Origin of the sequence: Rhodococcus sp. IEGM 1379 (assembly GCF_030056815.1) — a bacterium.
Taxonomy (GTDB): Bacteria; Actinomycetota; Actinomycetes; order Mycobacteriales; family Mycobacteriaceae; genus Rhodococcus_F.
The window spans coordinates 1-57,370 of the sequence record NZ_JASHKR010000030.1; the positions used below are offsets into that span (position 1 = coordinate 1).

The 57,370-nt window shown below is 60.8% G+C and carries 37 protein-coding genes; 28 read left to right on the top strand and 9 right to left on the bottom strand.

Translation table 11 applies throughout. From position 1 onward, the window contains the following. The 3 genes from QM600_RS17075 to QM600_RS17085 all read left to right on the top strand — a co-directional run. Positions 1-13,184 (top strand): amino acid adenylation domain-containing protein (locus QM600_RS17075; RefSeq protein ID WP_502943011.1); only part of this gene is annotated, 13,184 nt, incomplete at its 5' end. Between the two features lie 121 nt (positions 13,185-13,305). Then, positions 13,306-27,006 (top strand): non-ribosomal peptide synthetase, encoded by a 13,701-nt coding sequence (locus QM600_RS17080; RefSeq protein WP_283262691.1) that lies wholly within the window; start codon positions 13,306-13,308, stop codon positions 27,004-27,006. Positions 27,007-27,219: 213 nt separating this feature from the next. Beyond that, positions 27,220-33,024: a non-ribosomal peptide synthetase gene (locus QM600_RS17085; protein ID WP_283262692.1), complete on the top strand. Its 5,805-nt coding sequence runs from the start codon at positions 27,220-27,222 to the stop codon at positions 33,022-33,024. 333 nt (positions 33,025-33,357) lie between these two features. Here QM600_RS17085 and QM600_RS17090 read toward each other — a convergent pair whose 3' ends face one another. From QM600_RS17090 to QM600_RS17105, 4 genes are all read right to left on the bottom strand, one after another. After that, positions 33,358-34,410 (bottom strand): alpha/beta hydrolase, encoded by a 1,053-nt coding sequence (locus QM600_RS17090; RefSeq protein WP_502943012.1) that lies wholly within the window; start codon positions 34,408-34,410, stop codon positions 33,358-33,360. Positions 34,411-34,558: 148 nt separating this feature from the next. After that, positions 34,559-35,410 carry an ABC transporter permease gene (locus QM600_RS17095; RefSeq protein WP_283262693.1) on the bottom strand — a complete coding sequence of 284 codons (852 nt, stop codon included), beginning with the start codon at positions 35,408-35,410 and terminating at the stop codon, positions 34,559-34,561. After that, the gene (locus QM600_RS17100; RefSeq protein ID WP_283262694.1) at positions 35,410-36,273 is read right to left on the bottom strand and encodes an ABC transporter permease; all 864 of its coding nucleotides are present in this window, start codon (positions 36,271-36,273) and stop codon (positions 35,410-35,412) included. Before QM600_RS17100 ends, QM600_RS17095 begins: the two co-directional genes overlap by 1 nt. Beyond that, complete coding sequence (locus QM600_RS17105) at positions 36,270-37,259, bottom strand: ATP-binding cassette domain-containing protein (RefSeq protein WP_283262695.1); 990 nt, start codon at positions 37,257-37,259, stop codon at positions 36,270-36,272. The genes QM600_RS17100 and QM600_RS17105 overlap by 4 nt, the downstream gene beginning before the upstream one ends. Positions 37,260-37,618: 359 nt before the next feature. Here QM600_RS17105 and QM600_RS17110 point away from each other — a divergent pair, with 359 nt between their 5' ends. Beyond that, positions 37,619-38,479, top strand: coding sequence for a glycosyltransferase family 2 protein (locus QM600_RS17110; RefSeq protein WP_283262696.1), 861 nt, complete (start codon positions 37,619-37,621; stop codon positions 38,477-38,479). Here QM600_RS17110 and QM600_RS17115 read toward each other — a convergent pair whose 3' ends face one another. The 5 genes from QM600_RS17115 to QM600_RS17135 form a co-directional block, all read right to left on the bottom strand. Further along, complete coding sequence (locus tag QM600_RS17115; protein ID WP_283262697.1) at positions 38,480-39,430, bottom strand: diiron oxygenase; 951 nt, start codon at positions 39,428-39,430, stop codon at positions 38,480-38,482. 9 nt (positions 39,431-39,439) lie between these two features. Beyond that, positions 39,440-40,315 carry a prephenate dehydrogenase/arogenate dehydrogenase family protein gene (locus QM600_RS17120; RefSeq protein WP_283262698.1) on the bottom strand — a complete coding sequence of 292 codons (876 nt, stop codon included), beginning with the start codon at positions 40,313-40,315 and terminating at the stop codon, positions 39,440-39,442. A 5-nt stretch (positions 40,316-40,320) separates the two neighbouring features. After that, entirely contained in the window at positions 40,321-42,435 is a 2,115-nt protein-coding gene (pabB, locus tag QM600_RS17125) for an aminodeoxychorismate synthase component I (RefSeq protein WP_283262699.1), read from the bottom strand. After that, positions 42,432-42,833, bottom strand: coding sequence for a chorismate mutase family protein (locus QM600_RS17130; protein WP_283262700.1), 402 nt, complete (start codon positions 42,831-42,833; stop codon positions 42,432-42,434). The genes pabB and QM600_RS17130 overlap by 4 nt, the downstream gene beginning before the upstream one ends. A gap of 226 nt (positions 42,834-43,059) precedes the next feature. Further along, positions 43,060-43,536 (bottom strand): hotdog fold domain-containing protein, encoded by a 477-nt coding sequence (locus tag QM600_RS17135; protein WP_283262701.1) that lies wholly within the window; start codon positions 43,534-43,536, stop codon positions 43,060-43,062. A 512-nt stretch (positions 43,537-44,048) separates the two neighbouring features. On the opposite strand from QM600_RS17135, the gene rpsJ reads away from it, so the two are divergent. The 24 genes from rpsJ (at position 44,049) to map (ending at position 57,041) form a co-directional block, all read left to right on the top strand. Further along, positions 44,049-44,354 carry a 30S ribosomal protein S10 gene (gene rpsJ / locus QM600_RS17140; protein WP_003938093.1) on the top strand — a complete coding sequence of 102 codons (306 nt, stop codon included), beginning with the start codon at positions 44,049-44,051 and terminating at the stop codon, positions 44,352-44,354. A 17-nt stretch (positions 44,355-44,371) separates the two neighbouring features. Further along, the gene (rplC, locus tag QM600_RS17145; protein WP_283262702.1) at positions 44,372-45,028 is read left to right on the top strand and encodes a 50S ribosomal protein L3; all 657 of its coding nucleotides are present in this window, start codon (positions 44,372-44,374) and stop codon (positions 45,026-45,028) included. Next, positions 45,025-45,705, top strand: a complete 681-nt coding sequence (gene rplD, locus QM600_RS17150) for a 50S ribosomal protein L4 (protein ID WP_283262703.1) — start codon at positions 45,025-45,027, stop codon at positions 45,703-45,705. The genes rplC and rplD overlap by 4 nt, the downstream gene beginning before the upstream one ends. Beyond that, positions 45,702-46,007 (top strand): 50S ribosomal protein L23, encoded by a 306-nt coding sequence (gene rplW / locus QM600_RS17155; RefSeq protein ID WP_033231379.1) that lies wholly within the window; start codon positions 45,702-45,704, stop codon positions 46,005-46,007. The genes rplD and rplW overlap by 4 nt, the downstream gene beginning before the upstream one ends. 39 nt (positions 46,008-46,046) lie before the next feature. Continuing rightward, positions 46,047-46,883, top strand: a complete 837-nt coding sequence (gene rplB / locus QM600_RS17160) for a 50S ribosomal protein L2 (RefSeq protein ID WP_094271908.1) — start codon at positions 46,047-46,049, stop codon at positions 46,881-46,883. A 13-nt stretch (positions 46,884-46,896) separates the two neighbouring features. Then, complete coding sequence (rpsS, locus tag QM600_RS17165; RefSeq protein ID WP_003940820.1) at positions 46,897-47,178, top strand: 30S ribosomal protein S19; 282 nt, start codon at positions 46,897-46,899, stop codon at positions 47,176-47,178. Continuing rightward, on the top strand, positions 47,175-47,579 hold the full coding sequence (gene rplV / locus QM600_RS17170) for a 50S ribosomal protein L22 (protein WP_243620845.1): 405 nt from the start codon (positions 47,175-47,177) through the stop codon (positions 47,577-47,579). The genes rpsS and rplV overlap by 4 nt, the downstream gene beginning before the upstream one ends. After that, the gene (gene rpsC, locus QM600_RS17175; protein WP_094271910.1) at positions 47,579-48,385 is read left to right on the top strand and encodes a 30S ribosomal protein S3; all 807 of its coding nucleotides are present in this window, start codon (positions 47,579-47,581) and stop codon (positions 48,383-48,385) included. The genes rplV and rpsC overlap by 1 nt, the downstream gene beginning before the upstream one ends. 3 nt (positions 48,386-48,388) lie before the next feature. Further along, a complete protein-coding gene (gene rplP, locus QM600_RS17180) occupies positions 48,389-48,805 on the top strand; it encodes a 50S ribosomal protein L16 (protein ID WP_243620847.1) in 417 nt (138 codons plus the stop codon). Further along, entirely contained in the window at positions 48,805-49,041 is a 237-nt protein-coding gene (gene rpmC / locus QM600_RS17185; protein ID WP_243620848.1) for a 50S ribosomal protein L29, read from the top strand. The genes rplP and rpmC overlap by 1 nt, the downstream gene beginning before the upstream one ends. Then, positions 49,038-49,319, top strand: a complete 282-nt coding sequence (gene rpsQ, locus QM600_RS17190; protein ID WP_003941020.1) for a 30S ribosomal protein S17 — start codon at positions 49,038-49,040, stop codon at positions 49,317-49,319. Before rpmC ends, rpsQ begins: the two co-directional genes overlap by 4 nt. Before the next feature lie 341 nt (positions 49,320-49,660). Beyond that, positions 49,661-50,029: a 50S ribosomal protein L14 gene (rplN, locus tag QM600_RS17195; protein ID WP_003940951.1), complete on the top strand. Its 369-nt coding sequence runs from the start codon at positions 49,661-49,663 to the stop codon at positions 50,027-50,029. Beyond that, entirely contained in the window at positions 50,029-50,346 is a 318-nt protein-coding gene (gene rplX / locus QM600_RS17200) for a 50S ribosomal protein L24 (RefSeq protein WP_094271914.1), read from the top strand. Before rplN ends, rplX begins: the two co-directional genes overlap by 1 nt. Position 50,347: 1 nt before the next feature. Next, positions 50,348-50,914 carry a 50S ribosomal protein L5 gene (gene rplE, locus QM600_RS17205; protein WP_094271915.1) on the top strand — a complete coding sequence of 189 codons (567 nt, stop codon included), beginning with the start codon at positions 50,348-50,350 and terminating at the stop codon, positions 50,912-50,914. Positions 50,915-50,918: 4 nt separating this feature from the next. After that, entirely contained in the window at positions 50,919-51,104 is a 186-nt protein-coding gene (locus QM600_RS17210; protein ID WP_033231372.1) for a type Z 30S ribosomal protein S14, read from the top strand. A gap of 349 nt (positions 51,105-51,453) precedes the next feature. Then, positions 51,454-51,852 (top strand): 30S ribosomal protein S8, encoded by a 399-nt coding sequence (rpsH, locus tag QM600_RS17215; RefSeq protein WP_094271916.1) that lies wholly within the window; start codon positions 51,454-51,456, stop codon positions 51,850-51,852. A 14-nt stretch (positions 51,853-51,866) separates the two neighbouring features. After that, positions 51,867-52,406: a 50S ribosomal protein L6 gene (gene rplF, locus QM600_RS17220; RefSeq protein ID WP_094271917.1), complete on the top strand. Its 540-nt coding sequence runs from the start codon at positions 51,867-51,869 to the stop codon at positions 52,404-52,406. A gap of 1 nt (position 52,407) precedes the next feature. Next, positions 52,408-52,815 carry a 50S ribosomal protein L18 gene (gene rplR, locus QM600_RS17225; protein ID WP_094271918.1) on the top strand — a complete coding sequence of 136 codons (408 nt, stop codon included), beginning with the start codon at positions 52,408-52,410 and terminating at the stop codon, positions 52,813-52,815. Positions 52,816-52,846: 31 nt separating this feature from the next. Then, the gene (gene rpsE / locus QM600_RS17230) at positions 52,847-53,518 is read left to right on the top strand and encodes a 30S ribosomal protein S5 (protein WP_283262704.1); all 672 of its coding nucleotides are present in this window, start codon (positions 52,847-52,849) and stop codon (positions 53,516-53,518) included. After that, complete coding sequence (gene rpmD / locus QM600_RS17235; RefSeq protein WP_003940751.1) at positions 53,518-53,697, top strand: 50S ribosomal protein L30; 180 nt, start codon at positions 53,518-53,520, stop codon at positions 53,695-53,697. The genes rpsE and rpmD overlap by 1 nt, the downstream gene beginning before the upstream one ends. Before the next feature lie 2 nt (positions 53,698-53,699). Then, positions 53,700-54,143, top strand: a complete 444-nt coding sequence (rplO, locus tag QM600_RS17240; RefSeq protein WP_283262705.1) for a 50S ribosomal protein L15 — start codon at positions 53,700-53,702, stop codon at positions 54,141-54,143. Positions 54,144-54,382: 239 nt separating this feature from the next. Continuing rightward, complete coding sequence (gene secY / locus QM600_RS17245) at positions 54,383-55,702, top strand: preprotein translocase subunit SecY (protein WP_283262706.1); 1,320 nt, start codon at positions 54,383-54,385, stop codon at positions 55,700-55,702. Then, positions 55,699-56,244 (top strand): adenylate kinase, encoded by a 546-nt coding sequence (locus QM600_RS17250; protein WP_283262707.1) that lies wholly within the window; start codon positions 55,699-55,701, stop codon positions 56,242-56,244. The genes secY and QM600_RS17250 overlap by 4 nt, the downstream gene beginning before the upstream one ends. Next, positions 56,244-57,041: a type I methionyl aminopeptidase gene (gene map, locus QM600_RS17255; protein ID WP_283262708.1), complete on the top strand. Its 798-nt coding sequence runs from the start codon at positions 56,244-56,246 to the stop codon at positions 57,039-57,041. Before QM600_RS17250 ends, map begins: the two co-directional genes overlap by 1 nt. Positions 57,042-57,370 lie beyond the last annotated feature (329 nt).

Consider the following 57,370-nt stretch of genomic DNA (forward strand, 5'->3'; position numbering starts at 1 on the left):
ATGTCGTGCCGGCTTCCGGCATGACCGTGTCGGTCGATGAGTTGCGCGCCGGTATTGCCGGTGTGTTGCCGGAGTACATGGTGCCGTCGGCGTTTGTGGTGTTGGATGCGATTCCGTTGACGGTGAACGGCAAGTTGGATCGTCGGGCGTTGCCGGTGCCGTCGTTTGAGGCTCGGGTGTTCCGGGCTCCGACGTCGGTGGTGGAAGAGGTTGTTGCGCAGACGTTTGCGGATGTTCTGGGTATTGAGCGTGTTGGCTTGGATGATGATTTCTTTGCGCTCGGTGGTAATTCGTTGGTTGCGACGCAGGTGGCGTCGCGTTTGGGTCAGGCTTTGGATGCTTCTGTGGGTGTGCGGGAGTTGTTCGAGGCATCGACGGTAGAAGGTTTGGCGGCCCGTTTGGGCTCGCAGGTGGGCGGCGGTTCACGCATCGCTCTGACTGCGCAGAATCGACCGGCGCAGGTGCCGTTGTCGTTCGCGCAGCAGCGGATGTGGTTCCTCAACCAGTTGGACATCACTTCTGCTGCCAGCAACATTCCGATGGCGATCCAGCTCACCGGTGAGCTGGATCAGGCTGCCTTGTACGACGCCGTCATGGACGTGCTGAAGCGTCATGAGGTTCTGCGCACGGTCTACCCCGAGGTTGACGGCACGGGATACCAGCGGATCCTTCCGGCAGCGGCGGTTCCGGTGAATCTTGCTCCGGTGCAGGTCGATGCGTACGACTGCGCGACGGCCGTGACCGAATTCTGTTCGGCTGGTTTCGATGTCACCGCTGAGGTTCCGTTGCGGGCCACACTGTTCCAGATTGACGACAACAGTTTTGTCCTGGCCATTGTCATCCATCACATCTCCACCGACGGCTTCTCGATGGGACCGTTGACTCGCGATGTGATGAGTGCGTACTACGCGCGTAGCAACGGACAAGCGCCCGCGTGGGCACCGTTGCCGGTGCAGTACGCCGACTACGCGTTGTGGCAGCGGGAGGTCCTCGGATCGGAAGCCGACGCCGAATCTGTTCTGGCTCAGCAAATCGACTACTGGGCACGCACTCTCGACGGTGTGCCGGATCAGATCACACTGCCTAGTGACCGGGTTCGCCCGGCTGTGTTCACGGGGCGCGGCGCAACACTGAGTTTCCCCGTCTCTGCCGAGACACATCGCGGGCTACTCGGTGTAGCGCGCGATAACCAGGCGTCACTGTTCATGGTCATGCACTCGGCATTGGCAACGCTGCTCGCACGATTGTCCGGCACCACCGACATCGCGGTGGGTACACCCGTCGCCGGTCGTGGTGAGGCGGAACTCGACGATCTGATCGGTATGTTCGTCAACACTCTGGTGCTACGTACGGAGGTGGATCCGGGGATGCGTTTCCGTGATCTACTGGCGTCGGCGCGCGAGACCGACCTCGCGGCCTTTGCCCACGGAGACGTGCCGTTCGAGCGTCTGGTCGATGTTCTCGATCCCGTCCGCTCACAGGCTCATAATCCTTTGTTCCAGGTAGCCTTGGCCTTCCAGAACCTGGGGCAAAGCCAACTGACACTGCCGGGGCTCGACGTAGCAGAGTTCGACATCGCTGAAACCGTTTCCAAGTTCGACCTTCAGTTGACGCTGGTGGAAGCTGTTGGCGGTCACGGAATGACCGCGACCTTCACCTACGCGACGGATCTGTTCGACGAGGGGACAGTTGTCTCCTTCGCCGATCGGTTGACTTGCATTCTCGAAGCGGTTGTCGCGGATGCGACGCAGTCTGTCGGCGACATCGACATCCTCGAAGTACCTGAACGTCTCGAATTGACCAGTCGTCGAGCATCTTCGGGTATCTCACCGAAGCCGTTGGCCGACATCCTGGCCGAAACAGCGTTGCGGTACCCGGGCAACGAGGCACTTCGCTTCGAGGGTCGTTCGATGACCTACGCCGAGGTCGACGCGTGGTCGTCCCGGCTTGCCCGCGTGCTGATCGCCCGTGGTTTGGGTGCGGAAGATCTGGTCGCGGTATCGATTCCGCGTTCCATCGAATCGGTTCTGCTGGTGTGGGCGGTGTCCAAGACCGGCGCGGCTGTTGTTCCGATCGATCCGCACTACCCGGCTGACCGTATCGCGCACATGGTGTCCGACTCCGGTGTCGTAGTGGGCCTGACGCGGGAAGCCGAACTGGCCGGTCTCACGGATACCGTGGAGTGGCTAGCTGTCGACAGTGCGCAGTGCGCGGAACTGATGGCAGCGCAGGACAGTTCACCGGTGCGCGCGGACGAGCGTGTCCGCCCCGTTCTGCCGGCGCATCCGGCCTGGGTGATTTACACCTCGGGAACGACGGGCTTGCCCAAGGGCGTCGTGGCAACCGGCGCCGGTCTCGCGAGCTTCAGTGTCACGCAGGCGCAGCATTACAAGGTCACTCCGAACTCTCGTACGTTGCACTTCGCGTCTCCGAGCTTCGATGCGTCGATGCTCGAGCTGTTTCTGGCTGTAGCTACCGGCGCGGCCATGGTGATCGTGCCGACGTCGATCTTCGGCGGCGACGAGTTGACCGAACTGTTCAAGTCAGAACGGGTCACGCACGCCTTCATCACGCCGGCGGCTCTGGCGTCGATGGATCCGTCGGGTCTCGATGACCTCGCGGTGGTCGGTGTGGGCGGTGAGGCGTATTCGCCGGAGCTGATGGCGAAGTGGGCGGATCAGCCAAACCGTCGTCGGACTTTCCTCAATGTGTACGGCCCGACCGAGACCACCATCGTCACCAATGTCAGTGAGCCGTTGATGCCGGGTGACCGGATGACTATCGGCGGCACCATCGGAGACATGGCGGCGTTCGTGCTCGATACGCGTCTACAGCCGGTTCCGGTGGGTGTTTCCGGTGAGCTGTACCTTTCGGGTCCGCAGGTCACGCGTGGTTACCATCGTCGTCCGGGTTTGAGTTCGGATCGGTTTGTGGCGAACCCGCACGGTCTGCCCGGTGAGCGTATGTACCGTACGGGTGATGTTGTGCGTTGGACCCGCGGGGCGAGCGAAGCGACGGGGAATGTCCCTGCGTATCAGGTTGAATATGTGGGCCGCAACGACTTCCAGGTCAAGATCCGTGGTTTCCGTATCGAACTCGGTGAGATCGACGCGGCCCTGACGGCTCATTCCGACGTCGAGTTCGCGGCGACGATGGGCACCACATTGGCCTCGGGTGCTTCGGCGCTCGTCTCGTACGTGTTCATCGGGAAGTGTTCAGCCGTCAGTTCGGCAGAGCTGAGTGAGCTCATCTCGCGTACGCTGCCCGCGCACATGGTGCCGGCATCGATCATGGTTTTGTCGGACATGCCGCTCACGCCGGCGGGCAAGCTGGATCGTAAGGCCCTGCCGGAGCCGGTGTTCGAGGTCAAGGAGTTCCGCGCTCCCACCACGGAGATGGAACGAATCCTCAGCGAGGTCTTCGCGGACGTACTCGGACTTGACCAGATCGGCACCGACGATTCGTTCTTCGCTCAGGGCGGAGACTCGATCATGTCGATTCAGTTGGTTTCTCGCGCCAAGGGACGTGGAATTCTCTTCTCTCCCAAGGACGTGTTCGAGAACAAGACTGTTGCAGCACTGGCGGAGGTCGCTGTATTCGGCTCCGACGCCGACGCTGCCACTGTTCTGGCCGAGATCGAGGGCGGTGGCACCGGTTGGATGCCGCTAACTCCGATCGAGCGATTTATGTTCGAACGTCCGGGTAGCTACCAGCGATTCAACCAGTTGTTGACGCTGGAACTTCCGCAGGGAATCGACCGGACCGGCGTTGTCGAAACATTGACCGCTGTCATCGATCACCACGACATGTTCCGCTCGCGTCTAGTCGCTGGGCGACGACCCCAAGACGGACTCGTGGACGATCAGCGCGGTCCCGGCATGTCGGTATCCGCGCCTGGCACGGTCGATGCCGACGCACTGGTACGCCGGGTGTCGGTGGATCCCGCAGTGGCAGAAGCAGAACTGTCCGCCATTGCTTCGGGAGCACTCGACGATGCACTCGGACGATTGAATCCGGCAGCGGGCGTCATGGCGCAGTTCGTCTGGATCGACTTCGGCGACGATCGCACCGGCCGGTTGATCGTGGCGGCGCACCACCTGATCGTCGACGGTGTATCGTGGCGAATCATCGTGCCGGACTTGATCTCTGCGTGGGCGCAGCGATCAGGCGGAACGACGCCCGTGCTCGAACCGACGGGCACGTCCATGCGTACCTGGGCACATTCGTTGGCTGCGGAATCGCGGTCCGACAAGCGTCTTGCAGAGATGGCGCGCTGGCGTAAGACGCTGTCTACGCCAGACCCGGTTCTCGGCTCACGGGCGTTCGACCCGTCCGTCGATGTCGCGGCAACAGTGGAGCGCGTTCGCGTCGAGGTGCCCGCAGATGTCACCGAAACACTCCTGACCACGTTGCCGGAGGTGTTCCGCGGCGGCGCCAACGACGGACTGTTGGCGGGACTTGCACTTGCCCTCGTTCGCTGGCGTCGTGAACGCGGTATCAGCACCGAAGCAGCACTGCTCCAACTCGAAGGCCACGGCCGCGAAGAGGGCGTAGTTCCGGGAGCAGATCTCTCACGCACAGTCGGTTGGTTCACGGCTGCATTCCCGATCAGCCTCGATCTGGCCGGTATCGACGTCGACGATGCGTTCAACGCCGGAGTCGCGGCAGGACAGTCGATCAAGGCAGTCAAGGAACAGTTGCTCGCCATCCCGGACAAGGGGGTGGGCTACGGACTGCTGCGCTACCTGAACGACGAGACTCGGGCGGAACTTACGAAACTGAGTAGCGGTCAGATCAGCTTCAACTACCTGGGCCGCATTGTGGCGGAAGATATTCCGGCTGCAGCCCAGGAGCTCGGATGGATTCCGGCTCGCGACTTCTCCGAAGTCAGTGCGCCGGAAGACCCGGACATGCCCGCTAACAAGGTCGTCGACATCAATGCAATCGTCAACGACGGAGCCGGCGGAGCAGTGCTCGAAGCGTCGTTTGCGTTCCCGAGCGGCCTACTGACCGAGGCAGAAGTCCAGGCTCTTGCCGATCTGTGGGTCGAAGCCCTGACGGCATTGGCGAAGCACGCACGCACCACAGGCGCCGGCGGACTCACACCGTCGGACGTGCCGCTGGTTGCGCTCACCCAACAGGACCTCGACGGCTTCGAGCAGCGTTTCCCCGCTGTGCAGGACGTGTGGCCACTCGCACCGCTGCAGTCGGGCCTGCTGTTCCACGCCGTTATGGCCGAATCGACCGTCGACCTGTACTCGGTGCAGATGGTGCTGTCACTCTCCGGCCGTGTCGACGCAGATCGACTGCACGCCGCAGCGCAGAGCATCGTCGACCGTCATCCGAACCTTCGGACCGCTTTTGTCGTCGACGGAACCGGCACGCCCGTGCAGGTTGTTCTCGGCGGAGTCGACGTACCGTGGCGCGAGATCGATCTCAGCGAGATCGCCGATGTAACCGAACGCACTGCAGAGTTGGATCGACTCCTCGTCGAGGACCAGGCAACGCACTTCGACATGTCGAACCCGCCGTTGATCAAGTTCACGTTGATCAAGATCGCGGCCAGTGAGTACCGCCTGGTGGTGGCGAACCACCACATCATCCTCGACGGCTGGTCTATGCCGTTGCTGCTCCAGTCGCTTTTGGGCCACTACGCGATGCGTGGGAACCTTCCCGCCCAGTCGCGGGCACTGAGTTACCGGAACTACCTGGCGTGGTTGGTGCAGCAGGATCGCAGTGTCTCCCGGGAGGCCTGGGCGCAGGCGCTCGGCGGCGTCGAAGAACCGACGTTGTTGGCTCCCGCCGTCCCCGGCCAGGAGTTCAGTGCGCTGTCGCAGAAGCTGCAGCTCTCGCTCAGCGAACCGGTAACCGCGGCACTCACCGGTTTGGCTTCCCGCATGGGCGTCACGGCCAACACGATCGTTCAGGCTGCCTGGGCAATCTTGTTGGGACGTTTGACCGGACGCCAGGACATTGTCTTCGGCGCCACGGTCTCCGGCCGTCCGCCGCAGCTCGACAGCGTCGAGAAGATGGTGGGCCTGTTCATCAACACGCTTCCCGTGCGGGTTCAGTTGGACTTGGCAGAGTCCGTCGAGGCTTTGCTTTCGCGGACTCAGATCGAACAAGCAGGACTGCTCGATCACCACTACCTCGGACTGACCGAGGTACAGAGCGCCGCCGGTGTCGGCGGACTGTTCGACACCTTGGTCATCTTCGAGTCGTACCCGGTGGACCGTGAAGGTCTTGCCGCGCAAGTGGAGTTCCTGGACGGGATGATGATCGACGACGTCACATCCGACGACTCGACCAACTACCCGCTCACCTTGCTGGTTGGTCTGGACGACCAACTGCACGTGACGCTTCGGTACCTGCCGGACTTCTTCGAAGAGTCGTACGCTCAGACTCTGTTGGGCCGCCTCGAAACATTGCTGACCGAAATCGGTGAAACTCCGACTGCTGCAGTCGGAGACATCGAGATCATGACTGCCGCCGAGCGCACTCTTGTGCTCGACACTTGGAACGACACTGCTCATGCGACGGTGGGTGGGTTGTTGTTGGATGGTTTCGATTCGGTGGTGGCGGTGTCTCCGGGGGCGCGGGCGGTGGTGTTCGGGGGTGAGGTGCTTTCGTATGCGGAGTTCGATGATCGTGTGAATCGTGTTGCGCGGTTGTTGGTGTCGTTGGGGGTGGGTCCGGAGTCGTTGGTGGGGTTGGCGGTTCGTCGGTCGACGGATTTGTTGGTGGGGTTGTATGCGATTGTGCGTGCGGGTGGGGCGTGGGTGCCTCTTGATCCTGATGCGCCGTCGTCTCGTAACGAGTATGTGTTGGATACGGCTGATCCGGTGTGTGTGGTGTCGACGGAGCGTGATGGTTTCTCGGCGTCGGGTCGTCGGGTTGTGTGTGTTGATGTTGTTGATGTGTCTGGTTTTTCGGGTGCGCGGTTCTCGGATGTGGATCGGTTGGCGCCGTTGCGTTCGGGGAATGCGGCGTATGTGATTTTCACGTCGGGGTCGACGGGTCGTCCGAAGGGTGTGGCTGTTTCGCATGGGGCGATTGTGAATCAGTTGGAGTGGATGCAGGCGGAATATGCTCTGACGTCTGTGGATGTGTATTTGCAGAAGACGGCGACGACGTTCGATGTGTCGTTGTGGGGTTTTTTCATGCCGTTGCGGGTGGGGGCGACGTTGGTGGTGGCTGCCCCTGATGGTCATCGGGATCCGGGGTATTTGGCGTCGGTGATTGATGAGCAGGGTGTGTCGGTGACGGATTTTGTTCCGACGATGTTGTCGACGTTTTCGTCGTTGGTGGATCCGGGGTTGTTGGGTTCGTTGCGTGATGTGTTGGTTATTGGTGAGGCGTTGCCGGTGGAGGCGGTGCGTGAGTTTTCGGTTGTGTCGTCGGCGCGGGTTCATAATTTGTATGGTCCGACGGAGGCGGCGGTGTCGTTTACGTTTGCGGATGTGACGGCTGCTGGGTCGGGGTCTGTGGTGTCGATTGGTGTGCCGGAGTGGAATTGCCGGGTGTTTGTGTTGGATTCGCGTTTGCGGCCGGTGCCGGTGGGTGTTTCGGGTGAGTTGTATTTGGTGGGGGTGCAGTTGGCTCGGGGGTATGTGGGTCGGCCGGATTTGAGTGCGGATCGGTTTGTGGCGTCTCCGTTTGGTGTGGGTGAGCGGATGTATCGGTCGGGGGATTTGGTTCGTTGGAGCAGTGTTGGAGAACTCGAGTACATCGGGCGTACTGATTTTCAGGTGAAGTTTCGTGGTCAGCGGATTGAGTTGGGGGAGATTGAGGCTGCGTTGACCTCGCATGAGTCGGTGTTGTCGGCTGCGGTGTTGGTGCGTGGGTCGGTGACGGGTGATCAGTTGGTGGGGTATGTGGTGCCGGCTGTGGGTGTGAGTGTTGATGTGTCGGTGTTGCGGGGGTTTGTGGGGGAGCGGGTGCCGGGTTATATGGTTCCGGCGGCTGTGGTGGTGTTGGATGCTTTTCCGTTGAATTCGTCGGGGAAGTTGGATCGGGGGTTGTTGCCGGAGCCGGTGTTTGAGGCTCGGGTGTTTCGGGCTCCGGTGTCGGTGGTGGAGTTGGTGGTGGCGTCGGCGTTTGTGGGTGTGTTGGGTGTTGATCGGGTGGGGTTGGATGATGATTTTTTTGCGTTGGGTGGTAATTCCCTCATCGCAACTCGAGTTGTCATGCGCATCGCCGAAGAACTCGATACCGCGGTCCCTGTTCGTCTCCTGTTCGAGGCGTCGACGGTGCACGAGCTGGCTGCGCGACTCGAAACGCACGTCGGCGAAGGAACTCGCCTGGCGTTGACGCAGCAGGACCGTCCGGCAGAGATTCCGCTTTCCCTTGCGCAGCAGCGTATGTGGTTCCTCAACCGGTTCGACGGTTCGGCCGGCGCGTACAACATGCCGTTTGCGCTGCGGTTGAGCGGCGAGCTTGACCTCGACGCAATGCGCGCCGCGATCCGCGACGTAGTCGCACGTCACGAGACCCTGCGAACCGTGTATCCCGAAACGGATTCGGGACCTGTCCAGGTCATCGAGCCCGTGGGATATACGCCGGTCGAGCTCGACATCGAGAATGTGCCGGAAACCGAGATCGTCGGCAAGCTGGTTGAATTGGCATCAACACGATTTGACGTGACAGCTGAAATTCCGCTGCGGATTCGGCTGTTCCAGGTTGCAGCGAACGAGTATGTCCTCGCAGTTGTTGTGCACCACATTGCAGCCGACGGTTCGTCGACCACCCCGTTTGCCCGGGACCTTGTCATGGCTTACGCGGCCAGGGCCCAGGGAACGGTGCCGGGTTGGACTCCGCTAGATGTCCAGTACGCCGATTACAGCCTGTGGCAGCGCGAGGTTCTCGGCAGCGAAGAGGATGACGAATCGGTTGCCGCCGAGCAGATCGGGTACTGGAGTAAGGCATTGGCCGGGCTGCCGGATCAGCTTGATCTGCCGACCGACCGTCTGCGTCCGGCTGCGCAGTCGTACCGCGGCGGTTACCTCCCCTTCGAGATCGACGCGGAGATTCACCAGGGATTGTCGGCATTGGCCCGTGCGCAGGGAACCACGCTGTTCATGGTGACGCACGCAGCTTTTGCAGTCCTGCTGGCTCGGTTGTCCGGGACCGACGACATTGCTGTCGGTACTCCGATCGCCGGTCGTGGTGAGCGGGCGCTGGACGAGTTGATCGGTATGTTCGTCAACACCCTGGTCTTCCGTATACACGTCGACGGCGGCGAGACTTTCACGGAACTGCTTGCCCGCGTACGTGAGAACGATCTGCAGGCGTTTGCGCATGCCGACATTCCGTTCGAGCGGTTGGTCGAAGTTCTCAACCCGGCGCGTTCGACTGCCCGCCATCCGCTGTACCAGGTCGGCTTCCTCTTCCAGAACATGGAACAGGCCAGCCTGGAGTTGCCCGGCCTCACGGTCAAGGGACTCGATATCGACAACGGTGTCGCGCAGTTCGATCTCCAGTTGATCGTCGGCGACAACTACGACGAACGTGGTGTCGCAAAGGGCATTTCGGCTGTCTTCAGTTACGCACACGATCTGTTCGACGAGTCGACGGTCCAGTCGTTCGCCGATCGGTTTATCGCGGTACTGGCCTCGGTTGTCGCGGATCCGTCCGTAGTGGTCGGTGACATCGGACTGCTCGACCCTCTCGAGTCGAATCGGGTTCTGCATGAATGGAATGCAACTGATCATGACACCGATTCCGCTGCGACACTCGTCGATCTGTTCGACGAGCAGGTAGCGGCCCACAGCGATTCCGTTGCGCTGGTCCACGGACATGAATCGTTGACCTATGCCGAGTTCGACGACAAGGTCAATCGCCTTGCACGTCACCTGATCGGCCTGGGCGTCGGCCCGGAATCGTTGGTGGCGTTGGGAATGCGCCGATCCATCGACCTGGTGATCGGCATGTACGCCGTCGTCAAGGCCGGTGGCGGCTACGTTCCGATCGATCCGGATCATCCGGCCGATCGCACCGCCTACGTACTCGACATGGCAGCACCGGTGTGCGTGCTCAGCACAGAGCGCGATGCCCCGTCGCTGCCGGATATCGACTCCGTCGTCGCTATCGACACTCTCGACCTGTCCGACGTCTCCGGTGATCCGGTGCGCGTCGACGAGCGGATCGCACCGCTCCGTTCGGCAAATACCGCGTACGTGATCTTCACGTCGGGTTCGACGGGTAAGCCGAAGGGTGTAGCCGTTTCGCACGCCGCGATCGTCAATCAGCTTCTGTGGAAGCGCGATCAGTACGGTCTCGATCAGACCGACGCGATGTTGCTCAAGACAGCGGCGACGTTCGACCTTTCGGTGTGGGAGTTCTGGTCCGCGTTGACCTCCGGTTCACGCCTTGTCATCGCAGACCCGGACGGGCACAAGGACGCCGAGTACATGCTTGCGCTCATGGCGCAGGAGAAGGTGACGACGCTGCATGCAGTGCCGTCGATGTTGGCGATGCTTCACTCGGCGGCCGACGGAAGCCTTCCGCAGTCCCTGAAGCGTGTGTTGGCCATCGGTGAGGCATTGCCGGCGGCAACTGCGAGCGAGTTCCGCAAGGTTTCCGACGCGGCTTTGGTCAACCTGTACGGACCCACCGAGGCTGCCGTGTCCGTGACCGCGCACAACGTGGACGGACGCGACATCACGTCGGTCTCGATCGGTGCGCCGGAATGGAACACGCAGGTCTACGTCCTCGACGAGCGACTGCACCCCGTCCCCGTCGGCGTAACCGGTGAGCTGTATCTGGCCGGAACACAGTTGGCTCGCGGCTATCATGGCCGGGCCGATCTCACGTCGGAACGCTTTGTCGCCAACACCTTCGGTGAACCCGGCAGCCGTCTGTACCGCACGGGCGACCTCGTCGTCTGGCGTGAAGACGGGGAACTCGAGTACGTCGATCGTGCTGACTTCCAGGTCAAGATCCGTGGCTACCGCATCGAACTCGGTGAGATCGAAGCTGTCATGCGGAATCAGCAGTCGGTGGAAGCGGCCGTCGTAGTGGCGAAAACCGATCCGCGCCTGGGTGATCGACTGGTCGGCTACCTCGTGCCGCAGGCAGATGCCAGTATTGATCTCGATGCGGTGAAGTCGGAATTGATTCGTGAGCTGCCGAGCTACATGGTCCCGTCGGCCTTGATGGTGCTGAACGAACTGCCGCTCAACATCAACGGAAAGATCGATCGAAAGGCATTGCCGGAGCCTGAGTTCGAGGCTACGGAATTCCGCGCTCCGAGCAACCCAGTCGAGGAAATCGTGGCTTCGGTTTTTGCCGAGGTCCTCGGTGCACCGCGAGTCGGGTTGGACGACGACTTCTTCGAACTCGGCGGAAACTCCTTGGTCGCTACGCAGGTCGTGGCCCGTTTGGGCCAGGCGCTCGACGCCCAGATCCCGGTGCGAATCATCTTCGAGGCATCCACCGTCGTCGCCCTGGCGTCACGGGTGCTCGAACATGCCGGCTCCGGTTCGCGGGCACAGTTGGTGCCGCAGGATCGGCCCTCGCAGATTCCGTTGTCGCTCGCTCAGCAGCGGATGTGGGTGCTCAACCGTCTCGACAGCAGTTCTGCTGCCTACAATATTCCGTTGGCAATTCGGATGTCCGGGGATCTCGACGTGGCAGCGTTGGAGTCGGCTGTATCCGATCTTGTTGCGCGCCACGAGATTCTGCGGACGTTCTACCCGGACCAGGGGGACGGTCCGACGCAGTCGATTCAGTCGAAGTCGGCGGCAACCGCCGACATGGCTGTGCTCTACGTCGGTGAGGACACGGTCGCGACAGAGGTCGCGAAGGTTGTCGGCCAGGGCTTCGACGTGACCACGCAGGTTCCGCTCCGAGTACGTCTGTTCCAGATCACGCCCACCGAACACGTTTTGATCGTGGTCGTGCACCACATCAGTGGCGACGCCTTCTCGATGGCACCGATGATCCGAGACACGATGGTCGCGTACACCGCTCGCACCGGCGGAGCGGCACCGCAATGGGCGCCGCTCGAGGTGCAATACGCGGACTACACACTGTGGCAGCGTGACGTCCTCGGTTCCGAAGACGATCCGAACAGTGAACTGTCGACGCAGCTTTCGTATTGGGCCCAGGAACTCGCCGGCGTTCCCGAACTTCTGGAACTGCCGACGGACCGTCCACGCCCGCCGACACAGTCGATGAAGGGCTCAGACTTCCTGTTCACACTCGGAACCGATTCGACGCGTCGTATCGCCGAGATCGCCCGCGAGCAGAACTCGACGGTCTTCATGGTCGTGCACGCGGCGTTCTCGGTGTTGTTGTCCAAGCTCAGCGGCTCCAACGACATCGCAATCGGCACCCCGGTAGCCGGTCGTGGTGAGCGAGTTCTGGACGACTTGGTCGGTATGTTCGTCAACACGCTGGTCCTACGCACACAGGTGGCACCGTCCACCACGTTCGTAGACCTGCTGCAGCAGGTGAAGGAGAAAGACCTCGCGGCGTTCGGCCATGCGGACGTCCCGTTCGAGCGTCTGGTCGAGCAGGTCGGTCGTGAGCGCTCGCACGCCTACTCGCCGTTGTTCCAGGTGATGCTGACGTTCCAGAACATGGCTCTGGGCACGTTCGCCTTGCCAGGTCTCGAACTCTCGGCGGTCGACGACGGATTCGATGCGGCCATGTTCGATCTCCAGCTGACCGGTATCGAGGAGTTCGACGAGGACGGCCGTCTGTCGGACATTCGGATGCGATTCACCTACGCAACCGATCTGTACGACGCCTCGACGATGGAGGTGTTCGCCGCCAGGCTGCGGGCCGTCGTCGACGCCGTCGCGGCGGATCCGACTGTGGTTCTGCGCACTATCGACATCGTGACGGACACGGAGCGGGCATTGCTCGAGGCTGCTGAGCCGAAGACGGTGGAGGACCTCCCGGATCTGGCTGCGGCAGCCGCAGCGGCAGACCCGACCGCGGTGGCATTCACCCACGGTGAGCACACTGTCACCTTCACTCAGCTGGCAGAAAAGCTGGCTACGACAAAGGCGACGATGGGCGCAGTGCTGGGCGCCGACGCACAGGCTTCGGTGTCGCTGAACGGTCTGGCTCCGGGCATTCTGCCGGCGCTCGGTGCTGACGGAATTGCATCGTTGGTGAGTTCTCTCATCGCTGATGCGCAGATCACATCAGAGAAAGGCACCGGCGTGATTGGGTAATATGAAGCATTTGCCCAGTGGAGAGCATCGAGACGGCACACGTGGTGCCGGATCGACGCCTTCCGTCCGTTGTCAGTTCGTCCGGTTTCAGTTCGTGCGCAGTCAGTTGGAGGAAGTCTAGATGTCCGTTGGTATACCTGGACCGAAGTCGCTGACCATCGAGGATCTTCCGAGACTGATCGCGGCGGTGGCCGAGGTAGACCCGGATCGGCGCGCGCTCGCACATGCCGGCACCGAGATCAGTTACACCCGTCTCGAGACCGAACTGACAACTCTCGACACTGCGATGGGCGGCGCTTTGGGCGCTGATGCACTTGTCCCCGTGGTCATCTCCACCGTTCTGCCGGAACTCATCGCGTCGTACGACGGTGGACTGGGTGCGATAGTCGACGCGCTCATCGCCGACGCGATGTCAGTAGTCGCCTTCGAGGTCCCGGTCGTTGCCCAACCCACTCTCGTTAGTTTGTTCGACGACCAGGTCGCCAGGACTCCGGATGCGACAGCGCTCCGGTTCGGTGAGATGTCGCTGACCTATGCGGAATTCGACGCCCGGGTCAATCGCCTGGCACGCGAACTCGTGGCACGTGGTGTCGGTCCGGATACCCTGGTCGGCCTCGGGATCCGACGGTCCGTGGAACTGCTCGTGGCGATGTACGCGATCGTGAAAGCCGGAGGCGCGTACGTGCCGCTCGATCCGGACCATCCGGCCGAACGCGTGGCCTACGTACTGGACGTGGCGGCTCCGATCCTGGTGCTCACCACGTCGACTGATGGTGCGGCACTGCCTGATGGCGTTGCTGTCCTCGAGATGGACACGATCGATCTGTCCGCTCACTCAGCCGAGGCACTGGTGGACTCAGATCGGTTGTCACCACTGCGCGCCGACAACCTCGCCTACGTCATCTTCACTTCCGGCTCCACCGGACGGCCCAAGGGCGTCGGCGTTGCCCATGGGGCTATCGTCGCCAATCTCCGGTGGCGTCAGGACGAGTACGCCTTCACGGCTGAAGACGTAATCCTTCAGAAGACGCCCTTCACCTTCGATGTGTCGGTGTGGGAGTTTTTCTGGCCGCTGCAGATCGGTGCCACTCTGGTCATTGCCGAGCCCGACGGGCATCGTGATCCGGCATACGTCGCACGCGCCATGATCGATTACGGCGTTACCGTCGTTCACTTCGTTCCGTCGATGCTGGCTATCTTCGTGGCGGAGCCTGCGATTGCAGAGATCAGCACTCTCCGATACGTCTTCGCATCCGGCGAGGCTCTTCCCGCGCAGACTGCCGCTCGGCTGCGCGCCGTCAGTTCAGCTGGGCTGCACAACCTTTACGGGCCCACCGAGGCTGCAGTCGACGTCACCTACTATGCAACTGGCGCGCAAGACGAGGTGTCGGTTCCGATCGGGCGTGCGGTGGCTGACACCGAACTGCTCGTGCTCGACGACGCCTTGCGTCAGGTTCCGCCCGGTGTTCCTGGTGAGTTATACCTTGCCGGTATCCAATTGGCGCGTGGTTACGTTTCGCGACCCGACTTGTCGGCTGATCGGTTTGTCGCTCACCCCAGCGCCGCCGGAACTCGGATGTACCGGACCGGCGACTTGGTTCGCTGGCGCGGCGCCGGTAGTGCGCGACTGCTCGAGTACATCGGCCGCACCGACTTTCAGGTGAAACTGCGTGGACTGCGCATCGAACTCGGCGAGATCGAATCCGCCCTGCTCGACAATGACGCGGTGGCGCAAACTGCAGTGGTGGTGCACTCCGATGCAATTTTGGGTGACAACCTCGTTGCCTATGTTGTGCCTTCTGCTGGTGCAGCTTTCGACTCCGAGAAGCTTGCCGATCAGCTGGGCGGGCGACTGCCCGACTACATGGTGCCGTCGTTGTTCGTCGAACTCGACGCCTTTCCTCTCAATGCCAGCGGAAAACTGGACCGTAAGGCGCTGCCCGCACCGGAGTTCACGGCCCACGTCGTCGAGTATCGCGCACCGAGCACCCCGGCGGAGGAGGCGTTGGTCACGATCTTCTCCGACCTCCTCGGGCGGGAAACCCTGGGCGTCGACGACGGTTTCTTCGATCTCGGCGGCAACTCGCTTCTCGCGACCCGAGTAGTGGCCCGCGCCAACGCCGAACTCGGCGTCGAACTGGATATGCGAGCCTTCTTCGATGCACCCACCGTTGCCGAGTTGGCTTCTCTGGTAGATGATTCCGCAGGTTCCGTGTCCCGAGCGCCGCTAGCTGCGCAGGAGCGCCCCGCGCAGATTCCGCTGTCGCTTGCCCAGCAGCGGATGTGGTTCCTCAATCGTTTCGACTCGGGTTCGGCCGTCGATCACATCCCCGTGGCGCTGCGTCTGAGCGGCGGCCTCGACGTCGATGCGTTGGGTGCCGCGATTGCGGACCTGATCGAGCGCCACGAGAGCCTACGAACGGTCTATCCCGAGATCGACGGCGTCGGCTATCAGCAGATTCTGGCACCCTCGGATGTTGCGATCGACCTGACTGCAGTAGCTGTCGCCGAATCGGAACTAGTGGACCGGGTTACGGCCGTGGTGACCGAGGGATTCGACGTGACGACGCAGGTTCCGTTGCGAGTCAAGCTTTTCCAGGTAGCGGAATCCGAATTTGTGCTGGTCTTCGTTGTCCATCACATCAGCGGTGACGGCTTCTCGATGGGCCCGATGGTCCGCGACGTAGTGGGAGCGTACGCAGCACGTTCGAACGGCGCCGCACCCGAGTTCCGGCCCCTCGAGGTTCAGTACGCCGACTTCGCCTTGTGGCAGCGATCTGTTCTCGGTGACGAGAACGACCCCCAGTCGCTGATTGCACGCCAGATCGACTACTGGAGCGAGCAGTTGGCAGGGTTGCCGGAGCTGCTCGATCTTCCGGTGGACCGACCACGTCCGCCCGTCGCCACCAATCGCGGTGCATCGCACAAGTTTTCGATAGATTTCGGGCTGCTGGCGCGGCTCGAATCGATCGCGCAGGCAAACAAGGCTTCGGTATTCATGGTGCTGCACAGCGCCATTGCGATGCTGCTAGCCCGCATGTCCGGCACGTCCGACATCGCGATCGGTACCCCGGTTGCCGGACGCGGCGACAGAGCGCTCGACGACGTCATCGGCATGTTCGTCAACACCTTGGTGCTGCGTACCGAAGTTGATGTGGCCGGCACCTTCGAGAGTCTGCTGAACGCTGCCCGCACCGCCGATCTTGATGCCTTCGGCAACGCCGACGTTCCCTTCGAGCGACTCGTAGAGGTGCTCGATCCTGCCCGTTCGCAGGCCCACAATCCGCTCTTCCAGGTCATGCTGGCATTCCAGAACCTCGGCCAGAGTGAACAGGGGAGTGCCGAACTGGGTGGGCTGACGGTCACGGGTGTGGATCTCCCGTCGGCTATCGCCAAGTTCGATCTTCAGTTCACTGTCTGGGAAGACACCGAGCGCGGAGGGCTGTCGCTGGTCATCGACTACGCCACAGATATTTTCGACGCGTCCACCATTGACTCGTTTGCATCGCGGTTGTCGATGATTCTCACGGCTGTAGCGCAAGATCCGACGGTTGTTGTCGGTGATGTCGACCTGCTCGGTGACTCCGAACGGCAGTTGGCAACGGGCACATGGAACGAGACGCAGCACGACGTCGAGCGGCGGACGCTGGTCGACATGTTCGACGCGCAGGTCTTGCGAACTCCGGACTCGGTTGCTCTCCGCTTCGAGGATGAGTCACTTACCTACGCAGACTTCGGTTCTCGGGTAAATCAACTTTCCCGCAAGCTGGTCACTCTGGACGTCGGCCCCGACGCTGTGGTGGGACTGGCGATTCGGCGATCCCTGGATTTGGTCGTGGCGATGTACGCCATTCTCAAAGCGGGCGGAGCGTACCTTCCGATCGACCCCGATCAGCCGGCTGATCGCAACGACTACGTGCTCGCGACGGCGGCACCGGTCTGCGTTCTGACGACTGATCGCGACGCCTTCGAGGCAGCGGGGCACCGTGTTGTCTCGCTGGATTCGATTGACGCGTCGGGTTTCTCGACTGATGCGCTCGTCGACGCCGATCGACTCTCGCCGCTGCGCGACGACAATACGGCGTACGTGATCTTCACTTCCGGTTCCACCGGAAAGCCGAAGGGCGTCGCGGTATCGCACCGAGCGATTGTCAACCGGCTCGAGTGGATGCAGTCCGAGTACACACTGACCGGTAGCGACGTGGTCTTGCAGAAGACTCCGTTCACATTCGACGTGTCGGTGTGGGAGTTCTTCTGGCCGTTGCAGATCGGTGCGAAACTTGTTGTTGCCGCCATCGACGGGCATCGCGATCCGGCGTACCTGGCTTCGGCTATTGCCGAGTACGGTGTCACTACCGCGCACTTCGTTCCGTCGATGCTGGAAGTGTTTGTCGGCGAGCCTTCTGCGGCGCAATGTAGTTCGTTGACTCGTGTGTTCGCCTCAGGTGAGGCTTTGGCGCCGCAGGTGGCGTCTAGGCTACGAGATGTACTGCCTTCCACCGCTCTGCACAACCTGTACGGTCCGACCGAGGCTGCAGTCGACGTGACATTCCACGAGGTTACGGAATCCGACATCATAGGTGTGCCCATCGGTGCGCCGGTCTGGAATACACGAACACTGGTACTGGATGCCCGTTTGCATCCGGTTCCTGTCGGGGTTGCCGGCGAGCTGTACCTCGCCGGGGTGCAGCTTGCGCGTGGATACCTCTCGCGGCCCGAACTGACTGCAGATCGATTTGTGGCGGACCCCTTCTCGGAGACGGGGGAGCGGCTTTACCGAACCGGTGACTTGGTGCGGTGGACACGGTCGAGCGCAGCGAGGGGGAATGACACTGCGGGAGAACTGGAGTACATCGGTCGAACTGATTTCCAGGTCAAACTGCGAGGCCTGCGCATCGAGCTCGGGGAAATCGAGATGGCACTGCGCGACCACTCGGTGGTGTCGGCTGCGGTGGTCACGGTGCGGGGCGATCAGCTGGTGGCCTACGTCATCGCCGCTGACGGCGCTCACTTTGACTGGGACGACGTCGCTGCGGCTCTTGCGGTGCGGCTTCCCGCCTATATGATTCCGAATGCTCACGTAGTGCTCGAGTCCTTTCCGCTGAATAGCTCGGGCAAGCTCGATCGCACGCAGTTGCCCGATCCGGTGTTGCGCGTCGCAGAGTTCCGTGAACCCCGCACCGAAACCGAAATTACTGTCTCGCAGGTCTTCTCCGACCTGTTGGGCGTCGAACAGGTCGGCCGGGATGATGACTTCTTCGGTCTGGGCGGAAACTCGCTCATGGCTACCCAGGTCGTCGCCCGACTAGGTCAGAGGCTCGACACCAGCATCCCCGTGAGGATGTTGTTCGACGCTTCCACTGTCGCTGAATTGGCTGGGCGGATCGAATCGGGAACAGCTGTCGAGTCGAGGCCTCCGCTGACTGCCCAGGTTCGGCCGGAACTTGTGCCGCTCTCCCTGGCACAGCAACGGATGTGGTTCCTCAACCGCTTCGAACCAGGATCGAATGTCGACAACATTCCGGCAGCATTGCGATTGACCGGTCCGCTCGACGTCGGAGCGCTGCAGGACGCACTCGATGATCTGGTGCGTCGCCACGAAAGCTTGCGAACGATCTATCCGGAGATCGACGGCGTCGGCTATCAGCAGGTACTCGAACCCGCGCGCCTGATCGATGTGACACCGGTCGACGTGGAACTGGCAGATGTCGTGGCCCGCGTTACCGACGCCGTGACACCCGGATTCGACGTAACCACGGAAGTGCCACTGCGTGTTTCGCTACTTCGAATCACGGATACCGAGTTCGTGCTGGTCTTTGTCGTCCACCACATCAGCGGCGACGGATTCTCGATGGGCCCGCTGATCCGTGACGTCGTCACTGCGTACGGCGCTCGTTCAGCCGGGACTGCTCCGCTCTGGGCGCCGCTGCCGGTACAGTTTGCCGACTTCGCGTTGTGGCAGCGCGAGGTTCTGGGCAGTGAGAACGACCCGGGCTCGGTAATTTCCCGGCAGTTCGACTACTGGGGAACACAACTGGCCGGGATTCCGGACCAGCTCGACCTGCCGACAGATCGGCCTCGACCCCGCATTGCGTCCAATCAAGGTGCGCACCACGACTTCTCCGTTGATGCGGCGCTGCTCGAGCAGTTGAACGCGGTTGCTCGGGAGGGCCATGCGTCGCTGTTCATGGTCTTGCATTCCGCCTTGGCGTTGTTGCTGTCCAAGCTGTCGAGTACTACTGACATTGTCATCGGCACAGCGGTTGCCGGACGCGGTGAGCAGATGCTCGACGACGTCATCGGCATGTTCGTCAACACCTTGGTATTGCGAACCGATATCGACCCCGCATCGACCGTCGCGGATCTGATCGAACTTGCTCGGGAGACTGATCTCAGTGCATTCGATCATGCCGACGTGCCATTCGAGAGTCTGGTCGAGATCATCAACCCGGAGCGTTCGCAGGCCCGAAACCCACTCTTCCAGGTCATGCTGACCATGCAGAACATCAGTGCGGCTGGTCTTGATTCGATCGCGATGAACAACGTGGCCGTGTCTGCCGTGGACCTCGAATCGCCTGTAGCCAAATTCGATCTCCAGTTGACGGTCAGTGAATCGACCGAAGGAGAGCAGGGCGGACTTCTTGCACAGTTCACCTATGCAACAGACCTTTTCAACGCTGCAACAGTAGAACTGTTCGCGAACCGGTACGTGGCGATCCTCGAAGCCGTGGCTCACAGCCGCTCAACCGCGGTCGGCGATATCGACGTAACAAATGCAGATGAACGTCGCCGCGTGGTCGAGGAGTGGAATTCGACAGCCCACGATGCTCCTGATACAACGCTGGTTGAACTCTTCGACAATCAGGTAGCGGCTACTCCGGATTCTGTCGCGCTCACTTTCGAGGGCAAGTCCCTGACGTACGCGGAATTCGACTCGCGGGTCAATCGTCTTGCTCGCTACTTGATCTCGATCGGCGTCGGCCCGGATGCACTCGTGGGTTTGTCGATCCGCCGGTCGATCGAACTGCTGGTCGCTCTGTACGCCATCGTCAAGGCTGGCGGCGCGTACGTTCCGATCGATCCGGATCAGCCCACCGAACGCAACGAATACGTACTCGAGACTGCCAATCCGACGTGTGTGCTCACCACGGATCGAGACGGCTTCCGATTTGATGGCACAGTTGTTGTCGCCGTTGACACCATCGACTTGTCCGGCTACTCGGACACCAGGGTTTCGGGCGGGGATCGGCGCACACCGCTCCGACCCGACAACACTGCGTACGTGATCTTCACGTCGGGATCCACCGGCAAACCCAAGGGCGTCGCGGTCACGCACCGGGCAATTGTCAATCGCTTGGTGTGGATGCAGACAGAGTACGGACTCTCCGGGACCGACGTAGTGTTGCAGAAGACTCCGTTCACATTCGACGTGTCGGTCTGGGAGTTCTTCTGGCCGTTGCAGGTTGGTGCCCGCTTGGTTGTGGCGGTCGTAGACGGCCACCGAGAGCCGGCTTACCTGGCATCGGTGATTGCGGAACAAGGCGTCACCACAGCGCATTTCGTGCCCTCGATGCTCGAAGTCTTTGTTGCAGAACCAGCAGTTCGAGGAGCAGTCGCACTTCGCCAGGTATTCGCCTCCGGTGAAGCGTTGGCGCCGAACGTTGCGCAGGAACTCCGTCGACTCCTTCCCGAGACTCGACTACACAATCTGTACGGGCCGACCGAAGCTGCAGTCGACGTGACGTTCCACGAGGTCACGGACGCAGATTCCAGCTCCGTTCCGATCGGTGCGCCGGTCTGGAATACGCGCGTGCTCGTGCTGGATTCGAGATTGCGTCCGGTGCCCGTGGGGGTGGCGGGAGAGCTGTATCTCGCAGGTATCCAGCTTGCACGCGGATATGTCGGTCGACCGGATCTCACGGCAGATCGGTTTGTCGCAGATCCCTACGGAACTACCGGTGATCGCCTGTACCGCACGGGAGACTTGGTGCGCTGGAACCCGGCTGGGGAACTCGAGTACATCGGGCGAACCGACTTCCAGGTGAAACTGCGCGGACTGCGGATCGAACTGGGTGAGATCGAGGCAGTGCTACGTGACCAGTCGTCGATTGCGACGGCCGTGGTGTCCGTGCGCAATGACCAGTTGGTTGCGTACGTGGTTGCGAAACACGACTCTGTCGTGGACTGGCAGCGTGTCGAAACCTCGCTCGCTGCCAAGCTGCCCGGCTACATGGTGCCCACGACACATGTGGTGCTCGAGACGTTCCCGCTCAATGCATCCGGAAAACTGGATCGCAAGCAGTTGCCCGATCCGATTGTGGAGATCGCAGCCTTCCGGGCCCCACGCACGGTTGTCGAGGAAGAAGTCGCACGCGTATTCGGTGAACTCCTGGACGTTGCGTACGTCGGACTGGATGACGACTTCTTCGCACTCGGCGGCAACTCGCTCATCGCAACCCAGGTTGTTGCACGGCTCGGCGAGGCACTTGATACCACCGTTCCAGTCCGTGTGCTTTTCGACGCGTCAACCGTGGAGTCTCTTGCCTCGCTGATCGATTCGTCGGCCGGTAGGGGCGGGCGACCGCCATTGGTAGCGCAGGAACGACCCGCTCGGGTTCCGTTGTCGATTGCCCAGCAGCGGATGTGGTTCCTCAACCGCTTCGACGCAGCGTCGGGTGTCGACAATATACCGGTGGCGATCCGGTTGACGGGTGAACTCAACATTCCCGCAATGCAGGCCGCCCTGCGAGACCTGTTCGATCGTCACGAGATCCTGCGGACGGTGTATCCCGAGGTCGACGGCGTCGGATACCAGAAGATCGTGGATGCTGATTCGCTTGTCCCTGATCTTTCACCGGTATCCGTCGACGAATCCGTGGTTCTCGATCACGTGACAAGTTTTGTACTGCCAGGATTCGACGTGACGCGTGAATCTTCGGTTCGCGCACGACTGTTCGATCTGGGTGAGTCGCGATATGTACTCGTATTCGTCGTGCATCACATCAGTGGTGACGGATTCTCGATGGGTCCGCTGGTGCGAGATGTTGTGGCAGCGTACGCAGCTCGGTCTCAGGGTGAGGTTCCGGATAGTGCGCCACTCCCGGTGCAGTACGCCGATTTCGCCTTGTGGCAGAGGCAAGTTCTGGGCAGTGAAGACGATCCGACATCGGTGATCGCATCCCAGGTCGGATACTGGCGCGAGGCGCTGGCAGATATTCCGAATCAGTTGGATCTGCCGATTGATCGCCCTCGACCCCGAGTTCTGTCGAATCGGGGTGCGGGGCATACCTTCACCATCGATTCCGAATTGCGCGCAGCTCTCGATCGCGTGGCACGGGAAAACAATGCCTCGCTGTTCATGGTGTTGCACGCGGCATTTGCGGTTGTGTTGTCACGTCTGTCGGGCAGCCCCGACATCGTGATCGGAACGCCGGCAGCTGGTCGAGGCGAGCGGGCACTCGACGATCTGATCGGCATGTTCGTCAACACCCTGGTATTACGCACCACGGTAGATCCGCATCGGTCATTTGCCGAACTGGTGAAGGGCACGAGAGAAACAGATCTCGGTGCCTTCAGCCACGCGGACGTTCCATTCGAGCGTCTGGTCGAGATCCTCAATCCCGAGCGTTCTCAGGCGCGGCATCCACTCTTCCAGGTCGGTTTGTCCTTCCAGAACTTGCAGCGCGCGAAAGTGCAGTTGGCGGAGCTCGAAGTATCCCAGTTCCCCCTCGCGGACCTGATGGCCAAAGTTGATTTGCAACTGACTCTCGTGGAAGCAACTGAAACCGGCAATGGTGGCTTGAACGCTGAGTTCACCTATGCAACGGATCTTTTCGACGAGTCGACGGTGGCGTCGTTCGCCGAGCGGTTGGTGCGGGTGTTGGCGGGTGTGACGGAGGATTCGTCTCGTCCGGTGGGTGCGTTGGAGATTCTTGACGGTGCGGAGTCTGCGCAGGTTCTTCAGTGGTCGCGGGGTGAGCGGATCCCAGGTGCGAGTGTTTCGATTCCGGCTCTTTTCGCCGAGCAGGTGCTGAGCAGTCCGGATGCACCTGCTGTGGTGGCCGGTGATGTGTCGTTGTCGTACACAGACCTTGATGTGCGGTCGTCGGTGTTGGCGGCGGAGTTGGTTGCAGCTGGAGTGGGCGCTGACGATGTTGTGGGAGTGCTTGTTCCGCGGTCGTGGCAGTGGGTTGTCGCTCTCGTGGCGGTATGGAAGGCGGGGGCGGCGTATCTCCCGATCGATCCGTCGTTGCCGGCGGAGCGTATCGAGGCTGTACTTTCCGACACAGCGGCACGGTGTGTGGTGGCGATCGACGACGTTGCAGCGGTAGTGCCTGTTGTTCGGGTCGGCGATGCGGTGGATTCGACGGTTGTGCCGGGGTGGGTTGATCGTTGGGTGCGCTCGGGTGCGGGCTTGCGTGCTGGTTATGTGATTTCGACGTCCGGTTCGACGGGTCGCCCGAAGCCGACGATTGTCCCGATGGTGGGTATCGCGAATACGGTTGCCTGGTATCGGTCGCAGATTCCGGCGGGTTCCGGTGTGTTGGTGGCGTCGTCGCCGAGTTTCGACCTGACGCAGAAGAATGTGTGGGGTCCGTTGTCGAGTGGTGGCAGTGTGTTCGTGGCGCCGGCCGGGTTCGATCCGTCGGAGATCTTGAGTGTTGTGGCGGGTTCGGTTGTGCGGGTGGCGAATATGTCGCCGAGTGCGTTCGAGGCTGTGGTTGACGCTGATGTAGACGGCGTGCTTTCCGGATTGGACGTTGTATTCCTCGGTGGCGAGCCGATTCAGGTCAGCCGCCTTGCAGCCGTGATGGATTCGGGCGTTCGGGTGGTGAACAGCTACGGCCCGACTGAGGCGTCGGATGTGGTGTCGTTCCGCGAGGCATCTGTTGGTGATATTTCGGGTGTGCCGATCGGTTCGCCGATTCCGAATATCGATTTGTTCGTGTTGGATTCGCGGTTGCAGATGGTGCCGGCAGGTGTCGTCGGTGAGTTGTATGTCGGCGGTGTGGGTGTGGGTCGTGGTTACGGCGCCCGGTTCGATCTGACGGCAGAACGCTTTGTCGCGGATCCGTTCGGCACTGTTGGAGCGCGCATGTACCGAACAGGCGACCTTGTCCGTCGAACCGCCACCGGTGCGCTCGAGTACTTGGGCCGTACCGATTTCCAGGTGAAGGTTCGCGGTCTGCGTATCGAACTCGGGGAGATCGAGTCGGCGTTGGTGGCAGTGGATTCGGTTGCATCGGCTGTAGTGGTGGTCCACCGCGACGCAGTCGTAGGCGACCGCATCGTGGCTTACGTCGTTGGCGCCGAGCCGGACCTTGTATCAGAGATATTGAGAGAAGCTGTGGCGCAGCGTCTGCCGGATTACATGGTGCCGTCCGCGTTTGTCGTTCTCGAAGAGATCCCCCTCAATGCCAACGGCAAAGTCGATCGACGGGCATTGCCGGCGCCGGCGTTCGAGGTTGCACAGTATCGAGAGCCGCAGTCTGACGTGGAACACGCAGTGGCAGCGGTGTTCGCTGATCTGCTGGGCCTCGAACGCGTCGGCCTCGATGACGATTTCTTCGTACTTGGTGGCAACTCTTTGATTGCGACCCGTCTGGCAGCTCGACTCGGCCAGGCACTTGACACGACGGTTGCGGTCCGGGCGCTGTTCGACGCGACAACTGTCGAAGCGTTGGCACAGGCAGTCGGCGCAACTGCGGGTTCTGGCCGGAGGAAGGCACTCGAGGCCCATCCGCGACCCGCGCGACTTCCGTTGTCGCTTGCGCAGCAACGCATGTGGCTCGTCAATCAGATGGATACTGCTGCACCGACGTACAACATTCCGATGGCGCTGCGGTTGACGGGAGATCTCGACCTCGAGGCGTTGCAGTCAGCGTTCCGCGACGTCATTGCCCGTCACGAGTCACTCCGGACGTTCTATCCCGGCGACGACAGTGGACCCAGTCAACGGATTCTCGGCGTCGAAGACGCTCCGAAAATTGCGGAACCCGTCGTTGTTGCCGACGCCGCCGAGATGTATTCACGAGTCGTCGATGTGATGTCGGTAGGATTCGACGTATCCGCCGAGGTCCCGGTGCGGATGGAGTTACTGCGCTGTGGGACAGACGAATACGTCTTCGCGCTCGTTGCGCACCACATCGCCGCGGACGGTGAATCCATGGCACCGTTGGCTCGCGACATGATGATCGCGTACGAGGCCCGAACCCGGGGCAGTGTTCCGGCGTGGACTCCGTTGACGGTGCAGTACGCGGACTTCGCGCTCTGGCAACGTGACGTTGTGGGCACGGTTGACGACGAAGACAGTGTTGCCAGTGCGCAACTCGATTTCTGGCGATCCAAGCTTCGCGGGATGCCGGCACTGGCCGGTCTACCGACAGACCGTCCACGGCCGAGTGCCTTGTCCCCGGCGGCCGGGGCCGTGGAGTTCGAGATCAGCGAGCAGATCCACGCTCGGTTGGTGGAGGTCGCTCGCGATTGGAATGCGAGCGCCTTCATGGCATTGCACGCCGCTCTGGCCGTACTGATCGCCCGGGTGGGCGCTACTACAGACTTTGCGATTGGTACGGCAGTCGGCGGACGAGGCGAGCGTGCACTCGACGATCTGGTCGGAATGTTCGTCAACACGCTCGCGCTACGGACCGAAGTGGACAGTGCCGCAAGTTTCGACGAACTTGTTGTCGCCGTGCGTGATGTGGATCTGGAGGCTTTCGCGAAGGCCGATATCCCGTTCGAAGAAGTGTCCGAAGCCGTCGGCGCGCCTGCTGGTCTCTTCCAGATCATCTTGTCCTTGGAACCTGCTGCCGGAGCAGAGTTCTCGCTGCCAGGGCTGTCGATCAGTGCGGTCGATGCCGCAGTGGTGTCGACGAAGTTCGATCTGCAGCTGACTTTGAACAGTTCAGCAGACGGATACGGACTGTCCGGTGTGTGGCTCTACTCGACGGACCTGTTCGACAAGGAAACCGTCGAATCATTTGCGGAGCGCTTCGTTCGTATTCTCGAACAGGTCACCGACGATTCGTCGATTCGGGTCGGTGATATCGAATTGCTCACCGCTGCAGAGAAAGAAGAGGCTCTCGGCGCGGGAACTCAGCGCAGCGTCTCGATAGCTCCCACGGCAGCACTCCTGCCGCAATTGCTGTCGTCGATAGTCGAGAGTGATCCGCAAGCGCCGGCAGTCGTCCTCGGCGGCGAGGAAATCGACTATGCGGCAGTTGATTCACGGTCTTCGCAGCTGGCGCGTCAGCTGATCGAGGAGGGCGCCGGACCCGGACAGCTCGTTGCGCCGGTAAAGCTGTCCGGAATCGACGCAGTCGTCGCCCAGTGGGCGATTGTCAAGACCGGAGCAGCCACAGTCATGGCGTCGGAAGCCATTCTGGCCGTCACACCGGAAACCGTCGCTCGCGCGGGCTCACAGTCCACCCGCCCGATCAGCTACGCCGACAGGCTGCGCCCGTTGACGGCCGAAGACATCGCCTATCGAGCTTCCGGTTGGGAGCTGATGTACGGCGAACTCTCGGACATGTTGGCAAGAGTGAGCGAGAAGTACGCCGTCGACGTCGAATCGCGGGTGCTGGCTACCGCGTCCGATGGCGTTGCCCTGGCCGACGGTATTGCCTTGGCGATACTGCTCGCGGCATCAGCCGGCGCAGCGTGGGTAGATGCTCCGATCGACCTCGAATCGCTCGAGGACGCGTTGGCCGACGATTGGGTGACACACGCGATCCTGTCCGAGAAGGCGGTTGCGCGAATCGACCGCAACGAACTTCCGGACCTCGAGTATGTCCTCGATGCGGACGACCCACGGAGCTGGTGAAGTCTCGGGATTGCGAGTGGCGGAACTCATAGACACTCGCAATGCCGACTGTCGGCGAGGCTCCTGGCTGTAACAATGGCTGCGGGTTGCCGATGAGCTGTGGGGAGCCAGTACGGGCCTGCAAGTAAGTGGAAACAAGAATTACGTGAAGGTGAGTTGTCTGATGGCGCCAGGGGCCGACGTATCTGCAGATCGATCACTGGACGTGATCGCATGAGTGCCGACGACATGGCACCGGAGAAGACGCGGGGAAGCCGCAAGCCCCGCCCCGCCCGCGCACGCCGGGTGCGAGTGCCACTGCTACCTCAACTGCTGGCAGCTGCCGTCGACATCGATCCGGCTGCGGTCGCCATCCGCTTCGACGGGCGGTCCGTCACCTACGCCGAGCTGGATGCGGCGTCGTCGCAGCTTGCTCGCCGGCTCATCGATCATGGGGTAGGCCCGGAGGGTCGGGTGGCGATCTCCATCCCACGGTCTGTCGAGTCGGTGTGCGCTGTGTGGGCCGTTGCAAAGGCGGGTGCGGCGTTTGTCCCCGTGGACCCGAACTATCCCGCTGATCGCGTCCTCCACATGATTTCCGATTCGGGCGCCTCGATCGGTCTGACCGTGGCGGCGGTCGCCGGTGGGTTGCCTTCGAGCTTGCCGTGGTGGGAACTCGACAGTGCGGAGTACGTGGCTCTCGCATCTGATATTCCAGCAGAGCCCGTGTCGTACACCGAACGCGTCGGAACTTTGCGCCCAGAACACCCGGCGTACGTGATCTACACTTCAGGCTCGACGGGACGACCCAAGGGCGTCATCGTCACGCACGGCGGTATCGCGGACCTCTGCGCCGAGCAGGTTGAACGCTTTGGGCTGACGGCCACGTCTCGCACCTTGCATTTTGCGTCACCGAGCTTCGACGCGTCCGTGCTGGAATTGCTCCTCGCTTTCGGTGGCGGTTCGACGATGGTGATCGCTCGTCCCGATGTCTACGGCGGAGACGAACTGGCCGAACTCCTTGTGAGGGAACAGGTCACGCATGCATTCATGACTCCGGCCGCGCTCGGATCGCTTTCGGCAGAAGACGGTTTCGAGAATCTCGAGGTCGTTGTTGTCGGCGGCGAAGCGTGTTCACCCGCATTGGTGACGCGTTGGGCGCCTGGACGCAAGTTCTTCAACGCGTACGGCCCGACCGAAGCCACTGTTGCCACCTCGATCGCCGAACTCGCCGGGGAGGGCCCGGTCACTGTCGGCGGCCCCGTCCGCGGTGTCGGACTGTATGTTCTCGACGCCCGGTTGCAGCCGGTCGCCACCGGCACTTCGGGTGAATTGTATGTATCGGGAGCGCACCTGGCACGCGGGTACAACGGCTTGTCCGGCACTACCGCAGCAAGTTTTGTCGCGAACCCGTTCGGAACCGCCGGTGAACGCCTGTATCGCACCGGAGATACCGTGCGTTGGATTCGGACCGACGGCGGCGAGCGTGATCTCGAATATCTCGGACGAGGCGACTCTCAGGTCAAGATCCGGGGTTTCCGTATCGAACTCGGCGAAATCGACGCAGTTCTCTCGGCTGTGCCCGGCGTCGATTTTGTAGCGACACTCATCAGGACTGGCCCGACGGGTGAGTCCGCGTTGGTGTCGTATGTGAAGGCCAAGGCGGGAGTCTGCCTCGACCCCGACGCGTTGGTTACGAGTGCACGGGCTGCGCTGCCGCGACACATGGTTCCGGCATCGATTGTGATGATCACGGAGATTCCGCTGACCCCGGTCGGCAAGCTCGACGTCGATGCATTGCCTGCGCCGCAGTTCGAATCCCGTTCGTACCGACCGCCATCCACACCTGCGCAGATACTTGTCTCCGACGCGATCGCAGACCTGCTCGGGCTCGAGCAAGTCGGAGTCGACGACGATTTCTTCGAGTTGGGCGGCAACTCCCTGATCGCAGCCAAACTGGTAGGTCGACTTGGCGCAGCATTCGAGACGCGCGTGCAGGTGAAGACTCTGTTCGAGGCATCGACGGTCGAATCGCTGGCAGCACGTATCGAAGCCGAGACGGACTCGGTCGGACATGTTGCGCTGCAACCGATGACGCGGCCCGAGCGGGTTCCGTTGTCCTTGGCGCAGAAACGTATGTGGTTTCTGAGCCAGTTCGATTCGGAATCGGCGGTCAACAATATTCCGATAGTTCTGAGGCTTACCGGCGAACTCGACGTGAGTGCACTCCGGAGCGCGGTGGACGACGTCGTTGCGCGGCACGAGGTGCTCCGGACCATGTACCCGGCTTTCGGCGGTATCGGCTATCAGGAAGTCCTCGGAATCTCGACTGCCGACATCGACTTGGTACCCCAGGATCTCGACGAATCCGCACTGCTCGCAACGTTGCTGCCGCTGGTCACATCAGGATTCGATGTCGCGACGGCTGTGCCGCTACGGGTTCGACTCTTCCGTACCGGTTCAACGGATTTCGTGCTGGCAATGGTGGTTCATCACATCTCGGCGGACGGTGTGTCGGTTGGTCCGTTGGTGCGCGATGTTGCGTTGGCGTATCTCGCCCGGGCGAGTGGTGAGGCGCCGGCATGGTCTCCGCTTGCTGTTCAGTACGCTGACTTTGCCTTGTGGCAGCGACAGGTCCTCGGTGACGATTCCGATCCGGCGTCACTGATGTCGGAACAATTGCGTTACTGGAGTGAGAATCTGGCGGGTCTGCCGGAGAAGATCGACGTGCCGTCGGATCGGCCGCGTCCGACTGTGGCGTCGACACGCGGCGGCGTGCACCGGTTCGAGATCGATGGTGAACTGCATCGTTCTCTCGAGCAGTTGGCGTTGGATCGTAATGTTTCGCTGTTCATGGTTGTGCATTCCGCGCTCGCAGTGTTGCTGGCGCGGCTGGCGTCGACCGATGACGTGGTGATCGGTTCGCCGATTTCCGGTCGTGGTGAGCCGGCGCTCGACGATCTGATCGGAATGTTCGTCAACACGTTGGTGTTGCGTACTTCGATAACTCCGGCAATGTCTTTCGCGGAGTTGCTCGAGCAGGTTCGTGAGACTGATCTCGGTGCATTTGCGAACGCGGACTTGCCTTTCGAGCGTTTGGTCGAGGTTCTGGACCCGGCGCGTTCGCAGGCGCATCATCCGCTGTTTCAGGTGGCACTGTTTTTTCAGAACATGGCCGGTGAGGCTTTGGAACTGCCGGGGTTGCGCGTCTCGGAATTTGATGCCGGGATTGATATCGCGAAGTTCGATCTGCAGTTGACAGCATCGCCGATCGAGGATGAGCCCGGCGTTGGCACCGGTATCGCGATGTCCTGGTTGTATGCGACAGACCTTTTCGATGCCGAAACTGTGGTGGCGTTTGCCGATCGGTTGACTCGCATTCTCCGCGCGATGGTTGTCGATGCGGAATCTGCAATCGGCGATGTGGAACTGCTGTCCACCAATGACTTCCAGAGAATCGTTCGAGACTTCAACGACACTGCTCAGGCGACGGTGGGTGGGTTGTTGTTGGATGGTTTCGATTCGGTGGTGGCGGTGTCTCCGGGGGCGCGGGCGGTGGTGTTCGGGGGTGAGGTGCTTTCGTATGCGGAGTTCGATGATCGTGTGAATCGTGTTGCGCGGTTGTTGGTGTCGTTGGGGGTGGGTCCGGAGTCGTTGGTGGGGTTGGCGGTTCGTCGGTCGACGGATTTGTTGGTGGGGTTGTATGCGATTGTGCGTGCGGGTGGGGCGTGGGTGCCTCTTGATCCTGATGCGCCGTCGTCTCGTAACGAGTATGTGTTGGATACGGCTGATCCGGTGTGTGTGGTGTCGACGGAGCGTGATGGTTTCTCGGCGTCGGGTCGTCGGGTTGTGTGTGTTGATGTTGTTGATGTGTCTGGTTTTTCGGGTGCGCGGTTCTCGGATGTGGATCGGTTGGCGCCGTTGCGTTCGGGGAATGCGGCGTATGTGATTTTCACGTCGGGGTCGACGGGTCGTCCGAAGGGTGTGGCTGTTTCGCATGGGGCGATTGTGAATCAGTTGGAGTGGATGCAGGCGGAATATGCTCTGACGTCTGTGGATGTGTATTTGCAGAAGACGGCGACGACGTTCGATGTGTCGTTGTGGGGTTTTTTCATGCCGTTGCGGGTGGGGGCGACGTTGGTGGTGGCTGCCCCTGATGGTCATCGGGATCCGGGGTATTTGGCGTCGGTGATTGATGAGCAGGGTGTGTCGGTGACGGATTTTGTTCCGACGATGTTGTCGACGTTTTCGTCGTTGGTGGATCCGGGGTTGTTGGGTTCGTTGCGTGATGTGTTGGTTATTGGTGAGGCGTTGCCGGTGGAGGCGGTGCGTGAGTTTTCGGTTGTGTCGTCGGCGCGGGTTCATAATTTGTATGGTCCGACGGAGGCGGCGGTGTCGTTTACGTTTGCGGATGTGACGGCTGCTGGGTCGGGGTCTGTGGTGTCGATTGGTGTGCCGGAGTGGAATTGCCGGGTGTTTGTGTTGGATTCGCGTTTGCGGCCGGTGCCGGTGGGTGTTTCGGGTGAGTTGTATTTGGTGGGGGTGCAGTTGGCTCGGGGGTATGTGGGTCGGCCGGATTTGAGTGCGGATCGGTTTGTGGCGTCTCCGTTTGGTGTGGGTGAGCGGATGTATCGGTCGGGGGATTTGGTTCGTTGGAGCAGTGTTGGAGAACTCGAGTACATCGGGCGTACTGATTTTCAGGTGAAGTTTCGTGGTCAGCGGATTGAGTTGGGGGAGATTGAGGCTGCGTTGACCTCGCATGAGTCGGTGTTGTCGGCTGCGGTGTTGGTGCGTGGGTCGGTGACGGGTGATCAGTTGGTGGGGTATGTGGTGCCGGCTGTGGGTGTGAGTGTTGATGTGTCGGTGTTGCGGGGGTTTGTGGGGGAGCGGGTGCCGGGTTATATGGTTCCGGCGGCTGTGGTGGTGTTGGATGCTTTTCCGTTGAATTCGTCGGGGAAGTTGGATCGGGGGTTGTTGCCGGAGCCGGTGTTTGAGGCTCGGGTGTTTCGGGCTCCGGTGTCGGTGGTGGAGTTGGTGGTGGCGTCGGCGTTTGTGGGTGTGTTGGGTGTTGATCGGGTGGGGTTGGATGATGATTTTTTTGCGTTGGGTGGTAATTCCCTCATCGCGATGAAGCTGGCGTCCGAACTGACCGAGGCCTTGGGCACATCCGTGCCCGTGCGCATGCTCTTCGGTGCGTCCAGCGTCGAATCCCTTTCTGCGCGAATAGAAGCTGCGCGGCAGGGAGATTCGAGCACGCAGGATCACCAGGCAACCGATGTGCTGTTGCCGATCCGAGAAGTTGGATCCGCGGCGCCGACGTTCTTCATTCACCCGATGAGCGGCTTAGCTTGGAAGGCCTCAGGGTTGGTTCCTCATCTCGACACCCAGTCACCCGTCTACGGATTGCAAGCCCCGGTCATGTCGGAGACATGGCAACTTCCGACGTCGGTCGATGCATTGGCTCAGCGCTACGTCCAGGAAATGCTGAGTGTGAATCCGAGCGGTCCGTTCCACATCGTCGGATACTCGCTCGGCGGGTACATCGGGCATGCCTGCGCAGTTCTCTTGCGCTCCAAAGGATTCGACGTGAAGTTGGCGATGGTCGACCCTCGCGGTCGCGCGGAACTGGGGGAGGGACAGGCGCAGGACAACGCCTCGGAATTGGCGGCAGGTTGGGGCGTCGACGTCGGCGGTAACGTGGATCTCAGTGTTTTGGATCGAGCAGATATCCTCGCGATCGGACGATCGGTCGACTCGTTGTCGTTCCTCACCGACGATCAACTCGGATCCCTGCATGATTTTGCAACCTCTGCCGCCGCAATGATCGAAGCCTACGAGCCCAGCCTCTTCGACGGTGATGCGTTGGTTCTGAGCGCCACCGTGGGCGTCGGAACTAATCCGGAACTGTCCGAGACGTGGCAGCCTGCCATCGCCGGCAGCCTGACGGAAGTATCGGTGGATGCTTCGCATCACTCGATGATGGATCCCGATCAGCTTGAACTGATCGGACCTCGATTGGCGGCGTTCTTCAGGAGTTGATCGGAGCGTCGGAGGACGTCGGCACACATCTGAACGAGAAGCCGACGTTCTTCGTATTTGTCGGGTTAGGTCCGAGCCCGGGCTGGGCAATCGCAGACGTCGGTATCTGCCTCGTGTTTCGGCTCAAGGGTGGAGCTTCCTGTCAAAAGGGCTGGGCAGCTTGGAGTTCCAACGCTATCTGAATGTGCCTTCGAATGTGTCGCCTGGGACGATCGGGATATTTCGGACTTCAGGTTACTGGAGCCGCACCTGACGACGAAGGCCACCTGCCCTCGACACTCCATATCAGGAGTGTCGAAAGCCGGTGGCCTTCGATGAGAAACAGGGTGTCTGTCAGACGCCCAAAGAGTTGGCGATGAACGGCCAGGACTTGTGGAGATCGTCCTGCCAGTAGCCCCACGAGTGGGTGCCCGTCGGGCGGAAATCCACCACGGCCGGAATGTTCAGCTCAAACAGACGCTTGGCCATATTCGAGGTGCACAGGTTGGTTGCAGCTTCGATCACGCCGCCGACGATGATCTGGTTTTCCAGATTTGCACGACCATCGTTCATACGCGGATTCTGCATGGTGTCGTTCGGGAAGCCGGGGAGACCGTTACCGGTGCTCATGTAGATCGGAGTTCCACGCAGCTTCTCGGCGTTCAGCAGCGGATCATGATCCCGCCATCCCTGACCGTCGAGGGGTCCCCACATGTTCGTGACGTCATCGACGCCACCGATCCACTCGGTGGTGATCCTGACGAACTGCTGGCCCATCGGATCGCTCGTCTGTGCACAGCCACTGTAGGCAGCGACTGAGCTGTACAGGCCGGGGTGTTCGATCGCGAGATTCAATACCGAGGTACCGGACATCGAGATTGCAGACAGTGCCTGCTTACCGTTGCTTCCCAGTTCCTTGTTCAGAATCGGGGGCAGTTCCTCACCGAGGAATGTCGACCACTTGTTTCGGCCGGCCTTCGGGTCGTCCTTTTCCCAATCGGTGTAATAGGAAAGGCGTCCGCCGACTGGGGTCGCGACATTGACGTTCTTATCGCTGAAGAAGTCGACAACATCCGACTGACGTTGCCAGGTCGCCGAGTCTTCTCCGCCGCCCGCGCCATTCAAAAGGTAGAGAATGGGGCGAGGCTCGGAATTATCGGCAGGAGTGATGACCTGGATGGGCACCACCTTGTCCATCGACGCGGCATAGACGTTGACGACGAGTTGCCGATCATTGATCTTCTGCACCGACTTGACGTACGAATCACTCGTAGCCACGTCGGATGCGGAATCGCTCGTATTGGTCGGAGCGGCTTGCGCAATGCCGGCGGTGAACAGTGAGCAGGCGATTGCCAGTACTCCGATGTGTGTGGCGCGACGCCAGGCTGGTCTCGTGTTTCGCGTCAAGACTTCTTACCTCTCGTTTGAAACTTTTCGGAAGACGATTTAATGGCTCCGAATGGATAAGTCGATCCGATCGTCGTATTCGTTACGTCACCGAGACGTTTTTTGCGTTCTCTCCGTGACGATTTCGATCGGTGTCCTTGGCTTGGTTCTATCTCGAAGCGGCCCGGCGGTATCCCCGGATTGCGGGATAGAGGAAGACTGCGATCATTCCGAACGACCAGGCAAAAGTCTTGAGTACAGGCTCGAGGACCGGCCCGCCGAGAGACATTCCACGCATAGCTTCCACCGCCACGGACATGGGCTGTGCTGCAATGACGGGCTGCAACCAGACCGGATATGCCATCGTCGGGACAAAACCGCTGTTGAAGAACATGAGCAGGGTGCATCCGATGGAGACGATCTCTACGAGTGGGAGATTCTCGGACACTGTGGCAAGAGCGGTCACCATCACGGCAAATCCGATTCCGAATGCGATCGGCAGGAGAACCATGCCGATCGCAGCTACCGGACCTTGATTGAATCGGAACCCGGCAAGACATCCGACTCCGATGATGACGATGGTCGTGAGGAGAACCCGCACGGCTTCCGCAATCATTCGACCCACCAAACCGGAGGCGCGATGGGCGGGAAGAGTCCAGAAACGACTGAGTAGCCCACTGGTCATTTCGCCTCGAAGACCGACGGCACTCGCAATGGAACCGAACATCGCCCCGACCAGAATGATCAACGGAACTGTGCCGTAAATACTGGGCTGCCCGGTTGCGGCGCTGATCGAGTTTCCGAGAACAACACGAAACATGATGAGTGTCAGCGCTGGGTACAGAAGTGCTTGGATCGCGGTGGATGGGTCACGCGCCCAATTGATCAGAAGGCGTTTCGCCTGGATCAGACTGTGAGTCCAGAGCGCCTGCGTCGAGCCTTCCGGAAGTGCCGCATCAGGTACGGGGAAATTCAGGGTGCGCCCGTTGCTCGGTTGCGCCGAATTGTCGACTGCCGTCATCACGACCGCCTCGTGCTTGCCCAGTATGCGAGCGGAGCACACACAGCGATCAATCCGACCGACCACATCACTACGGGGAACATGGTGTTCCAGGTGACTCCGCCTTGAGCGAGGTCACGCATGGCGAAGGAGAACTGTGACACCGGCTGATTACGTACGAAGGGACGGATCCACTCGGGGAAACCGGTTTCCGGGACGAAACCACAGGAGAGCATCCCGAGGATCAGCTGGGGAAGAGTCAGTGCCTGACTCGTAGCTTGAGGACTCTTGGACAGCGAACCGATGGCATCGGCGCCGAATGACAGACACGTGCTGAACACCAGCGCCAAAGTGCAGAACAGTATTGCCTGATTGAGGCCTTCGGCGAATCGGAATCCGATTGCGTGCCCGTAGATGAGGGCAGCTGTCAGAGAGAATACTGATCGAACGAAGCCACTACTCATCCGCGAGAGCAGGGGAACTGCGCCGTAGACGGGCATTGTCTGCATCCTGGAACTGAAGCCTGTGATCCGCTCCTTGGCAGCCATCTGAGCAGCTGAAATCGAGGTGAAGGCCATAGCCTGCAACACGATGATCGGCATCAGGAACTGGGCGTAGTCGATGCCTTGCAGTTGCATCACAAACTTCAACGGCAGGTAGAAACCGACAGTGAAAATCAGTGGGGCAATCACCGCGATGACAAGTTCGTAGCGACGGATCATCGAGCGCAACGTACGGCCCGTCAGTACCCACCACTGCATGACTGCTGAGGGGTTAGGGCGTCGATGCCGCCCGACGCGCGTGGCGGCCGGAACCGAAATCTCCCGAAGAGACACCTTCTGCAGCGACAAGTTCGTAGTCGGGTATTTCGTCGTAGCGGTCACGACACATCACCGGCTTTACCGGCGTCGGCGGTTGACTGATGACCGGTCAACGAGAGGAAGACATCGTCGAGGGACGGACGCCTCAAGGCGATGTCGGCGAGGGGGATTCTGGCATGGTCCAAACGTCGAAGCGCCTCGGCGAGCGTCGCGGAACCTCGCGGAGCGGGGATTGCGATCTTGCCGCTGTCCCGGGCCAGATCGAATTGAAAATCCGGCGGGAGCAGGTTGCCCAAGGCGTTGGCGACAGCGCCGAGCATGTTGGTATCCGTCGGCACGATCTCACAGAAGCTTGCTCCGGTGCGCGCCTTCAGTTCGTCAGCGGTTCCCTCGGCGATAACCGAACCCTTGTCGATCACGATGATGTTGTCGCTGAGAAGATCGGCTTCCTCGAGGTACTGAGTTGTCAGCAGAACAGTGATGCCCTGATCCTTCAGCGTCTGCACGAGATTCCACACGCTCTGCCGACTGCGGGGATCCAATCCTGTCGTCGGCTCGTCGAGGAATACGACCTCGGGGCGAACGACGAGGCCACAGGCGATGTCGATACGGCGACGCATGCCACCGGAATAGTTGGCGACGGTTCGAGCGCCGGCTTCGACCAGATCGAATTCTTCGAGGAGATCAACTGCTCGCTGCTTGGCAGAGGCGCGATCGAGTCCCATCAGGCGCGCGAACAGTTCAATGTTCTCCCGGCCGGTCAGAGCATTGTCGAGGGCCGCGAACTGGCCGGTCATCATGATCGAGCGTCGAACCTCCGCGGCATTGCGCACGGCGTCGTATCCGGCGATCATGGCGCGGCCACTGTCCGGACGGATGAGCGTCGAGAGCACTTTGACGGTTGTGGTCTTGCCTGCGCCGTTGGGTCCGAGGATGCCGAGAACCGATCCTTTGGGGGCCTGGAAGCTGATGCCGCGCAGGGCGTGGACATCTTTGAAGGACTTGTGAACGTCCTCCACGACTACGGCCGCATCCGTGGGAAAGGGCATTAATTCTCCGCTGTCTACATGAAGATGGTGGGGCTACCTGGTGGCTTGATGTGCCGATGCGGCCGATGGTGAGGCCGAAATGGGCACCGAGTGGATGGCCCGCACGGATTGCGGGAACCTTGATTGTGTATCTCCGAACGCCTTGAGCATGTTACCGGAGGTTGTCCACGCAACTCGGGGCGAAGACGGCCCCGCCGGACCCTTTTGCCTGGTTCCATGAGCAAGTGTGCAGTTGGGCGCCAATCATTTTGTGTGGCATTGCACACTTGTGACCGCCTGTCCGATGACTGATGTCACGCGAACATTGGTGTTCCGAGATGGTGTTCCGAGATGGTGTATCGAGTGATAGCCTGCCGTCCATGGGTGCCTTGCTTTCAGTTGTCGTTCCGGTATATAACGAAGAAGAATATATTTCGGATTGTCTCGAGTCTTTGTTGCAGCAGGGCGAAGATATTACTGAAATATTGGTTGTCGACAATAATTCGACAGACGGAACCGCTGAGATAATTCGTGATTTCGAGCGCCGGTCTCCTAAGATTCGATATCTGTTGGAAACTCAGCAGGGCGTCGTGTTTTCAAGAAACCTGGGGTTCAATTCAGCTCAGGGTGAGTTGATCGGGCGAGTAGATGCGGACACGAGGGTGTCTGCAGGTTGGGCCAGTGCGGTCTGCGAGTTTTTCGCCGCGCATGAATTCGATGCTGTTACCGGGTTCTCATTGTTCTATGACTCGCCTTTTGCGACCGTGCAACGCTCGGCGGTTGCCAAGCAGGATGCTCTCGGTAAATTCTCGGGTCTGAAAGATGCGCCCTCTCTCACCGGTTCGAACATGGCTATCCGGAAATCTGCGTGGGAAATTGTGCAAGATTCTGTCACTGATCGAAGAGATTTTCACGAAGATGTCGATCTGTCGTATTGCTTACTTGACCGTGGAATGAAATTTGCTCAGGATCTTTCGATGCGAGCGGAAGTTTCCGGTCGTCGCGGAGAAACCGGACCGATAGAGTTTCTTTCTTACAACAAAGCTTCCATCCTTACGTTGAAGCATCACGGCGCGATGACGCGTCGACTGCGCCTGATGATTTTCCGCAGTTCGATATTGCATGCGGTGTTATGGCCCGTCTACCGAATGTATGACAAAGACACGGACAAGCTGTCTTTGAAGAGGCTTTTCTTCCGGCCTTCAGCGCGGCAGATGCCAGTTGATTCGGGAGATCGCTGACTAGAGAAGAGATTTGTCGACGCCCAGGGTGTCGAACAGTTTTCGGATTCCACTGAAATCCTGAACCAGCAGTTCGGACCCGGGGGAATGCTTGACGTCCTCGATCATCCGGTTCCCGCCGGTGATTCCCTCAGCCTCCATGATCGCTTGCCAAGCTCCGAAGTCATTGCCGGCAAAAGCGGCCATCGCTTCGGCCGCACCGTCGGCGAAGCGTCGACGCGCATCGGCGTCGAGAGCCTCGAACACGGAAACGGCCAGAGCGTCGGCAATGGATGCGTGACAGAGTTCGTCCCGATTGTGGAGTCGGACCGTCGCGCGGTTCACCGGCTGAATATCTTCACCGTCGATGATCACGTCGAGGTACGAGCTGATCGAGATTTCCGCGACTGTCATGTATGCCAGGGAGATAACTGCGCGTGAGCGAGCATCCGGGCACTCGGCGAGCGCCCGCGCCCGGCTCCGGACCGTCTGTACTTCCGGCAAAAGCTTTGCCGGAAGCGATAATCCGCGTCCACGACGGGTCAAAGAACTCGCGTTGAGGTGCATCAACGTGTGGTACTGCTCGTCGACCATCGCCTGATTCACCGCTACTTCGACGGAATCGCCGAATCCGATGTCGAGCGCATCCAGGGCAAGTAGTTCGAACCCCGGATTGACCACCGTTCGTTCGATATCCATCACGTTCTTGTTGAAGGCGATCCATGCCCAGGCTCGGAGCCGTACTTGTTGTTCAGGCGTGAGTGCCCGGTAAGTGGGGTGCTGCGCGAAGGGAAGTAAAGAGTCCGGATAGTCGAGCTTTGTGGTGTCGAAGAGATCCTCGAGTTCGAGCTCGGATCGCTTGACGGCGGCTCGGCGCGACCAGTTCTCGGCAAGCCGACGGACGATTGCACTTTCGGCAGGATCCTCGGCATCGAAACCGGGAAGTGTCGGTGGAGCTACTCCGTGTCTCATCGATCTGTCCTACTTCCGTGAGCCGATCTCCTCGAAGACCCGCCGGCACAGGGTGTCCAACTCCTCTGATCGGCTCCCGAGTCCCTCGGCGGCAGATTTCACCACGTCCGAGAAGTTCTCCAGATCCCCGGTTGCCGAGTCCAGTCGGACGCATGCCGTGATCAAGGCCTTGCGGGCGGCCTCCGCATAGGGGTTGCCCGCTTGAACGTCCCAATACACCTCGGGTTCGCCGTTCACGATTCGAGCCAGCAACGCCGACAGCGTCCGGTGTGGGGGAGCCTCGACGCCGGCGACTTCTTCGGCGCTCACGTCGAGTTCTCCCAGTGCAAGGCCGAAAGCCAGTACCGATGCGTGGGTCAAGGCCTGAGTTGCCGCGGCCAGGCGGTCGTGACGATCCGGGTCCATCACGGAAACCGTTGCTCCCCACACCCGTAGACTTTCGACAAAATCTGCACCTCGTGGACCGCCCACGTACGGAACGGCGATGATCGGGCGTCCCGCTGGGCCGAGCGAGGGCCGGAACATCGGATTGACCCCGAGGAATTCTCCCGTCCGGCCCGAATTTTCGACGGCAACCGACATTCGAGACTTGACCGACAACGTGTCGACGATCAGGGCATCGGGGCGAACGACTCGCACAAGTGTGGGTAAGGCTGCTAGTGCGACACTTTCTGCCACGGCCAGGATGATGATGTCGGCTGAGGCGAGGGCCCGGAGCACGATGTCGTCCGGACCGGTGATATCGCCACGGAGAGGGCTGTCCGGGTCTGCCGGATCGAGAATCGCGACGGAACTTCCGTCTCGGCGCATGAGATCGACAATCATGGATCCGACAGCTCCGGTACCCCCGACCACGATCACGTCGTCACACCCAGTCGGCGACATCACCACTACCTGCCGAGTTCGTCGGTGTGACTGGCAACGACGTCGAGCGCACGAAGCAAAGTCGACGCCTTGACCGTTGTTTCGTCGAACTCTTCCTCGGCGTCGGACAAAGCAGTTATGGCGCCGCCGATGCCGAAACTGACACCCGTAGACGTAGCGACCAACGAGCGGATGACGATCGACAAATCAGCAGCGCCGCCGAGCGCAAAATATCCGATGGATCCGGAATACACTCCGCGAGGACCGGATTCGAGACGGTCGATGATCTCCATGGTTCGCACTTTCGGCGCTCCCGTCATGGATCCGCCCGGAAATGCGGCCCGAACGCAATCGACAGCAGAGCACTCTGCGCGCAGTGAACCGCGGACGGTCGACACCATCTGATGGACCGACGAATACGATTCGATCCCGAACAACCGTGGAACATGCACGCTGCCGGGAACGCAGACTTTTGCGAGGTCATTTCGTGTGAGGTCAACGATCATCAGGTTCTCGGCGCGGTCCTTTTCACTGTCGAGTAGGTCCTGTCGCAGCGCCGCATCCCGTGCTCGGGTGACGCCTCGAGGTCGTGTGCCCTTGATGGGTTTGGACTCGACATTGCTTTCGGAGTCGACGCGCAGAAACCGTTCCGGGGAGGCGGAAATCACCGCGATTCCGGTGAAATCGAGCAGTGCGCTGTAGGGGGTCGGGTTGATGCCACGCAAGAACTCGAAAGTGCGTCGGGGATCAATCGTCTCGGTGACACTGGCCATGTTGGTCAGGCATACCTCGTACGATTCGCCGACGCGGATCTGTTCGAGTGCATCCTCTATCAGGGCCAGGTATCGATTCCGGTTATGACGCAGACGTGCTTGTGTCCAGACGGTTTCACTGATCAGGGGAACCGGGATCCGCTCCCCGGTTGCAGCACCGATGTCGGCCAGAACGTCGACGGTATGCGCGAGCCAGTCGTCATCGACTGTGCTGTCCCGATCTCCGCTGTTCCAGTCTTCCGGCGACGAGTTCTCGCGTAGACGCAGAATGTGTGTCCGACCGGCAGTGTGGTCTATGACAACAGCGCGGTCGGCAAAGACGAACGCAGCGTCGGGAGTATCTGCGGAGTGCGCCGAAACGCCACCGGTCTGCGCTTTCAGCTCGTACCCGAGATACCCGACATATCCGAGGTTGAAGTCGAGTTCCGGATCCGCCGGAATGAACCGTGTGGCCAGTTGCCCATCCAGATAGTCGAAGAAGGGAACATGAATGTTCTCTTCCGGCAATCCCATTCGAGCAACTGTGACAACTCCGCTTCCCACGTCGTACGTAATGAACTCGGCCAGTTGTCCGGAAGCGTCACCCATGATCGTGAACCGAGCGTCGGGTTCCGACGTCGCGGCTCGATCCAGCCAATACGCGTTGGGGCCGTCGGCGAACAAGGCGGCATACGCGGCCGAAGGATCCACCGCGAAATCAAGACGAACCTTGTCGACTCGGTAGGACGACGCGGGGCGCAGGCTCGATGCGTGCACCGGTGGAGCCTGGTGCATGACGGACTCGAGACTTCGCCCGATCGACAGATCGCGGAAATTGGTCAGCAGTTCGACCCCGAATTCCGTACTGATCGATTCGGGGTGGAACTGAACTCCCCACATCGGCTTTGTCCGATGCCGCACGCCCATGATCAAGCCGTCCGACGTCCAGGCGGTTCGAACAAAGGCGTCCGGGAGATTCTCGACGGTCAGCGAGTGATAGCGGACGGCACGAAACGGAGAGGGCAATCCGGCGAAGACTCCCGTGCCGTCGTGGTCGACGAGCGAAATTCTGCCGTGCATGGGCGTCGGTGCGAGCACGACGTCGGCACCGAACAGTTGACAGAGCCCTTGATGCCCGAGGCAGACCCCGAGTAGGGGGAGTGGACCTTCCTCGATGAATCTTCGGCTGATTCCGAAGTCACGCTCCCGATCGGGCCGGCCTGGGCCTGGCGAGATCACGACGTTGTCGAACGCGGCAAGGTCGAGGGAGTCCCAGTCTGCGTCGTTGGTGATAACGGTGGGTACGACGCCGTTGACCTTGGTGAGCAGTGTGAAGAGGTTGTATGTGAACGAGTCGTAATTGTCCACGAGGAGCGTGCGGGAACTCATGACGATGATCCTGATCTCGGGCCGACGGATTCCCGAACAGTCTCCTCCGCTGTGGCTTGGCCGTCGATCACCAGGTCTTCGAGTCGGCAGGTCTCGGAGATCAGGAGTTTGTACAACGATTCGAAGAACTCGGGTGACAGGCCGTGCCGAAGGGCGAATTGTCGAGCCCGTTCCTGCACGAGGTGCACACGCCCGGGTTGCATCATCGGAACGTTGCTGACCCGTTTCCACTCTCCGATCTGCTGGCAGAGCAGCAGTCGTTCGCGGACCGCCTCGAGCAGCGTGGCGTCGATGGCGTCGAGTTCGCGGCGAAACTGTTCGAGATTGTCGATCCGAGCATCATCTGACTCGGTCGCATGCTCTTGGGTGGGACGGGTCGAGGGCTGGAAGTCGTCCACGGTGCCTCCTGCTGGCGCTCGGTCGGAGGCGACGCCGACCGATGCCCGAACCACGCTCAGACACCAGACACCGGTACCCCGACCGGACATCGCCGTTCGAGAAGGTGTTCCACCAATAGGACGCCGCGAAACAACGAAAATTCTTCTCCGAGCAGCTTTCCTCCCGCGTTCCGATTGGATATCGATTGCGTGAATCAGCTTGCCATTCAGCATTTTTGGTCCTTGTTTACTTCTTCGTGACCCACGTCGTGATCTGGGCATGCACAACTTCCTTGCCCGCAGAATCGAAAATCGAAATCGGTACGACCAGTTCGGTGCCGGTCGTGATGGAATCGAAATCAGGCAGGGCGTCGAGTTGTGCCACTGCACGGAGGCCCGTCTCGGCTTTGGCGAGATATTCGACGGTCATCGACTTCGGAATCCATCGGTGAGTGTCGGGAACCGTTGCTTCACTGAGCATTCCCATAGCGACCTCCGCGAGATTGCAGGCTGCGATCGCGTGAAATGTTCCCAGATGGTTATGCACACCCCACCACTTCGGCGCCCGAACCTCGCACAATCCCGGTTTAAGTTTGGTCACGCGGGGGACTATCGACGCGAAGTACGGGACTCGAACTGACATGGCCAGGGAGAAAAGTGCATGCCCGACGGCGTTGTCCGGGAGTCGCTGCCAGCCGCGATAGGTAGGGCTTGATGTCGTCATTCAACTATCTTACTTCCGAGTAAGTTCACTGTCGCGCGCATCACGTAACTCGACTAAGTCAGAGGAGTTGAGTAATCCGGCCGGCTACGGCATACTGGTCGGGTTGCCTTGTCTGGGACACGGTCGCTTGCGGCCGAGGACAGTCAAGGGTGAGACGTCACGAGTAGTCAGTGTGAGACCTCAGGGAATCAGGCCGATGATCGTGACCAAGTAAGACGAGATGTAAAAGCACGACGGAAGCAGTACCTACTTTGTGTTCGAATTCGAACACGTCCGGTACGCATCAAGCGCCAGATGATCGAAAGATTGTCCGGTGCAGGATGAGTGAGAGAGCGACACGCCCGACCGCGTGTACCGGAGAACAATGACAAACGAACAGCGGCAGCGGATCTGGATACGTCCCGATCGCTTAAGTGTTCGTCGTGTCATCGTCCAGGCAAGGACTGTGCAGACGAGGTAGCTCGAGCCTGACCAGGTGGGCTACGAAACGCGGCAAGAAAAGGACACTAAGCGTGGCGGGACAAAAGATCCGCATCAGGCTCAAGGCCTACGACCACGAGGCGATCGACGCGTCAGCGCGCAAGATCGTCGAGACGGTAACCCGTACGGGTGCCCGCGTCGTTGGACCTGTGCCGTTGCCGACCGAGAAGAACGTATATTGCGTCATCCGCTCGCCGCACAAGTACAAGGACTCGCGCGAGCACTTCGAGATGCGTACTCATAAGCGGCTGATCGACATTCTCGACCCGACGCCGAAGACGGTTGACGCGCTTATGCGTATCGACCTTCCGGCCAGTGTCGACGTGAACATTCAGTGACGGCGGAGACAAAAACAATGACTGATACCAAGATCAAGGGAATCCTGGGCACCAAGCTCGGCATGACCCAGGTCTTCGACGAGAACAACCGGGTTGTCCCGGTCACCGTCGTCAAGGCTGGGCCGAACGTCGTAACCCAGATTCGTACCGAAGAGCGTGACGGCTACAGCGCCGTTCAGCTTGCGTTCGGCGCAATCGACCCGCGCAAGGTGAACAAGCCGGTTTCCGGCCAGTTCGCCAAGGCTGGTGTGACCCCGCGTCGCCACGTCGTCGAGCTCCGCATTGCGGATGCCTCCGGCTACGAGGTCGGCCAGGAGCTCACCGCCGAGGTTTTCGAGGACGGCGCATTTGTCGACGTCACCGGAACCAGCAAGGGCAAGGGCTACGCCGGCGTCATGAAGCGTCACGGCTTCAAAGGACAGGGTGCATCGCACGGTACCCAGGCTGTTCACCGTCGCCCGGGCTCCATCGGTGCCTGCGCAACCCCCGGTCGTGTCTTCAGGGGCACGCGGATGGCTGGACGCATGGGTAACGACCGCATCACAACGCAGAACCTCTCGGTCCACAAGGTGGATGTCGAGAACGGTCTGCTGCTGATCAAGGGAGCGATCCCGGGCCGCAAGGGTGGCCTCGTGATCGTCAAGAGCGCAGTGAAGGGTGGTGCACGGGCATGACCAGCACCGAGACCAAGTTGACCCTGGACGTCAAGGTTGCCGGCGGCAAGACCAACGGCACCGTTGATCTCCCCGCTGCGCTGTTCGACGCGCCGGCCAACATCGCGCTTCTCCACCAGGTTGTTGTCGCGCAGCTCGCAGCTGCTCGTCAGGGAACCCACTCCACCAAGTCCCGCGGTGAAGTCCGCGGCGGTGGCAAGAAGCCGTACCGCCAGAAGGGCACCGGCCGCGCACGCCAGGGCTCGACTCGCGCTCCTCAGTTCGTCGGTGGCGGTGTCGTTCACGGCCCGAAGCCGCGTGACTACAGCCAGCGCACCCCCAAGAAGATGATTGCTGCCGCTCTGCGCGGGGCTCTCTCTGACCGTGCACGCAACGAGCGCATCCACGTGATCACCGAACTGGTTGCAGGGCAGACGCCTTCGACCAAGGGCGCAATGGCGTTCCTCGGCGAGATCTCGGATCGCAAGAAGCTGCTGCTCGTAGTGGGTCGTCAGGATGTAGCCGCTTGGAAGAGCGTGCAGAACCTGGAAGGCGTGCATCCCATTGCACCCGACCAGCTCAACACCTACGACGTGCTCAATGCGGATGACGTCGTGTTCAGCGTCGAGGCGCTCAACGCGTTCATCCACGGGCCCGCCGAGACCGCCCAGGAAGACAACAAGGAGGAGGCCAAGTGACGACCATCGCTGACCCCCGCGACATCCTGCTGGCACCGGTCATCTCCGAGAAGTCCTACGGACTGATCGAGGAAGGCACCTACACCTTCCTGGTGCACCCGGACTCGAACAAGACGCAGATCAAGATTGCCGTCGAAAAGGTCTTCGGTGTCACTGTGACCAGCGTCAACACCGCCAACCGTCAGGGCAAGCGCAAGCGGACGAAGTTCGGTTACGGAAAGCGCAAGAACACCAAGCGCGCTCTCGTGACTCTCGCCGCCGACAGCAAGCCCATCGAGATCTTCGGAGGACCGGTCGCGTAAGCGCCGGGACTTGACGAGACATAGAGGACGAGAAGACTCATGGCAATCCGTAAGTACAAGCCGACAACACCGGGCCGTCGTGGCTCGAGCGTTTCGGACTTCGCCGAGATCACTCGGTCGACCCCCGAGAAGTCGCTGGTTCGCCCGCTGCACGGTCGCGGTGGACGTAACGCACACGGTCGTATCACCACCCGTCACAAGGGTGGCGGACACAAGCGTGCATACCGACTGATCGATTTCCGTCGCAACGACAAGGACGGAATCCCGGCCAAGGTCGCTCACATCGAGTACGACCCCAACCGCACAGCAAACATCGCACTCCTGCATTACGCAGACGGTGAGAAGCGCTACATCATCGCCCCCAAGGGCCTGGTGCAGGGTTCACCGATCGAGTCCGGTGCAGGCGCCGACATCAAGCCGGGCAACAACCTGCCGCTGCGCAACATCCCGACAGGTACCACCATCCACGGTGTGGAACTGCGTCCCGGCGGCGGTGCCAAGATGGCCCGTTCCGCAGGTGCCAGCATCCAGCTGCTGGGTAAGGAAGGCGCCTACGCCACGCTGCGTATGCCTTCCGGTGAAATCCGCCGCGTCGACGTGCGCTGCCGCGCATCCGTCGGCGAGGTCGGCAACGCCGAGCAGTCGAACATCAACTGGGGCAAGGCCGGCCGTATGCGTTGGAAGGGCAAGCGCCCGACCGTTCGTGGTGTCGTGATGAACCCGGTCGACCACCCGCATGGTGGCGGCGAGGGCAAGACCTCAGGTGGACGCCACCCGGTCAGCCCGTGGGGTAAGCCGGAAGGCCGTACCCGCAAGAACAAGGCAAGCGACAAGATGATCGTCCGTCGCCGCCGCACCGGCAAGAACAAGCGCTAGGAGGGAGTGAAGGATGCCACGCAGCCTTAAGAAGGGCCCGTTCGTCGATGACCACCTCCTCGCGAAGGTGGATGTACAGAACGAAAAGGGAACCAAGCAGGTCATCAAGACCTGGTCCCGTCGTTCGACAATCATCCCGGACTTCATCGGCCACACGTTTGCGGTTCATGACGGCCGTAAGCATGTCCCCGTGTTCGTTTCCGACTCCATGGTCGGACACAAGCTCGGAGAGTTTGCACCGACCCGTACGTTCAAGGGTCACATCAAGGATGATCGGAAGGCGAAGAGGCGATGAGCAACACCGAAACCGCCAACCCGACTGCCAAGGCAGTAGCACGCCACGTGCGCGCTACGCCGATGAAGGCACGTCGTGTTGTGGACCTGGTCCGCGGGCGCTCGGTTGAAGACGCCCTGAACATCCTCAAGTTCGCGCCGCAGGCAGCGAGCGAGCCGGTCGCCAAGGTGATCGCCTCCGCAGCAGCCAACGCCCAGAACAACCTCGGTCTCGACCCGAGCACGCTTGTCGTTGCTACGGCGTTCGTGGACGAGGGCGCGACCCTCAAGCGGTTCCAGCCGCGTGCACAGGGACGTGCGTTCCGCATTCGCAAGCGCACCAGTCACATCACCGTGATCGTGGAGAGCCTGCCGACGTCCGGAACATCGACCCGTAATCGCCGGAAGGGAAGTGCTCAGTAGTGGGCCAGAAAATCAACCCGCACGGCTTCCGCCTCGGCATCACCACCGACTGGAAGTCTCGCTGGTACGCAGATAAGCAGTACGCGGAATACGTCAAGGAAGACGTTGCAATCCGTAAGCTCCTCGCCACCGGCATGGAGCGCGCGGGTATTGCAAAGGTCGAGATCGAGCGCACCCGTGACCGTGTTCGTGTGGATATCCACACGGCACGTCCCGGAATCGTCATCGGCCGCCGCGGCGCCGAAGCCGATCGCATTCGTTCCGAGCTCGAAAAGATGACCGGCAAGCAGGTTCAGCTGAACATCCTCGAGGTCAAGAACGCAGATGCCGAAGCACAGCTCGTCGCACAGGGTGTGGCCGAGCAGCTCTCGAACCGCGTTGCTTTCCGTCGTGCAATGCGCAAGGCCATTCAGTCGGCCATGCGTCAGCCGAACGTCAAGGGAATCCGCGTTCAGTGCTCCGGTCGTCTCGGCGGCGCCGAGATGTCCCGGTCGGAGTTCTACCGCGAAGGCCGTGTGCCGCTGCACACGCTTCGTGCGGACATCGACTACGGCCTCTATGAGGCCAAGACGACCTTCGGTCGCATTGGCGTCAAGGTCTGGATCTACAAGGGCGACATCGTCGGTGGCAAGCGTGAGCTCGCTGCCAACACGGCCGCACCGGCCGGGGATCGCCCGCGTCGTGAGCGTCCGAGCCGTCCCCGTCGTTCCGGTGCCACCGGCACCACTGCGACGAGCACCGAGGCCGGTCGCGCAGCGACCGCAACCGCCGATGCTCCCGCAACTGAACAGAATCAGGAGGGCTGACGCATGTTGATCCCAAGGCGGGTCAAGCACCGCAAGCAGCACCACCCGAGCCGTTCGGGTGCCGCCAAGGGCGGTACCCAGGTCACCTTCGGCGAGTGGGGTATCCAGGCTCTCGAGCCCGCATACATCACCAACCGTCAGATCGAGTCCGCTCGTATCGCGATGACCCGGCACATCAAGCGTGGCGGCAAGATCTGGATCAATATCTTCCCGGATCGTCCCCTCACGAAGAAGCCGGCCGAAACCCGCATGGGTTCCGGTAAGGGTTCGCCCGAGTGGTGGATTGCCAACGTCAAGCCCGGACGCGTTCTGTTCGAGATGACATACCCCAACGAGGAGATTGCACGTGAGGCCCTGCGCCGCGCGATGCACAAGCTCCCGTGCAAGTGCCGGATCGTGACCAGAGAGGAGCAGTTCTGATGGCTACTGGAACCCCAGCAGCAGAGCTCCGCGAGCTCAGTGAAGACGAGCTGGTCACCCGGCTCCGTGAGTCGAAGGAAGAGCTTTTCAACCTTCGTTTCCAGATGGCTACCGGCCAGATGGACAACAACCGACGACTGCGCACCGTTCGTCACGAGATTGCGCGCGTCTACACCGTCCTGCGTGAGCGTGAGCTCGGACTCGCTACGGGTCCGGATGCAGGTGACGCGGCATGAGTGAGGAAAAAGCAGTGAGCACAGAAGAGCGCGCGAGCCGTAAGGTCCGTGTCGGATACGTAGTTTCCGACAAGATGGAAAAGACGATCGTGGTCGAGCTCGAAGACCGCGTCAAGCACAAGCTGTACGGCAAGATCATCCGCCGTACGACCAAGGTGAAGGCGCATGACGAGAACGGCGTTGCCGGCGTCGGCGACCGCGTTCAGCTGATGGAAACCCGTCCGCTGTCTGCGACGAAGCACTGGCGTCTCGTCGAGGTCCTCGAAAAGGCCAAGTAAGCCTGATCGTTGATCTCGAGCTGATCGAGAACCACCGAATGGCCCGCTTCCCCTTTGGGGGAGTGGGCCATTCGGCTTCGAAGGGACATCCCGGTGTTACCTGCCAGGTTTGCGTTTGCCCACGTGGATTTGGTAATCGGGGGAGTGTTCCCTACAATAGAACGGTTGCCTGTGGCAGAGGTGTGTCTTCACGTGCGCAGCTCGACCGGTGCTTGCAGTGATCGTCCTGCCGATGAACTTCGGTGGGACTGCAGCTCAGACACGACGCAGGTAGCAACAATGACCGCGCGCACCGGGTCGGTAATCCGTTGCGTACGAAATTCCAGGTCTAGGGAGATCAAGTGATTCAGCAGGAGTCGCGAGTTCGCGTCGCTGATAACACGGGTGCCAAGGAAATCCTTTGCATCCGCGTTCTCGGCGGTTCGTCACGTCGCTACGCCGGGATCGGCGACGTTATCGTCGCCACCGTCAAAGACGCCATCCCGGGCGGAAATATCAAGAAGGGTGAGGTCGTCAAGGCCGTCATCGTTCGCACCACGAAGGAGCGCCGTCGTCCGGACGGTTCCTACATCAAGTTCGACGAGAACGCCGCAGTGCTCATCAAGGCTGACAGCGATCCCCGTGGAACTCGTATCTTCGGACCCGTCGGCCGTGAGCTGCGCGAGAAGAAGTTCATGAAGATCGTTTCGCTCGCCCCGGAGGTGCTGTAATGAAGGTGCACAAGGGTGACACAGTTCTGGTCATCGCCGGCAAGGACAAGGGCGCAAAGGGCAAGGTCATTCAGGCCTACCCCGCGACCAGCAAGGTCCTCGTCGAAGGCGTGAACCGTATCAAGAAGCACACCGCGGTTTCCGCGAACGAGCGCGGAGCATCCTCCGGCGGCATCGTTACGCAGGAAGCCCCGATCCACGTTTCCAACGTTGCAGTCGTCGACTCGGACGGAAACCCCACTCGCGTGGGCTACCGCACCGATGAAGAGTCCGGCAAGCGCGTTCGGGTTTCCCGGAAGAACGGGAAGGACATCTGACATGACCTCCACCGAAAACAAGGCCCTGCCGCGCCTCAAGGCACGCTACCGGGCTGAGATCAAGGACGCGCTTAACAGCGAGTTCCAGTACGCCAATGTCATGCAGATCCCCGGTGTCGTCAAGGTTGTCGTCAACATGGGCGTCGGCGACGCTGCCCGTGACGCCAAGCTGATCAACGGCGCTGTCCACGACCTGTCGCTGATCACGGGCCAGAAGCCTGAGATCCGTAAGGCTCGTAAGTCCATCGCGCAGTTCAAGCTCCGCGAAGGCATGCCGATCGGCGCACGCGTCACCCTCCGTGGCGACCGCATGTGGGAGTTCCTGGACCGCCTCGTGTCCGCGGCACTGCCCCGTATCCGCGACTTCCGCGGCCTGTCGGGCAACCAGTTCGACGGCAACGGCAACTACACGTTCGGCCTCAACGAGCAGTCGATGTTCCACGAGATCGATGTGGACAAGATCGATCGCCCCCGTGGCATGGACATCACCGTAGTGACCACCGCAACCAACAACGAGGAAGGCCGTGCACTGCTCAAGCACCTCGGCTTCCCGTTCAAGGAGAACTGAGCGCATGGCTAAGAAGGCATTGGTCAACAAGGCCAACAAGAAGCCGAAGTTCGCGGTTCGCGCTTACACTCGCTGCCAGCGCTGCGGTCGCCCGCACGCTGTGTTCCGCAAGTTCGGCCTGTGCCGTATCTGCTTGCGCGAGATGGCGCACGCAGGCGAGCTGCCCGGAGTTCGCAAGAGCTCCTGGTGATCTGAGACCCTTGGGTTTCGTTTCGTCACACTTCTGAATGGGCGTGGGTTCCAAAGGAACCCTCGCCCATTCGGCATTTCTATGCGTTCTGTACTGCCTTCCGGTGGAGCTGTCGAGCCTCCCGAGGTGTAGTGGGATCACTACACTGTGGCCCCGGTTTGGATAGAACAGCATTGTTCCGTACACTAGAGCGGTTGCCGTGGCTGTCGCATGTTTGCGATCAGCTCGGTGCGGTAACTTACGTCGTCCGACAGAAGTTGGGCGGCCCAGCCGAATTGCTGGAGGCCCACGGCCGGACTTGTCCGGTGTTGTATGGGAACCACAGCGAGAAAGGTGTCGAGGTCGAGATATGACCATGACTGACCCCATCGCAGACTTTTTGACGCGTCTGCGCAACGCCAATACGGCGTACCACGATGAGGTGAAGCTTCCCCATTCGAAGATCAAGGCAAACATTGCCGAGATCCTCAAGCGCGAGGGCTACATCTCCGACTTCCGTACCGAAGACGCAACTGTGGGCAAGACCCTCATTGTCGATCTGAAGTACGGCCCGAGCCGTGAGCGCAGCCTTGCCGGCGTGCGACGCGTCTCCAAGCCCGGTCTCCGGGTTTACGCGAAGTCCACTAACCTGCCCAAGGTTCTGGGCGGCCTAGGCGTGGCGATCATCTCCACGTCCACCGGCCTGCTCACCGATCGCCAGGCGGCCAATCAAGGAGTAGGCGGGGAAGTCCTCGCCTACGTCTGGTAAGGGAGGCCACCACAATGTCGCGTATTGGAAAGATTCCGGTCAACGTCCCCGCGGGCGTCGACGTTACGATCGCCGGCCAGGATGTCACAGTCAAGGGGCCCAAGGGCACCCTGGCACTGACTATCGCCGAGCCCATCGAGATCGCCAAGGCTGAGGACGGCTCCCTGAGCGTCACTCGCCCCGACGACGAGCGTCGCAGCCGTGCGCTGCACGGCCTGTCGCGGACCCTTGTTGCGAACATCATCACTGGTGTTACCGAGGGTTACACCAAGAAGATGGAGATCCACGGTGTCGGTTACCGTGTGGCACTGAAGGGCAAGGACCTCGAGTTCGCGCTCGGCTACAGCCACCCGGTCCCGATCGAGGCTCCCGAAGGCATCACCTTCGTCGTCGAGTCGCCCACCCGGTTCTCGGTGTCCGGCATCGACAAGCAGAAGGTCGGGCAGATCTCGGCCAACATCCGTCGTCTCCGTCGTCCGGACCCGTACAAGGGTAAGGGCGTGCGTTACGAGGGTGAGCAGATCCGCCGCAAGGTCGGAAAGACGGGTAAGTGATATGAGCCAGACTGCAAACCAGAAAGCCAAGCGGGTTCCGCTGGGCAAGGATGCGTCCACCAAGCGTCGTCTCTCGAAGACGCGTCGTCACTTCCGTCTTCGCAAGAAGGTGTCCGGCACGCCCGAGCGTCCCCGTTTGGTCGTCAACCGGTCCTCGCGCCACATCCACGTTCAGCTCATCGACGACCTGGCAGGCCACACGCTGGCTTCCGCGTCGACGATCGAAGCCGACGTGCGAGTGGCCGAAGGCGACAAGAAGGCTGCGAGCGCAAAGGTCGGTCAGCTGATCGCCGAGCGCGCCAAGGCTGCCGGCGTGGAAGCAGTTGTCTTCGACCACGGCGGACACGGCTACCACGGTCGCATCGCGGCTTTGGCAGACGCGGCTCGCGAAGGCGGGTTGAAGTTCTGATGACTAACATTTTCTACGGAAGGACAGCCTGATGCCGGGACGTCAAAGGCGTGACGGCGGAAGCGGACCCGCCGGACAGAATGGCCCCAACAGCGGTGACAATGCCAACGCTCGCGGGGACAACCGCGGTGGCGGACGTGACCGTCGCGACGGCGGACGTGGCGGAAACGCTGCCGAGAAGTCGCAGTTCATCGAGCGCGTTGTCACGATCAACCGCGTCTCCAAGGTCGTCAAGGGCGGTCGTCGCTTCAGCTTCACCGCACTGGTGATCGTCGGAGACGGCAACGGACTCGTCGGCGTCGGCTACGGAAAGGCCAAGGAAGTTCCCGCGGCCATCCAGAAGGGTGTCGAGGAGGCTCGCAAGAGCTTCTTCCGCGTCCCGATGATCGGCAACACCATTACTCACCCCGTTCAGGGTGAGGCTGCTGCCGGCATCGTCATGCTCCGCCCGGCAAGCCCCGGTACCGGCGTTATCGCCGGTGGCGCGGTGCGTGCCGTACTGGAGTGTGCTGGAATCGCGGACATCCTGTCCAAGTCGCTCGGTAGTGACAACGCCATCAACGTCGTTCACGCGACCGTTGCTGCGCTCAAGGATCTGCAGCGTCCCGAGGAAGTTGCGGCTCGCCGTGGCTTGACCCTCGAAGAGGTTGCACCCGCCGGCATGCTGCGCGCTCGCGCACAGGCTGCTGGGAGTGTGAAGTAATGGCAGATCTCAAGGTCACTCAGATCAAGAGCATCATCGGGACCAAGCAGAACCAGAAGGATTCTCTGCGCACGCTGGGTCTCAAAGGCATCCGTCAGACCGTTGTTCGTGAGGACAACGCACAGAACCGCGGTCTGATCAACGTGGTGCGCCACCTCGTAACAGTTGAGGAGGTCTAACCATGACCATCAAACTGCATCACCTGCGCCCCGCACCCGGATCCAAGTCCAACAAGATTCGTGTTGGTCGTGGTGAAGGTGGCAAGCGCGGTAAGACCGCAGGCCGCGGCACCAAGGGCACCAAGGCACGTAACACCGTGCGCGTGGGCTTCGAGGGTGGACAGATGCCGCTTCACATGCGTCTGCCCAAGCTCAAGGGCTTCAAGAACCCCTTCCGCACCGAGTACCAGGTCGTCAATGTCGGCGACATCGCCCTGCTGTTCCCCGAAGGTGGAGCAATCACGGTCGAGGATCTCGTTGCCAAGGGCGCAGTTCGCAAGAACCAGCTCGTCAAGGTTCTGGGCGACGGCGAACTGACAGTTGCCGTTCAGGTGACCGTCAACAAGTTCACCGGCTCTGCCAAGGAAAAGATCGCTGCTGCCGGTGGTACCACCACCGAGCTGTAAGTGATCGCGCTTAGCTAGTTCGATGGCCACAGTGCAGCATTTGCTGTGCTGTGGCCATCGGCATCTACGCTGGATTTGCCTGTGAAGGCGCCCCCTCGAAGGGGCCCGAACGGTTGGTTGTATCTTCGGCTTACCCGATTTTCGTGGTCTGCCCGCTTAGTTCCCATATGCGGCTGTTAGAGTTCTGAAATTCGGCAGATCAATCGGTCTGTCTCCCTACCGTCGTGCCAGGAGGATCTTTGCTTTCCGCCTTCGTTTCGGCCCTCAGGACCCCCGACCTGAGGCGGAAGATCCTTTTCACCCTCGGCCTCGTTGCCCTGTATCGGGTCGGCGCAGTTCTGCCATCACCTGGTGTGGACTACGCCCGCGTGCAAACCTGTATCGACATCGCCAATTCAGGTGATTCAGCAGGTATCTACTCGCTGATCAACCTGTTCTCCGGTGGTGCGCTGCTGCAGCTATCCGTGTTTGCTATCGGCATCATGCCGTACATCACGGCGAGCATCATCGTGCAGTTGCTGACCGTGGTCATTCCGAAGTTCGAGGAACTTCGCAAGGAAGGTCAGTCCGGCCAGGCCAAGATGACGCAGTACACGCGTTATCTGTCCATCGCCTTGGCAGTGCTCCAGTCGACGGGCATCGTTGCGCTCGCAGCTAGGGGTCAGCTACTCCAGGGTTGCGATGACATCATCGCGGACAAGTCGATTTTCGGTCTGATCATCATTGTGCTGGTCATGACTGCCGGTGCAGCCCTCGTCATGTGGTTCGGCGAAATCATTACCGAACGCGGCGTCGGCAACGGCATGTCGCTCCTGATCTTCGCCGGTATCGCTTCGCGAATTCCAGGTGAGGGTAGTTCCATCCTCAGCAGTCGTGGCGGTCTCGTATTCGGCTTCGTCTGCTTCGCGGCGCTCTTGATCATTGCCGGCGTCGTCTTCGTCGAGCAGGGTCAGCGTCGTATCCCGGTGCAGTACGCGAAGCGCATGGTCGGCCGTAAGATGTACGGAGGGTCTTCGACCTACCTGCCTCTCAAGGTCAACCAGGCCGGCGTCATCCCCGTGATCTTCGCGTCGTCGCTGCTGTATCTGCCAAACCTGATCGCGCAGCTGACCTCGGCGAGCACTGCCGTAGATCCCAGCTGGTGGCAGCGGATGATCAACACCTACCTGGTCAACCCGGCCAACCCGGTGTACATCCTGATCTACTTCGGTTTGATCGTGTTCTTCACCTACTTCTACGTCGCCATTACCTTCAATCCTGAAGAGCGTGCCGACGAGATGAAGAAGTTCGGCGGATTCATCCCAGGTATTCGTCCGGGTCAGCCGACTGCGGATTACCTCAACTACGTGCTGAGTCGCATCACCCTGCCAGGTGCGATTTACCTCGGCACCATTGCTGTTCTGCCCAATCTGTTCCTCGATATGGGGAGCGGTGGTGGCGCGCAGAACCTGCCGTTCGGTGGCACCGCGGTGCTGATTATGGTCAGCGTCGGCCTCGACACCGTCAAGCAGATCGAGAGTCAGCTAATGCAGCGTAACTATGAAGGGTTCCTCAAGTGAGACTTGTCCTCCTTGGTCCTCCCGGTGCCGGCAAGGGCACCCAGGCCGCGATCCTGTCCGAGAAGTTCGGAGTTCCCCACATCTCCACGGGTGATCTGTTCCGCGCGAATATCGGCCAGGCCACCGCTCTCGGCGTGGAAGCAAAGAAGTACATCGATGCCGGCGAACTCGTTCCCAGCTCGATCACGAATGACATGGTGAAGGCGCGCGTGTCCGAACCGGACGCCGCAAACGGTTTTCTGCTCGACGGATTCCCGCGTTCGGTCGAGCAAGCAGAGGCCCTCGAAGGCATCTTGAAGGATCTCGACGCCAAGCTCGACGGCGTTCTGTCCTTTGTGGTCGACGAAGACGTCGTGGTCGAGCGCATGCTCTCCCGCGGTCGTGCAGACGACACCGAAGATGTCATCCGTAATCGACTTCGGGTGTACCGCGACGAGACGTCACCGCTGTTCGACTACTACAAAGACAGCGTTGTCTCCGTTGACGCCATCGGCGAGGTCGAAGAAGTTAATGCACGCGCACTGGCAGCGTTGGCCAAGTAATGGTCTTCGGGCGTAAACGCAAGGTTGTTCCGTTCCGCTCCGCGGGCGAACTCGATGCGATGGCTGCGGCCGGCGCGATAGTGGGTTCGGCATTGGTGGCGGTACGCGCTGCGGCAAAGCCCGGTGTCAGCACCCTCGAACTGGATGCGGTAGCAGAATCTGTGATTCGCGATGCCGGTGCAGTTCCGTCGTTCCTCGGGTATCACGGTTTTGCCGGTTCGATTTGTTCCTCAGTGAACGACCGCGTCGTTCATGGAATCCCGACGGCCGGGGACATCCTCGCCGAAGGGGATCTGGTGTCCATCGACTGTGGCGCAATTCTCGAGGGCTGGCATGGTGACTCGGCGTGGACCTTCGGCGTCGGCAAGCTGAGCGAAGCCGACGAACAGTTGAGTGAAGCAACGCGGTTGTCGATGGATGCCGGTATTGCCGCGATGATCGCCGGCAACCGACTCACGGACGTGTCGCACGCAATCGAACTGGGCACGCGTGCAGCTGAGAAGTTGCATGGCCGTGCCTACGGAATTGTCGACGGCTACGGCGGGCACGGTATCGGGCGCGAGATGCATATGGATCCGTTCCTCGCCAACGAAGGGGCCCCGGGAAAGGGTCCTGAGTTGGTGATCGGTTCTTGCCTGGCTATCGAACCGATGCTGACGTTGGGAACAACGGACACGGTGATTCTCGAGGACGACTGGACTGTGGTTACGGCTGACGGTTCGCGTGCTGCTCATTGGGAGCACACGGTTGCCGTCACCGAAGACGGTCCGAGAATCTTGACGCTTCGACCGGAGTAATTCGGATCTGATGCTCGACAAGTGTTGGCGGCGAGAGTAATTCGCTTGCAGAAAGTCCCGGCCCTGTATGGGGTCGGGACTTTTTTCTTGCTCTCGGCTTCAGCTGGGAGGTGGACGCAAGGAGGCGAGTGGGGGAGGCGCATTTGGCCTGGTCGTTCTTCTCGCGTAGCATAGCTAGGCGGTGCGCCATGCGTGTCGACAGCTTGTGTGTGTAGGACTGCCGCTACGGGGAATCGCCGCACCAGTCGATGTAAAAATCATGTCGATGAAGAAACCATTGCGTGCCAATGTAACGGAAGCCGATGCACGAAGCATGCCAAACCAAACGG

Excerpts from the sequence above, each read along its gene's own strand:
- rpsS (WP_003940820.1), top strand. The coding sequence starts at position 46,897 with ATGCCACGCAGCCTTAAGAAGGGCCCGTTCGTCGATGACCACCTCCTC.
- rpmC (WP_243620848.1), top strand. The coding sequence starts at position 48,805 with ATGGCTACTGGAACCCCAGCAGCAGAGCTCCGCGAGCTCAGTGAAGAC.
- rplF (WP_094271917.1), top strand. The coding sequence starts at position 51,867 with ATGTCGCGTATTGGAAAGATTCCGGTCAACGTCCCCGCGGGCGTCGAC.
- QM600_RS17110 (WP_283262696.1), top strand. The coding sequence starts at position 37,619 with ATGGGTGCCTTGCTTTCAGTTGTCGTTCCGGTATATAACGAAGAAGAA.
- QM600_RS17095 (WP_283262693.1), bottom strand. The coding sequence starts at position 35,410 with ATGACGGCAGTCGACAATTCGGCGCAACCGAGCAACGGGCGCACCCTG.
- QM600_RS17080 (WP_283262691.1), top strand. The coding sequence starts at position 13,306 with ATGTCCGTTGGTATACCTGGACCGAAGTCGCTGACCATCGAGGATCTT.
- rplO (WP_283262705.1), top strand. The coding sequence starts at position 53,700 with ATGACCATCAAACTGCATCACCTGCGCCCCGCACCCGGATCCAAGTCC.
- pabB (WP_283262699.1), bottom strand. The coding sequence starts at position 42,435 with ATGAGTTCCCGCACGCTCCTCGTGGACAATTACGACTCGTTCACATAC.
- rplE (WP_094271915.1), top strand. The coding sequence starts at position 50,348 with ATGACCTCCACCGAAAACAAGGCCCTGCCGCGCCTCAAGGCACGCTAC.
- QM600_RS17115 (WP_283262697.1), bottom strand. The coding sequence starts at position 39,430 with ATGAGACACGGAGTAGCTCCACCGACACTTCCCGGTTTCGATGCCGAG.
- QM600_RS17120 (WP_283262698.1), bottom strand. The coding sequence starts at position 40,315 with ATGTCGCCGACTGGGTGTGACGACGTGATCGTGGTCGGGGGTACCGGA.
- rplR (WP_094271918.1), top strand. The coding sequence starts at position 52,408 with ATGAGCCAGACTGCAAACCAGAAAGCCAAGCGGGTTCCGCTGGGCAAG.
- QM600_RS17135 (WP_283262701.1), bottom strand. The coding sequence starts at position 43,536 with ATGACGACATCAAGCCCTACCTATCGCGGCTGGCAGCGACTCCCGGAC.
- rplX (WP_094271914.1), top strand. The coding sequence starts at position 50,029 with ATGAAGGTGCACAAGGGTGACACAGTTCTGGTCATCGCCGGCAAGGAC.
- rpmD (WP_003940751.1), top strand. The coding sequence starts at position 53,518 with ATGGCAGATCTCAAGGTCACTCAGATCAAGAGCATCATCGGGACCAAG.
- rpsH (WP_094271916.1), top strand. The coding sequence starts at position 51,454 with ATGACCATGACTGACCCCATCGCAGACTTTTTGACGCGTCTGCGCAAC.
- rpsE (WP_283262704.1), top strand. The coding sequence starts at position 52,847 with ATGCCGGGACGTCAAAGGCGTGACGGCGGAAGCGGACCCGCCGGACAG.
- rplB (WP_094271908.1), top strand. The coding sequence starts at position 46,047 with ATGGCAATCCGTAAGTACAAGCCGACAACACCGGGCCGTCGTGGCTCG.
- rpsQ (WP_003941020.1), top strand. The coding sequence starts at position 49,038 with ATGAGTGAGGAAAAAGCAGTGAGCACAGAAGAGCGCGCGAGCCGTAAG.
- map (WP_283262708.1), top strand. The coding sequence starts at position 56,244 with ATGGTCTTCGGGCGTAAACGCAAGGTTGTTCCGTTCCGCTCCGCGGGC.
- rplP (WP_243620847.1), top strand. The coding sequence starts at position 48,389 with ATGTTGATCCCAAGGCGGGTCAAGCACCGCAAGCAGCACCACCCGAGC.
- QM600_RS17085 (WP_283262692.1), top strand. The coding sequence starts at position 27,220 with ATGAGTGCCGACGACATGGCACCGGAGAAGACGCGGGGAAGCCGCAAG.
- rplD (WP_283262703.1), top strand. The coding sequence starts at position 45,025 with ATGACCAGCACCGAGACCAAGTTGACCCTGGACGTCAAGGTTGCCGGC.
- rplC (WP_283262702.1), top strand. The coding sequence starts at position 44,372 with ATGACTGATACCAAGATCAAGGGAATCCTGGGCACCAAGCTCGGCATG.
- QM600_RS17105 (WP_283262695.1), bottom strand. The coding sequence starts at position 37,259 with ATGCCCTTTCCCACGGATGCGGCCGTAGTCGTGGAGGACGTTCACAAG.
- QM600_RS17210 (WP_033231372.1), top strand. The coding sequence starts at position 50,919 with ATGGCTAAGAAGGCATTGGTCAACAAGGCCAACAAGAAGCCGAAGTTC.
- rplV (WP_243620845.1), top strand. The coding sequence starts at position 47,175 with ATGAGCAACACCGAAACCGCCAACCCGACTGCCAAGGCAGTAGCACGC.